We start from the raw sequence: 57,671 nt of genomic DNA on the forward strand, positions 1-57,671 counted from the left end.
ACCGAGATGTCCGTTTGTGCTTTACGTAGGTACAAAAAAAACTTGTAAAGAGAAAAGAATTTGAAAAATTCATTTCGGAAAGTGTGGAAATATAAATGAATGACAGAAGATGAGATGAAAATGAATATTCACAAAAATAAGATGCTATGGTATAATACAAGGTACTGTATTAGGGCTTCTTATGAGAGGAGCTGAAATATGGGAAAAGATTTAAAAGGCAAAGAACTTGGCAAGGGAATAACCCAGGAAAGTACGGGATTATACTCAGCCAGATTTGTAGATCGGTTTGGAAAGAGAAAACATAAACGATTCAAAAAGCTGCAAGAATGCAGAGCATGGATTGCTGATGCAACTTATGTGGATGAACACAGTGATATTTCAATGCCATCTGATATGCTGGTCGATCAATGGTTTGATTATTGGATTGGGATAAAAAAGAAAACAGTCCGTTCAAATACTGTTCGCAATTATACGGAGAGATATATTAAAAATATTAAACCGGTAATTGGGAAGATGACACTATCAGACGTGAAACCACTTCAATGTCAGAAAATATTTTATGATATGGCAGATCAGGGGTATCGCACATCTACAATTTATCAGGCAAGAATTGCATTATACAATATGTTTGAGTATGCAAAAGAGAATGAAGTCTTGCGTAGCAATCCCTGTAAAAAATCTGTGAAAAGTGATATGGGAAAGCCTTCTGAGAAGAAGGTTGCTTTAACAAGAGACATACAAAAAACATTTTTACAATATGCAGAAAATCAAAGCTATGAAAATCAGTATCGTTTTATACTACAAACCGGATTGCGAACAGGCGAATTGGTAGGATTGAAATGGGGAGATGTCGATTTTAAATCCAAAACAATTCAGATTCGCAGAAGTATGGAATATCGTTACAGTGCAAAGGAGTGGCGTATCGGAGAACCAAAGAGTAAATCAGGTTACCGTACGATACCCTTAACAGAAGAAGCGGTTGCTATACTAATAAAACAAAAAGAAAAGAATAAGAGGATTTCAGAAATTTCAACAGAATGGGAAGAATTTGTGTTTCTGTGTCGAAAAGGAACACCTGTCAAGAACAGTACATATGATACAGCGCTGTTTAAAATCTGTGACAAAGCAAAAATTCCAAGATTTTCGATGCATATCTTGAGACATACTTTTGCTACCAGATGTATTGAAGCAGGAATGAAACCGAAAACACTTCAGATGTTACTGGGCCATTCGAATATTGGAATTACAATGAACTTATATGTTCATACTACCGAGGAAGAAAAGAAAAAAGAAATGGACTTGGTAGCAGAAGCACTTATGGCAATGTAATGGCCCACTAAATGGCCCACTTGCAAAAATAAGTATGCGAAATCCCTTGAAATCAAAGGATTTATAGGAGGAAATATAAAAAATGAAATTAGGAATCGTCGGGCTTCCGAACGTCGGAAAGTCCACATTATTTAATTCTTTGACAAAGGCGGGCGCGGAAAGCGCGAACTATCCGTTCTGTACGATCGATCCGAATGTGGGTGTCGTACCGGTACCGGACAAGCGTCTTGACAAGCTGACCGAGATGTATCATTCAGCGAAGACAACACCGGCCGTGATTGAGTTCGTTGATATTGCAGGACTTGTAAAGGGTGCATCCAAGGGAGAAGGACTTGGAAACCAGTTCTTATCCAACATTCGTGAGACAGATGCAATCGTACATGTTGTACGTTGCTTTGAAGATCCAAATGTCATTCATGTCGATGGTTCGGTTGATCCGATCCGTGATATTGAGACGATTAACTACGAGTTGATCTTCGCAGATATTGAGGTGCTTGACCGTCGAATTGCGAAGGGACAGCGTGGTGCAGCCAATAATAAGGAACTTGCAAAGGAAGTTGATCTGCAGAAGCGGATCAAGGAGCATCTGGAATCCGGTAAGCTTGCAATTTCCTTTGAGACAGACGATGAGGACGAAATCAAGTGGATCAAGGAATACAACCTGCTGACAGGAAAGCCGGTGATCTATGCGGCAAATGTATCCGAGGATGATCTGGCAGACGATGGAGCAAGCAATCCATATGTACAGAAGGTGCGCGAATATGCGAAGGAATTTGGCAGTGAAGTATTTGCTGTGTGTGCACAGATTGAGCAGGAGATCTCCGAGTTAGATGATGATGAGAAGCAGATGTTCTTAGAGGAGCTTGGCGTATCGGAGTCCGGTCTGGATAAGCTGATCAAGGCAAGTTATTCTCTGCTTGGACTCATCAGTTACCTGACAAGTGGTCCGGATGAGACACGTGCATGGACAATCACGAAGGGCACGAAGGCACCGCAGGCAGCGGGTAAGATCCATACGGATTTTGAACGTGGATTCATCAAGGCGGAGGTTGTTGCTTACGATGATCTCATGGAGAGCGGCAACATGCTTGCAGCGAAGGAAAAAGGACTTGTACGACAGGAAGGAAAAGAATATGTCGTGCAGGATGGCGATGTGATCTTATTCAAGTTTAATGTATAGAAACATATCATTGTGAAAAACTTATCAATAGAGTCTATTGACGAAAATAAAAAGGAAAAACTATGTATGATATCAGATTCCCAAATCTTGGGATAGTATTAAAAAATATCAAAGACGGATTCACGATCTTTGGATTTGAAATCAAATTTTATGGTGTGATCATAGCACTTGGATTTGTGCTGGCGTTCCTTGTAATCAGCAAGGAAGCAAAAAGGACCGGGCAGAGCGAGGACACATATCTGGACTTCATGCTCTGGCTGATCATCCCGGCAATCTTAGGTGCGCGGCTCTACTATATTATATTCAGCTGGGATTCGTATTTCCAGAAGGGCAAGAGCTTCGGGAAGACGTTGTTCGATCTGATTGATATCCGGAGCGGCGGACTTGCCATCTACGGTGGCGTGATCGCGGGTGTGATTGTTGCAATCGTCTTTGCGAAGAAGCAGAAGATGAAGTTCTCTGTACTTGCCGACACGGTGACGATGGGACTTCTGATCGGACAGATCATGGGACGCTGGGGCAACTTCTTCAACCGGGAAGCGTTTGGCGATTATACGAATTCGCTTTTTGCGATGGCGATTCCGACCGACTATTATGTTGGCAAAGGAACCCTGACCGGTATGATTAACTCCGGTATCATCACTTCGGAGATGGCGAATCATATGCAGGTCTACGATGGCATGCAGTGGATCACGGTACATCCGACCTTCCTGTACGAATCGGTGTGGAATCTGATCCTTTTGATTGTTATTTTCATCTACCGGAAGCACAAGAAGTTTGATGGCGAGATCTTCCTCATGTATCTGTGGGGCTATGGTCTTGGACGTGTTTGGATCGAGGGACTTCGTTCAGATTCCCTGATGCTTCCGTTCTTCAACATGAAGGTATCCCAGATGATCGCAGCAATCTGTGTACTGGCTTGTTCCGTGCTGATTGTAAAAAAACGGATGGATACCGTAAAAAAACAGGCACCAGCAGGAAAAAAGGAACAATAAATCAATTAAAAATTGTAAGAAATGGACAAGGGAAATGCAAATTGGTATTGCATTTCCCTTTTTTTTGCTGTACAATGAAACCCAAGTGGAAGCTGAGTGGCAGTGAAATGGATGTCAAGTGGTGCTCGGTGGAGGTTGTTCCCATGCAGGGACAACATTGCATGCAATACGAAAGGTGAAGTTATATGTCATTAGGTATGGTAGGAGAATCGAATCATGGCCTCGATGCAAAGGGCAGATTGATTATTCCCATAAGATTCCGTCAGGAACTTGGGGATAAATTTGTGCTGTGCAATGGCATGGACCATAACATTGACGTATATCCGGAAGCAGAGTGGACAAAATTCGCAGAGAAGCTTGCTGCACTGCCAAAGAGTAATTTCCAGGCAAGACGTCTTCGTGATTTCTACGAAGGATCTGCGGTTGTCTGTGAGATGGATAGTCAGTATCGTATTGTAATTCCACAAAAATTACGTGAATATGCGGGCATTGATCGCGAGGTTGTCATGATTGGACATACGGATACCGTAGCAATCTGGGATAAGGCAGCCTGGGATAAGATCAACAGCCCAGAAGAGATTGACCTGAAAGAAATCGCCGAGATTGGTGAGTTGTTCAACATCTAAGGGAGGCTGCGATGGAATTTAAACACAAATCGGTACTTTTAGATGAGACAATTGACAGTCTGAATATAAAACCGGATGGAATCTATGTGGATGGAACCCTCGGTGGGGGTGGACATTCCTTAGAGATCTGCAAGCGCCTGTCGGACAAAGGCAGACTGATCGGAATCGATCAGGATCTGGATGCGATTGCAGCTGCGACCGAGCGGTTGAAGGATTACAAAGATCGTGTAACGATCGTGCATTCCAACTATCAGGATATTGATGCAGTATTAAAGAACTGTTCTGTGAGCGGTGTTGACGGAATCGTTCTGGATCTCGGTGTCTCCTCGTATCAGCTTGATAATGTGGAACGTGGATTTACTTATCGTGAGGACACGCCGCTTGATATGCGGATGAATCAGGAAAGTACTATGACAGCGAAGGATATTGTAAATGAATATTCCGAGATGGAACTGTATCATGTGATTCGTGATTATGGCGAGGACAACTTCGCGAAGAATATTGCGAAGCATATTGTGAAAGCAAGACAAGAACAGGTGATAGAGACAACCGGACAGTTGAACGAGATCATCAAGGCGGCGATCCCGGCGAAGGTCCGGCAGGGACAGGGACATCCGTCCAAGAAGACATTTCAGGCAATCCGGATTGAATTGAATCACGAACTCGATGTACTGGAGAATTCGTTAGACACCATGATCTCATGGCTGAATCCGGGAGGCAGATTGAGCGTGATCACATTCCATTCGTTAGAAGATAGGATAGTAAAGACAATTTTCAAGAGAAATATGAATCCGTGTACATGCCCGCCGGAGTTTCCGGTCTGTGTATGCGGGAAGAAACCGACGGGAAAGGTAATTACCCGGAAACCGATTCTTCCAAGTGAGCAGGAACTGGCAGAGAACAGTCGGTCAAAAAGCGCGAAGCTGCGCGTATTTGAAAAAGCGTGTGTGTAAATTAAGGAGTGATAGAAATGGCACAACAGGTAAGAAGACAAATGAATTATGTAGACGGTACAGCTGCAAGACAGATGTATGCAGCTCCGGCACGCCGTGTGTATGAGCCGGAAAGAAAAGCACCGAGCCGTAGAGTTGCTCCACAACAGCGTCCGCAGGAACGCCCGAAGGTAAAGCGCAGAGTAACAGCACAGACCAAAAAGACGCTTGCATTTTCAGCAGGGTACATGTTGTTTATGGCATGTATGGTATGTCTGGTTGTTGGCTCTTGTGTACTTATGTTATATATGAATACAAAAATCAGCACACAGCAGAATAACATCAGTGCATTAGAGGCAGAACTTGAAAAAATCGAAGATGATAACGCAGCACATAAGCTTCGTTTGAACAATATGTATACATTGGATGATATCTATAATGTAGCAACCAATGAGCTTGGCATGGTTTATGCAAAGAAAGGACAGATCATTTATTATGACAGTGCCAACGAAGATTATGTAAAACAGTATCAGAATGTTCCAGGTTCGAATTAGGATGTAGATCAAAAGTCGGGCAGTTTTGCTGCTCGATTTTTGCGGTTGAGGTAGATGTATGACTAGAAGACCACAAAACAGAGAAAATAGAAGACGACGAAAGCGTAAAGTATTTACCAACCGGATGCGTGGAAGATTGAAATTTGTATTTGTGTGTATCATGGCTGGGTTTGGCGTGTTAGGTGCAAAGATTATTTGGATCGACGCCCAAAAAGGAAGCCAGTACCAGCAACAGGTGTTAACGCAGCAGGGGTACTCCAGTCAGGTTATTCCGTATAAGCGCGGCGATATTGTTGATGCGAATGGAACAGTGCTTGCAACGGATAAGAAGGTGTACGACCTGATATTAGAGCCTGCCAACATCGTGCAGTATGAGAAGAAAAAGACAGCAACAGTGTCAGCACTGAAAGAGTTTTTCGGATTTACCGATGAAGAGATTGCGGGATTTTTGTCAAACGAAAAGTCATATTATGTCGTGGCAAAAAAAGGTGTTGAGTACGAGGAAGTACAGAAATTTGAAGAGTACTGTAAAACCGATGAGGGTTCTAATGTTGTTGGAATCTATTACGAGGAACGGTATGTACGTGTTTATCCAAACAAGGAATTAGCATGTCATCTGCTCGGATTTACTGTCAGTGGAAATGTTGGTATGTATGGCGTTGAAGAATATTATAACAGCGAGTTAAATGGTACGAATGGACGGGAATACTCTTATCTGAATGAAGATTATGGTGTGACTAATTCCATCGAACCTGCAACGAACGGCTATAATCTTGTGACGAGCATTGATGCAAATGTACAGAAGATCGTTGAAGAGAAGGTAAAGGCAAAGCTGGAGGAAGAGGACGCCAAGAATATATCTGTGCTGGTGATGAATCCGAAAAATTGTCAGATCATGGCACTTTACAATTCCCATACGTTTGATCCAAACGATGCCTATGATCTGGACTCTACACAGTATCAGTTTGATACGCCGGAAGAACTCGAAGCTGCGGGATATTCGAGCTTTGAGGATTTCAAGCAAAATGGAACCGATGAAGAGCATGTCGATGCACTTTATAAGGTATGGCGTAACTTCCCGGTATCGGATGTGTTTGAGCCGGGTTCCACGTATAAGACATTTACGATTTCAGGTGCACTTGAAGAGGGCGTGATTACGGCAGAAGATACATTCTTCTGTGATGGTGGTGAACAGATTGAGGATCGTTATATACAGTGCCACTCCCATGATTATGGTGGACATGGAACGGTCGATCTTTCCGGAGCGCTGGAGAAATCCTGTAACGATGCATTGATGCAGATTGCAGCAAAGGAAGGAATTACATTATTTGATAAGTATCAGGTCCTGTTTGGATTCGGACAGTCGACGAATGTGGATCTGCCGGGTGAGCCAAGTGATTCTTCGCTTAGTGGATTAGTATTCCATGCAGATAATATGGGCTCCGTATCTCTTGCGATATCTTCATTTGGCCAGGGCGTAACAACCTCGATGATGCAGGTTGGAACTGCATTTTGTTCTGCGATTAACGGCGGATATTATTATGAGCCAAGTGTTGTACAGCGGATCGAAGATGAAAACGGCAATATCGTCCGGAATCTGGATCCTGTGTTAGTCAGAAGAACGATCTCGGAGGATGTGTCAGCACAGATGCGCCAGTTCCTGAAGAATGTAGTATCGGAAGGTACTGGTAAGAAAGCAGCAGTTGAAGGATATGAGATTGGTGGTAAGACAGGTACTGCCGAGAAGCTTCCACGAGGAAATGGAAAATATATTCTTTCCTTTATCGGATTTGCACCTGTGGACGATCCACAGGTTGTCATCTACGTGGTAGCAGATGAACCGGAATTACAGTCAGGTAGTGGTGAGGCAGCACATTTATTTGCAGACATTGCAGAAGCAATCTTTCCATATTTGAATATTTATAAGACGGATGAGATATATGATATTGATGAGGCAACGGCAGAGGATGAACCTGCAACACCAATTTATAGCGGAGATGCCCCGGCTAATGATGTAGCGGGTGGCGCTGACAATCCGTATGTTGAGCAGTCCGGGGAAGAAACGACAACAGAAGAAACAACAGAAGATTCAAATGCAACAACAGAAACACCGGCACAGGACACAACGCAGGAAGCACCAACCGGATGATGTAGAAAACAGGTATAGTCCGCATGCTTAAGGAATACATTTTTATAAAATGAGAATTGGGCGATGACGGGTATGCAGCATCTATTTACAAGTTCCCATCGGAAACGGTTGTTGATTATAGTGATTGCATTTTTCACGTTATTGACTATAATAACGGTGAAGCTTATCTGCATCATGACCGTGGAAGCAGATGATTATGGATATCGGGCACGTGCGGTACAGGAGCGGGAACGGAGTATCAAGGCAAAGCGTGGCAGTATCTATGATAGAAACGGCGTTGTACTTGCCGGCAATCAGGCAGTCTGCTCGATTTCGGTGATCCATAACCAGATTGAAGCTCCGGAGACAGTGATACAGGTGCTCAGTGAAAAACTGGAACTGTCAGAGTCGGAGGTTCGCGCACGTGTGGAAAAAAGATCCGTGCGTGAAAAAATTAAAAGCAATGTGGACAAGAAACTGGCAGACGAGATCCGGGAAATGAATCTGGCAGGTGTCATGATTGATGAGGACTACAAGCGGTATTATCCGTACAGTACGCTGGCATCCCATGTACTTGGGTTTACCGGAAGCGATAATCAGGGAATTGTCGGCCTGGAAGTGTACTATGACGATTTGTTGATGGGCGAAAATGGCAGCATCAACACCGTTACAAATGCCAGAGGCATTGAAGTGGAAAATGTGGCGGAGAGAAGAGTGGAAGGCACAGCCGGACAAAATCTGATCACGTCCATAGATATAAATATCCAGCAGTATATCACGCAGAAAGCGATGGAGGTGCTGGAGAAAAAACAGGCGAAACGCGTGTGTATTATCGTGATGAATCCTCAAAATGGAGAAATTTATGCATTGGCGGATGTGCCGGAATATGATTTAAATGAGCCGTTTACATTGAATTATGAAACGGATGAAACGGTGACGCAGGATATGCGGAACCAGATGTGGAGAAACTATTGTATCAGTGATACCTATGAACCGGGTTCGACCTTCAAGATTGTGACGGCAACAACTGCATTTGAACAGGGCGTGCTGCGCGTGGAGGATCAGTTTTACTGCCCGGGATACCATATTGTGGAGGATCGCCGGATCCGATGCCACAAGATTGCCGGGCATGGGGCAGAAACCTTTCGGGAAGGTATCATGAATTCCTGCAATCCGGTGTTTATGCAAGTCGGAGAGCGTATTGGTGTAGATGGTTTCTACAAAGGATTGAAGAATTTAGGATTGTTTGAGCAGACGGGAGTGGATCTGCCGGGAGAAGCAAACTCCATCTTTCACAAGCAGGAAAAGGTAGGACCGGTCGAGCTTGCAACCATGTCATTTGGACAGTCGTTTCAGATTACGCCGTTACAGTTGATGCGCGCGGCAGCCGCAGTGGTAAACGGCGGGAATCTGGTGACACCGCATTTTGGTGTATATACAACAGATGAAAATAACAATGTCACCGAAGTTTTGAAATATGAGACGAAGACGGGGGCGGTCAGTGAAGCAACCAGTGAGACGATGAAAGAACTGCTTGAGGCAGTTGTTGCCGAAGGTACCGGACATCGGGCATTTATCGCCGGATATTCAATCGGTGGTAAGACGGCAACAAGTGAGAAACTGCCACGAAGTGAGAATCGCTATATTTCTTCCTTCCTCGGATTTTCCCCGGCGGACAATCCGCAGGTTATGACACTGATTCTGATTGATGAACCGCAGGGCATCTATTATGGAGGTACGATTGCGGCACCGGTCGTAGGTGAGATATACGACAACATTCTGCCGTATCTCGGCATCTACAAGGACGAGAACGCAGAGGAGGAGACAACGCAGACAATCAGCATCGACGATGCTGTGTTTTAAATATTACAATACAAGCGATGGCTTGATAAAGGAGAGAAGTTATGAAATACGACATAATTGTTCCAGCATTGATAGCATTTGGTGTGAGTGTGATTTTAAGTCCGATTATTATTCCGTTTTTAAAGAAACTGAAGTTCGGACAGTTTGTGCGTGACGATGGACCGGAATCGCACCTGAAGAAGTCGGGAACACCGACAATGGGTGGTTTGATCATCCTGTTCAGTATCGTGATTACATCACTCTTTTATATCAAGGATCATAAAGAGATCGTTCCAATTTTGTTTGCAACTCTGGGATTTGGACTGGTTGGTTTCTTAGATGATTTTATCAAGGTTGTCATGAAACGGTCGCTTGGTCTCCGCGCATGGCAGAAGATGCTGGGACAGTTCCTTGTGACCGGTGTTTTTGCATATTACATTCATGCATATACAGATCTTGGAACAACGATGATCATTCCATTCACACACAAGGTCGTTGATCTTGGATGGGTTTACTATCCGCTGATGTTCTTTGTTATGCTTGGTACAGCGAACGGTGCAAATTTCACGGATGGTCTGGATGGATTGGCATCGTCTGTTACTGTATTGATCGCAACTTTCTTCGCGATTGCAGCCATCGCGGCAGGCTCTGGTGTGACACCGATTGCCTGTGCAGTCGTTGGAAGTCTGCTTGGATTTTTGGTATACAATGTTTATCCGGCACGTGTGTTCATGGGAGATACCGGATCACTTGCTCTGGGCGGATTTGTCGCGTCGACAGCGTATATGCTGCAGATGCCACTCATTATATTGATTGTTGCATTTATTTATCTGGCCGAGGTGCTTTCTGTTATCATTCAGGTTGTAAGCTTCAAGACAACCGGAAAGCGTGTATTCAAGATGGCACCGATCCATCATCATTTTGAGCTTTGTGGATGGCCGGAGACGAAGGTTGTTGCAATCTTCTCGATTGTTACAACAATTCTGTGTCTGATTGGTATTCTGGCAATTTAGAGGAGGAAGCATCATGAACGAAGTGAATGATTTAGGATGCTTCCGACGACCTGCCGCCGAACGAATGTGAGGGGGCGATATATATATTAGGAGGAACCATTATGAACGATAAGAAAGTATTAGTTGCAGGAGCAGGAAAAAGTGGAATCTGTGCAAGTGAACAGCTTCTTCGGAATGGAGAACAGGTTGTGCTGTTTGATGAGAATCCAAAGGGAACACTCACGGAAGCGGTGATTCTTGAAAAGCTCGGCTTTGATAAGAAACCGGAGGCTTTGACAATCTGGCTTGGCGCACTGACAGATGAATTACTTGCGGATATTTCCTGTATGGTTATAAGTCCGGGAATCCCGGTCGATGCACCATTTGCACGCAAAGTAAAAGAGGCTGGCATTCCGGTATGGAGTGAGATTGAGCTTGCATATACTTACGAGAAGGGTACAGTGGCAGCTATCACAGGTACGAACGGAAAGACGACAACGACAACACTGGTCGGTGAAATAATGAAAGCTTACAATGAGAAAACATTTGTCGTGGGAAATATTGGAATCCCATACACAAGCCTGTCAGATCAAAGTACAGAGGATTCTGTTACGGTTGCGGAGATCAGCAGCTTCCAGCTGGAGACAATTCATACATTCCGCCCACATGTGAGCGCGATACTGAATATTACGCCGGATCATTTAAACCGGCATTATACATTTGAAAATTATGCAAACTGTAAGTTGGATATCACGAAGAATCAGACAAAGGAAGATTATGCAGTGATGAACTACGATGATCCGGAGACGGTCCAGCGTATTGATAAGGTTCCGGCAACTGTAATTTTATTCAGTCATAAAAAGGAACTGGAGTCTGGTGTGATTGTCAAAGATGGTGCGGTTGTGATCCGCGAGGATGGCAAAGAGACCTATGTGATGCCGCTTTCCGAGTTCCAGCTTCTGGGAGATCACAATATAGAGAATCTTTTGGCAGCGGTTGCAATATCATATTATATGGGAGCTGATATTGCCACGATCCGTAAGGTATGTGGTGCATTTAAGGGTGTGGCACACCGGATCGAATATGTCCGCACGTTAAATGATGTCAATTATTATAATGATTCCAAGGGTACGAATCCGGATGCTGCAATCAAGGCAATCCAGTCGATGGTGCGTCCGACGTTCCTGATCGGTGGTGGTTATGATAAGAAGTCTACTTATGATGAGTGGATTGAGAGCTTTGACGGCAAGGTAAAATGTCTGCTTCTGATCGGACAGACGGCACAGGATATTGCAGATTGTGCAAGAAAACATGGATTTGAAAACATTGAAATGATGGATGATTTAAAACAGGTTGTGGAATATTGTCATACACATGCACAGCCGGGTGATGCGGTACTTCTTTCGCCGGCATGCGCAAGCTGGGGAATGTTTGACAATTATGAGCAGCGTGGAGATATGTTTAAGGAATATGTAAATGCGCTTTCATAGGAAAGCTGAAAATGGAAAGAAAAAGACAGGAGTGTCTGAGCTATGGCATATGGCAGAAGAAAATTGAAAAAGAATAAGATATTCGCGACAGGTGGATATATGGATTATCAGACGATTTTCTTGGTTGTCGTTTTGCTGGCGTTTGGTGTCATGATGGTATACAGCGCGAGCGCATACCGGGCATCACTTTCCGGACTTTCGAGTGGATATTTTGCGATGCGTCAGGGCATCATTGGATTGGCAGGTATCATTGTCATGATGCTGGTTTCTTGTTTAAACTATCAGTTTTACAAGCACCGGTTGATGCAACGGCTGATTGCGACAGCGATGATTGCCTGTGCCGGTATTGCGCTTGTACTCGGTGTATCTTCTCATGGTTCACAGCGTTGGATTGAGGTTGCAGGTGTTCAGCTGCAACCATCCGAGATTGTAAAGCTGCTGATCATCCTGTATCTGCCGAGTGCATGTGTGAAGCATCCGAAATACCTGACCTCTTACCAGGGAATCATCCGGCTGATTGCACCATGTATTGTGAGTGCAGGGTTGATTGCGAAAGAGAACTTAAGTACTGCGGTTGTCTGTGTGGCAATCATGGTCGTTATTATATTTGTTGCATGTCCGGATTACAAGATTCTGGTTATGCCAGTCATTGCACTGGCGATCGCTGGTGTGCTGCTTATCACAACAGTTGGTTATCGTGGTAATCGAATTGATGCATGGCTGCATCCGGAGACAAGTGATTCCGGATATCAGACGATGCAGTCACTGTATGCGATCGGTTCTGGAGGATTGTTTGGAAAGGGATTAGGACAGAGTATCCAGAAGTTGGGTTTTCTTCCAGAGTCTCACAACGATATGATCTTTGCAATCATCTGCGAGGAACTTGGATTGTTTGGTGCACTTTGCGTCATTGCATTGTTCGTCATGCTGATCGTACAGCTTCGCTATATTGCAAATCATGCCAGAGACCGATATGGCGCATTGGTTGTAACAGGAGTTATGACACATATTGCAGTGCAGATGATCATCAACGTCGGTGTTGTTACCAATGTTATCCCGAACACGGGCGTGCCGCTTCCGTTTATCAGCTATGGTGGTACATCACTTGCTTTTTTGATGGTGGAAATGGGATTTGTGTTAAGTGTATCAAGACAGATGCTTCCATATGAGGCACCTACGAAACAGGAGCTGCAAATGCAGCGGTAGATCAGGGCGGTACATAGGAACAAAAGGAGAATTGTTTTGAAAAAACATTGGATAATATTGTTTATACTTGTAGTGATAGTTGGAACGCTTGCGTACCTGTCGACCTGGACGGTAGACAAGGTGCAGGTGGAAGGCTGCGAGATTGTAAACACACAGTCAGTCAGTGATGCAATGAAAGAACAGGCACCGCTGGATAACACATTGCTTTTGTATTTAAAGAGTAAAATGAACAAACTAAAAGAACTTTCTTTTGTGAGTAAGATGAATCTGGAACTGACAGATAAAAATACAGTAACCGTGACAATATACGAAAAATCCATAGCCGGCTGTGTGTTACATAAGGGCGACTATGTGTATTTTGATAAAGATGGTATAGTATTGGATTCGTCAAAAACACGTGTCGGAAGTGTACCACTCATCAAAGGTCTGACCTTTACAGAGTGGGAAACAGGCAAGAAGCTTCCGAGCGATGATGACAGAAAATTCCAGACAATACTGACCATTACGCAGTTGGTGGAAAAATATGACCTGGAGATTGATGGTATCAAGTTCACCGCTGAAAATGAAATTGTTCTCCAACATGGAGGCATTACAATTGAATTGGGAGAGGGGGAATATCTGGCGGTTCAGATGATGAATCTGGGCAATATACTGAAAAATCTGGAAGGTATGTCCGGAACATTGTATATGAAAGACTTTGATTCGGAAAACGCAACTGCGAGCTTTAGCAAAAATTAATGGAATTTTACGTAAACCTATTGATTATTTCAAAAAAAACCTATATTATATAGGATAATAATGCGCAAATAGAATAAAGGAGGAAAAGACCTTGCTTGAAATAAAATCGAATGACGAGAAAACCCCTGCAAGAATCCTTGTGATTGGTGTAGGTGGAGCTGGTAACAATGCAGTAAACAGAATGATTGATGAGAATGTGGAAGGTGTCGAACTGATTGCCATCAACACAGACAAGCAGATTTTATCACAGAATCGTGCTACAACAAAGATTCAGATTGGTGAGAAGCTGACGAAGGGACTCGGTGCAGGAGCAAAGCCGGAAATCGGAGCAAATGCAGTAGAGGAAAATAGAGAAGAGATTACCGATATCATGAAGGATGCCAATATGGTATTCGTTACTTGTGGTATGGGTGGTGGTACTGGTACAGGTGCTGCTCCGGTCGTTGCAGAGATTGCAAGAAATCTTGGGATTCTGACTGTCGGTGTTGTAACAAAACCATTCTCTTTTGAAGGTAAGCCTCGTATGAACAATGCCATTAATGGTATTGCAAAGCTGAAAGAAAACGTAGATACTCTGATTGTTATTCCAAACGACAAGCTGTTACAGATCTGTGATAAGCGTACAAGCATTCCGGAAGCTTTGAAAAAAGCGGATGAGGTATTGCAGCAGGGTGTACAGGGAGTAACAGACCTGATCAACAAGCCGGGTCTGATCAACCTTGACTTTGCCGATATCCAGACAGTTATGCGTGACAAGGGTGTCGCTCATATCGGTATCGGTCGTGCCAGTGGTGATAACAAGGCAGTGGATGCAATCAAGTCTGCTATGGACAGCCCATTGCTGGAGACAACTGTCAGTGGTGCAAGCGATATCATCGTAAACTTCTCAGGAAATATTGGTATCGTGGAAGCATACGATGCAATCACATACCTGACAGAGGTTGCTGGAGACAGCGCAAATATCATATTTGGTACTGTAGATAATGATGTGATGGGTGAGGATGTATGTATCACAATCATCGCAACAGGTATTGAGGACAATGCGGCAACACAGCCGATTATGCAGAATCCTGTAAAGTCTTCTGCTGTAAAGCCGACGGTAGCACCGGTTGGAAAGACTCCTACATATGCGAGCCAGCCAATTACAAGTGTAAAGCCAATGGGAACCGCAACAAAGCCGTCTTTCATGTCTACTCCGGCAGCGAAGCCATCGGTAAGTGCTGATATTTCAAGTGCAGCAAAGCCGGCTCCTGCAAAGAGAGAAACAGGTAATGGCGGTGGAATCAAGATTCCGGATTTCCTCAAGCGTGGATAAGTAAGCAGGAACTAAAGGGACTGTTGTGTTATATGTGCAACAGTCCCTTTTTATAGTATAGAGGGGAGGATATATGGGAGACAGAGAAGAAAAAACGGTGTTGTTTGATGCGTCGATGTTACAGCAATACCAGAGAAATACGACAGGAAAAAGCTCATTAGTTATTGTAGATGGAAATGGAATACAGGAATATAATTTGAGTGAGCTTACAGACGGTGCTTATACCTTCGGGCGGAGCGAGAACAACAGTATCCGGTTGAATTCCGGCATTGTCTCAGGAAATCACGGTGAGATATATTTGCAGGAGGGCAGGTGCTATATCCGTGATAATCACAGTTCAAATGGTTCTTACCTTGCCTATGGTACGCAGTTTATCCAGATGGCACCGGATCAGTATTATGGCGGCGATGGCAGAGATATGATCGTCCGTCTTGGAACGAACCATTCAATGGATGGCATTGATCCGGTACTCCTGTTGTACAATGGACAGCAGAAGGAGGGGCGTTGGAAGACGTATTCCCTGCATGATGGAGATAACAGCATTGGCCGTGCGGCAGACTGTGATATCCGTTTGAAGAATGTTGCGATTTCCAGATACCATGCAGGCGTCCGCAAAGTAAAAAATCAATTTTATGTGTTTGACAATGGTTCTACAAATGGTGTGTTTGTAAATGGAAGCCGGATTGTAAAGCCATATTGTCTGTCAAACAAAGATATCTTTACCATCTTGAATACCACATTTATCTATGATGGAAATGTTCTGTATTACAAGGTGAACCCGGAAGGTATTGCGTTAGAGATCCATGATCTGAACAAGGATGTGCCGGCAAAGGGCGGAAAGAAAACGATTCTTGACAAAGTCAGCCTGAGCATTGAGCCAAATGAATTCGTAGCGATCATCGGAGGTTCCGGTGCCGGAAAGACGACACTGATGACAGCGATGAGTGGATTTGATTCGAAGGTGACCGGACATGTATATTGTAATGGCACGAATCTGCATGAGAACTTCCAGACACTTAAAAATATCATAGGATTTGTACCACAGCAGGATATTATTTATGAGAATATCACGCTTAAGAAGATGCTTTATTATACAGCGAAGATGAAGATGCCGCAGGATACGAGCAATCAGGAAATTGAGGAGCGGATCGAAGAAGTACTTCGTATGGTAGAGCTTTCAGAACATAAGGATACCTATATCCGTCGTCTGTCCGGTGGACAGAAAAAACGTGCAAGTATTGCCGTGGAATTGTTGGCAAATCCGGGGCTTTTCTTCCTGGATGAACCGACATCCGGACTGGATCCGGGAACGGAAGAACATCTGATGCGAACGCTGTCCAAGCTGTCGAAGGAACAGGAGAAAACAATTGTCATGGTAACCCATACGATCAATAATCTTGATCTGTGTGATAAGGTTATTATCATGGGATATGGCGGACGGCTTTGCTACTGCGGAAGTCCGGCAGGTATTAAGGACTTCTTCCGTACAGATGATCTCGTGAAGGTCTATGATATCATCACGGCTGATCCGAAGGGCTGGGAGACGCAGTTTAAGATGTCCGGTATCAATGCGGTAAGCGGACAGGTGCACGAGTCAAACGGCGAGGCAATCAAGCCGAGAACAGTCAGCGGATTTGTGCAGTTAGGGATTCTGGTACGAAGATATACGACTTTGATTATGAACGATGTACAGCGACTGGCATTGATTTTTGGACAGCCGCTGATCATTGGGTTACTTCTGACGTTAGTTGCAGGGCCGGATATCTATCGGAAGTTCACGGAGACACAGTCCATCCTGTTCACGCTGATGAGTGGCGGCATCTGGATGGGACTTCTGAACACGATTCAGGAAGTAAACAAAGAACGTGTTATCTTGAAACGGGAATATATGGGGAACCTGAAGCTGCCGATTTACATGTTGTCCAAGTATATTGTGCAGGGCGTGATATCCTTGATTCAGGCAGTGATACTTGTTTTGACATTTGTATTGATCAAGGGTGCACCGGACTGCAAGGGTGTCATCATCTCCAATGCAACGCTTGAGATGATTGTTTTGATATTCCTTACGATCTATGCGTCTGCAGGTATGGGGCTGCTGCTTTCTTCTATCACGAAGAGCGCAGACCGGGCGATGGCAATAGCACCGTTTGTGCTTATTATACAGCTTATCTTCTCCGGTATTTTGTTTGAACTGACGGGTGCGACAGACAAGATTTCCTATGTGACATTTTCCCGTTGGGCGATGGAATCCATCGGAAGTACCTGCGACCTGAATTTGCTTGATCCACCGGGGCAGGAAGAAAGTGAACAGGTAGAGGATCAGTTTGATGATCTGGTTGCCACCTGTAACGATGCAATTGCAGAGATGCAGGAAGCCTATGACGAAAAGATCAATGAATTGCAGGATGCAGTAGAGCTCTATTCTGCATTGGCAAATAATCCACAGACCTTCGAGGAATACACATCGGAGCCGCAGACAATCGAGTCAGAATATGAGCCGACAGAGACGGAGGACAATAAGATGTATGTGCGTTCCAAGGCAAGAACGGTCCGCTCATGGCTGATCCTGTATGGTTCGACATTCCTGTGCGCAGGAGTAAGTGTATTAGTTTTAAGAAAATTAAAAGATGAACAGAGATAACAGAATAGAATAAGATAAGGGGGATTTGTTTCCCTGTAAAGTGTAAAAAGAGTTGGTTGTCCGTTCATATTCTAAAACAGACCGTTGAAGCACGTCGGTACTTAATGAGTGCGAAGCACGAATTTAGTACCGTTACGTGCTGAACCGAGCGGGAGCGCGTCTGCGTAGAATTGAATGGACAACCAACTCTTTGTATTTTATAGAAGGGAAGTAGAATTTCCCATGACGTTTATGACTTTACGCATATTCTGCTGTGTCGCGAGTTCGAACAAATGTGAGAGAGAGTCGTCCGAATCACTTTCAGAGCTTAGGCTTGTACTTCCGAGTACGGAGATGATATCAACCATGTTCGCGTAGTGGCTGGTGAGTAACTGGTACTCTGCGTAGGATAGAACTTTCTGCAGGCTGTCCGTGTCCGTTGTATCTACATTCTGTAAGGATGACAGAATCGTAGAAATCGGATTTCCATAAGAGGAAAGCAGGCTGCCTGCACTGAAATCGGAAGAAGATGTTCCGTTGAATGCGGAAAGACCGCTCTGCATGGATGTATTTGAATATGTGCTTTGATTCGCTGTAAGTGTGGAAATGGCAGAGATGATCTCTTTGATCTCTGCAAGGATTTCCGCATTTTTTTTCGCTGTTTCGGAAGAAACAGCTGCTTCATTTGCAGTATTGGAATTTCCGCTTGTAGTTGTTCCGGTATTGGAAGCGGCGTTTGCAGAAGAATTTACTGTGACTGTATTTGCAGGAACCGATACACCGGTCTGCATCAGGCTCGTCACCTTGGCAACGTAATTCTGTGTCTCAGTAAATGGAGGTATACCACCATATTTTTTCACATTGCCACATCCGGCATTATAGCCTGCAATCGCAAGCGACTGGTTCCCCTGAAACATATTCAGAAGATCCTTTAGTACGGCTGCACCACCCATGATATTCTGGTAGGCATCGTAAGGATCGGATACGCCATATGCACTTGCCGTGCTTGGCATGAGCTGCATGATACCCATCGCGCCAGCAGAAGAGGTAACATTTGTCTGAAAACCGGACTCTGTATAGGCGATTGCCTTTAAGAGCCGTTCAGATACACCGTATTTGTCGGAGGCTTCCTTGAAGATGGAATCAAGGTTCGTTGTGACAGATGCCTGGTTCAATTTATCGGTTTCTGTGCGAAGCATACCATCAAAATTGGTTGTTGTTTCCGATACGGATTGGGTACGATTCGGCGTTGCAACGGCACTGCTGTCGTTCACATAGCCGACACCTTCGATAAATACCATGATTCCTTCCTCCCTTCGTTTCCTTGATAGATACTTCAAAGGTATCTTAGTTCTGGAAAATTGTCAAGAAAATTCACGTATTATGTTGAAATATTCTCCCAGGTATATAAAGTATAGCGGCTGCACAGGAACCAAGAAAGATAGCTGTACCGAGTGTAGTAAAATGCCATATCTTGTCAAAACAAATCATACACAGACATTCTAGAATAATTGTAATATAGGAATTCATACGAGCTCGTGTAGAATTCATGTTTGTCTGGCATATAGGTTTTCCGATTACAATTCCTGCGAGAATGATACCATATATGGATAGTTTAATATATAAGCCGGGAAGAATGGGTAGTGTCAGCAACCATAAGAAAAACAGTCCATAAATGGTGCTGTATAGCAGACAGCGTATATGGGATTTTGCATGGAAACCTCCGATATGATTTCGTAAAAACAAGAATGAAATTAAAAAGTAAACCATACCCAAAATGCGATGCGTAAAACAGGAATATATCAGAAAAAAGAAGAAGGGAATGCAGAGATTTAGCAAACATTCAATACCATAAGATACTACTGCAATATCATCTTTTGTAACAGTATTTTTGGTGGATAGAGATATTAATTTTTTGGCTAGTCGATGAGCGAAAGTTTCAATCATATTGGTTCTCCTATGTTCAGGATATATCGTAGCACGAGGAAAAGAAAAAAATGCATAAAAAAAGTATAAAGAGTGTCGTTCACACCCATCAGGATGTCGTTCGCACCACGAGGGATTGAAACTTTTGATTTTTGTGTTATGTTGAAAAAACAGAGGGACTCGAGTAATAAAATCTGCGAATTACAAAGGAAGGGGGATAATGCTATGGCAGAAAGAAAACAAATATCAAGGGTGGCAGATCTGCTGCGGAAATCAGTAGAAGCAGTAGCAGAGAAAAAAGCAAATGCAAATTGCTTTGGCTTTATGTATGAGCCAAAGAGACCAGAAAAATTAGTTAAAAAGTAAAAAAGAGGAGGTACATGTATTATGCAAAAAGTAAATAAAGTAAAACGGTTTATCACAATGACTGCGATGGCAGCCATGCTGTCAATTACAGGATTAGGGGTAGCACAGAAAAACGCACAGGCAGCAAATATAACGGATGAGGCGTGGTCATTTTCGTTAGATGTTAATTCCAATGTTTTTCGCCATGTTCAAGGTAGAAATAAAACAGATCCTAGCAAGATATATATTTATTGGAGTGCCACTTATGGAGGAAATTTAAGTCAGATACAGGTTTATGCATGCGGTGCGAGTACCAAAGCTGGAACGCCTCAAAATGCATCCAGAAGCAATCCAAAGAATAATCCAATTTATGGATTTATGTACGGAGCAGGTAAGTATTCGCTTACAAACTATGTATATGAGTTAGGAATGCCATATGCGCGTCCTGGGATGAAATCAGTGAAGGGATCTGGAACCGCACAGGGCTTATGGAGTCCAGATAGCGCAGGTATATATAAGCAAATTCCATAGAAATTGGAAGTACACGTAGACGGAAAATGAATAAATAAAGGAGCGATCATTACTTGTGGTGGAAAATTCTATCACAAGTAATGATGAAGTATTCTGATAGAAATCCTGGATATGCAAAGTTTGATATATTATCTAAAATATGCGTCTATGATACAGCCATGATGCAACTATGATACATATATTTTCTATAATGATAAGTATCAAAAATAAAAGCAGGGAGGGGGATAATGACATGAAAAAGAAAATATGGATACTTCTGGTAGGCATACTTGTATTGACTTTTGGTGTATTTGTAATTGGCGTATGGAAAAGGAATACAGATGGTAAAAATGAAAATTCGATTGTAACCGCTGATATGTCTAAAGTTGCTACAGTAGGAGATGCTGATGTTAATGGAGAAAATACAACAGAAGAATTGGATGACGGGGAAGTTTATTCCGAACAATTAAAGAAAAATCAGGATTTGATTGAGGAATATGGAAATATTTTTCCTAAGAGCAGTTCTCCGATTTTTAATGGATATCGGTATATGATAAAAGAGTTCCAAATATATGACAGCTATGACAAATTTAAAAAGAGTATGTATTATAATTCGGATTATGAGTATTATGAGCCAAATCTTGGAACGGAAGAAGGAAAATTAAGTTTTTTATATGCAGAAGTAGAGATAACAAATATAGATGAATATGAAAAAACATTTGGAACAGGAAATTTAGATTTGATCTGTGCGGAAAATGAGAAGCAGGATAAAGACGGGTATGAGGCATGCCCATCAGATAATTGTTATGCAAGTAAGGTTGAGAATTGGCGGGAACTGAGTTCTAAGCAATGGGATAAATTCACATTACAGGAAGGAGAATCTGTCACATTAAAAATTGGAATGGGAATTACATATTGGTCAGAAGATCAGGGGTGGGCAAGTATTGATGAAGTATTTGAACATCCAAGATATTATTTATCAGTTTATGGAAACGCGCCTATGAATGGGCAAGGTTCAGATCTTCGGAAAAATTTAGCTCATATTTATATTGAGTTGGAAGATTACGGAAATGAAGCAGGGAAGTGATGTTTTATGAAGAAAAAAATGATAATGGGAATTCTGATACTTCTGGTATTACTCGTAGTGTTTGCTTTGCGAGTCAGATATGTGAATGTGACGGCAAAGCTTCCGGAGATCCGTGAGATCCCACAGGGACAGACGGTAGATTATGAAGGTATATCATATACGGTTGTAGGAGCAGAACTTTGGAGGTATGAACAGTTTTTTGCCGAACACGACGGATTAGATGATTATAATGACTCAAATTTTGAGGATGATACAGCCTGTGTACTATTGGTTCAATATCAAATCGAAAAAAATAAAGAGGAGTCTCTGCTGCATGTGGATATGCCGATTCGATATGCCTATCAATACAATGGAATAGATCCATTTATGCTACAGGATATGAATCCGTCTCTGTTGAATGGAACCTTTGCGAGCGGAGATATTCTGACGATTCCATACGAGGTTTATAGGATAAATCTGCGGGAGATGACGTGGAGACAGATTTGTAATCTGGATATGTCCTATTCTGTCATACTTGGAACCTATCCGGTAAAAACGGAGATAAAGATTACAGATATTGAGAAGAAGGGAGCGTGGTAGGGATGTGTACGATTGTACAAACAGAGCTAAAGAAAGCTTTTTCGTCTTTTTGTTTTTTATTTTCCCTTTTATTTGGGGCGGTTACCTGTATATTGCAGTCTTTGTGGTTTTATAAACATGTATATAGATCAAATCTGTCAATGCTTGCATATGTATCTGGATTGTCCAATGAAGATCCCAAATATGGAGAATGGTATGCAACCCGTCTGCTGGAGGGGTGGCTGGGATGTGAGTCGTACTCTTCGTATAAATCTTTCTTTCTGCTGGCACTTCCTCTGATTGCCGTTATACCATATGGAATATCGTTGCTTCAGGATTGGAGATCTGGTTATGTGATGCAGATGCTGGTACGTTGTGGGAGAAAACAGTATATAACAGCCAAGAGTATTGCAGTATTTTTGAGTGGAGGTGTTGTGATCGCTGTTCCGATGTTGGCAAGTCTGATCGTGAATCTCTGTTATCTTCCGGCAGCAGGTATTGATATGCTTTCGATGCAGGGACAATTGATTGACCGGAATATGTGGGTAAACTTATATTATGATTCTCCGATAGTGTATGCACTTTGTTATACAATAGTGCTGTTTTTATATGGCGGTATCTATGCGATAATTTCAGTGATCTGTACTGGTTGGCTGGATAATCGGTTTGCAATCTGGATTTTTCCTCTTATGCTGCATTGCATGTTGAATTATGGGGTTTATAATCTTTTCCCGGAAATTTCCGCCTATAACCCAGCAATCTTTCTTGATCCAGGGCAAACGGTATCGTCGAATACGACTTTTGGGATAGTGGTAACAACAATTGTAATCCTGGCAGTGGAAGGGATGCTGTTATGGCTCTCAAACCGTCGGCGGGACTTCCTGTAGGAGTGTGTGGGGTGATATTGATTAAGAGAGGAGCACAGGGAAAATGGAGATAAAGTTAGAACATGTGACAAAGAAGATAAAGGGAGTTCCGGTATTGCAGGATGTGACAAAGACATTTACCGGGGGCTGTATCTATGGTTTAAGTGGCAAGAATGGCTGTGGGAAAACGATGCTGATGCGGACGATGGCAGGACTGATCTATCCGACCAGCGGAGTTGTGAAGATCAATGGAAAGACGCTCGGAAAGGATATTTCTTTTCCGCCAAGTATGGGACTTCTGATTGAGAATCCTGCGTTTCTGCGGGGATATACCGGCTTGGAGAATCTGGAGATACTGGCGAAGGTGCAGGGCGGTGTGCCGCAGGACGAAATCCGGGCGACGCTGGAACAGGTTGGGCTTGCCCCCGACGACAGACGGAAGTATTACAAGTATTCGCTTGGTATGCGTCAGAGGCTTGGAATCGCAGCTGCAATTATGGGAAAACCGGATATTATCCTGCTGGATGAACCAATTAATGCGATCGATGCGGAAGGTGTCAGCGTGATCCGGGATGCCATCCGGGCGCTGATGGACGACGAACGGATTATCATCATTGCCTGTCACGACAAAGAGGAAATGGAGTATATGGCGGATACGGTTTTGCATATGTCAGAGGGACGGTTGGAGGAGGAAGCATGATATGAGATTATTGCACTTCTTGGAATATGATATCAGTGAGGGACTGATCCGGTTTTGGAGAAGGTATCTGTGGCTTATCGTGCTTGTCTTTATTACGTGTCTTTTGCTCGACCGGGCAAGTGGAGATTATCTGGGAATGTATGGTGAAAGCTGGTCACCGCTTGGGTATATGGTCAATGCGTTTTGGGGGCAGAGACCATTTCATTTTAACCAGAATACACCGGATCAGTTCAGACTTCCACTGGCTTGGATTCTGCAGTATATTCTGCTTGCATACTGTATTGGAAATTATGTGGAAGAGGATATGCATGGTTTTGGCATGCAGCTTATGTTGAAGAGCCGGAGCCGTGTGTTATGGTGGAGCTCGAAATGTATCTGCTGTGTCTGCATCAACCTGTTTTATTTTCTGCTGCTCTATGGCATGACATACGGATATGCATGGATTTCAACCGGGAACATGTCGATTTCCGGTCAGAAGATAGCACTTTCTCTTTACTATGGAGAGGAGGTGGCAGATACCCCGGTGTCAGAGCTTATTTGTATGGCGGTGCTCCTTCCTGTGCTGGCAGGTATCGTGCAGTCCATGATACAGCTTCTGTTATCCCTCTATATGAATAGTGCAGCGGTAATGAGCGTGATTACATTTATTCTGGTGCTGTCAGCGTATTATGGAAATCACTTTTTGGTGCATGGATATGCGATGGTGTGCAGGTATTATTCTGACAGTCTGTATCCACAGGATGTGGTGCTTACGACTACGTTTGGGATTCCATATCTCATTTGCCTGATTGTGGGATTGGTCGGATGTGGATATGGAATCATACGAAAGCGAAATATTATTTGGTGAAAGAACTTTATTTTTGCATGAATCTTGACATATGGGCACGAACAGACGGAAGATAGCTTCTGCCAACTGACTGCCATGTATTATTGGAGAGGTGAAGGTTATTTTTTATCAGAGATTGAACGTGCAATATATTTACAATACAAGATTTGTGACAACGAACAAAGTTTGATGAAAGCTTATTCATTATTTCATCTAATGATATACGTTCGATGTATATGTTGTCTGTTGTTACAATTAATGTATTGTTTTTTTCTTTTGATATGCTGATGATGTTTGTATATGGAATCCTTATATAAGTCTGGTCGTTTTGATAGTAATAGTAATCATCGCTATGTAGTTGCAGGTATGCATCCATACAGGGGGTGAGAACTTCCAGTGTAATCGGTTTCAGAAGATAATTGAAGGCACGTACAGAATAACCATCAAAGACGTATTCCTGAAAATTAGTTAGGAATATGATATCGCCAGAGTATTGAAGTTCTCGAAGCTTTTTGCAGATTATGATTCCGTTTTCACTGCTGGATGTATTTGGCAGCTTTATTTCTATGTCAGCAAAAAGTAAATCAAAAGATTGAGCGTGATACATGCGAATCAGGGAACTTTCATTTTGCACCCAGACAATTTCGAATGTGTGATGGTATAAATCTGCATATTGTTCTAGTGCATGTTTTGTCTGCATAAATTCTGATGGTGTATCTTCCAATATTATAATTCGTAAATGCATGTTAGTGTTCCTCCGTTGGTAGTTGTATTATAACCTCAAATTTATCATTGGATGGGTTTAGTGTGACAAAACCATTTGCTCGTTCTACAATCTCCTCGATTCGTTTCAAACCGATTCCATGATTTATAATATTTGTCTGCTTGCTGGTTTTTAGCTTGCCATTTTTATCTATGACATAATCACCGATACAACTATTTTCCATGTAAATAGACATCATACAGTTAAAGGGCTTGATCTGGAAAACAATATATCGTTTATCAGGTTCTTTTATTTTCGTACAGGCTTCGATTGCATTGTCGAACAGATTGCCAATCAGCGTACATAATTGAATATCATCAATCAGGATGTCTTTTGGAAGAAAGATGCTATGTGTGGTTTTGATATGCTGTGCATGTGCATAGGAAAGTTTGTTTGTAACAATACAATCAATCGGAATATTTCCACTGGAAATAATACGATGTGTCTGATTTAATTTATCTGTGTAGGTGTCGATATAGCTGCAGGCTTTCTCGTATTGCTTTTCGTGTAACATGGCTGAGATGACAGTCATATGATTTTGCATATCATGTTTGATTGAACGCAGCTCTTCTACAGAGGAAACAACCTGTTCGTATTGCTTAAGCTCCATTTGTTGTATAATATTTTCTTCCGATAAACGCTGGTTTTGTTCCTGTGTGGTTCCAAGGGTGTATACATAAAGAACAAAGGCAAAAAACAAAAATAATACCAGAAAGAAAATAACGGATAGAAATCGGTCGTTGTTGCTTTGATCTGGTGTATATTCTGTCAATTGCCGGATCAAAATAGCCTGAAGGATGGCAATACATAAGAGCGACAGCAGAATAAAGGCAAGTTTTTCCCGAAAAGGCAGACGGAATGTCTGGTTGTTTATACAGAGCAGAATCAAAGTAAATAAGAATAATATCGAGATGTAAATTAAAGTAAAAGGAATTCGCAGCATACCATTTGGAAGGAGCGCTGACAGGTCAATATCCAAAAATGCAGTTGGAACAATCGTGGTCACAGCATCTGCAAGAATGGTTCCGATGGCATAGAGGACAGACCAAAAAAGTAATGTGATCGGCTTATTCTCAAAGAATAAAAAACCATATATAAAATGAATTCCAATAAAAAATAACAGAATAAAAATAGTCGAACATGAAAATTTTTTCAGAATAAGCAACAAGACTGCCTGTGAGAATAAACAAAGAATTTGGAGTGGATAAGAATAAGATAATTCTTTTTTTTCAAGTTTATTATTAAATAATAAAAATAATATAGCAACTTCCAATAAATTGATTACGAATTCCCACATAAAGATATCCCCCTTTGTTACTTTGATTCATAGTATACTACATAAAGTCGATTCCTGAAACCAGATATTGTATTTATACGGCATTTGGGGTAAAATGCCTATATACTTAGTCATTCGGGGGACGAAGAAATGAGATACATTGCAACTGGACAGGAAGTGTTCAGAATTGATGAATTTGCAACTAATGTAATAGGAATTCCGCAGCTTGTACTGATGGAGCGCGCGGCACTTCGGATCGCGGATCATGTCAAGGAACGATTCCCGGCAGGCGCGCATGTCCTGATCGTAGTTGAGAGTGGAAATAACGGCGGCGATGGAATCGCAGCCGGAAGAATCCTCATGATGGAAGGATACGATGTCGAGGTCTACTGGGTAGACGGATTGAAGTCTGCCAGCACTGGTTTCGATGCACAGTATGCGATTGCCAAGAAGCTGAATATGAAGTTTGTGGATGAGCTTGTGAATGCCGGATATGATGTGATCATCGACGGCATCTTCGGTGTTGGTCTGTCACGTGCTGTGATGGGTAAGCAGGCAGAAGTGATCAAGGCATTAAACGATATGGAGGGTTACAAGTTAGCCATCGATGTGCCATCCGGAATTGATGCGACAACCGGGTTCCTGCTCGGCACGGCGTTCCATGCGGATGCGACAGTGACCTTTGGACTTATGAAGCTCGGACTTCTCATGGGTATGGGATATGAGTACGCAGGTGAGGTGTCCGTGGTAGATATCGGATTCCCGAAGCAGGCGATTGATTTTGTAGAGCCAAGGTTATACACCTATGATGCAAAGGATGTAGAGGAACTGCTCCCGCATAGAAAGAGGGATTCCCACAAGGGAACCTATGGCAAGGTCGGAATCATCGCAGGCAGTAAGAATATGGCAGGTGCGGCACTGTTTTCCGCGGAGGCTGCTTACCGTATGGGCTGTGGATTGGTGCGCGTGTGCACCGTAGAGGAGAATCGCGAGATCATCCAGTCGAGACTCCCGGAAGCATTGCTTACGACATACAAAGAAGACGACATCGACACGATGCGCAGTGCGATGAAGACAGTCATGGGTTGGGCAGATGTGCTTGTGTTAGGTCCGGGACTTGGAACCGGGGAAGCAGCGCAGTATCTGGTTGATAAGGTACTTCGTAGCTTTGATGGCACGGTTGTCTTAGATGCCGATGGAATCAATGTGTTATCCGAGCATATGGATCTGTTCGAGACGATACATTCGAAGCTCATTCTGACACCGCATCTGATGGAGATGTCAAGACTTACGAATCAGTCTGTGACAGATATCAAGGCGAACAAATACGATCTTGCGAGAGAGTTTGCAAAGCGTCACAACGTGGTCGTTGCATTAAAAGATGCGCGCACGGTGGTGTCCGATGGCGGGCTTCAGGCATATATTAATATAACAGGTACAAACGGCATGGCAACAGGCGGATCCGGTGATGTACTGACCGGAATTATCGCAGGCCTTCTGGCACAGGGCATGGATCGGTTTGAAGCGGCAAAGCTTGGTGTCTGCATGCATGGGATGGCAGGGCAGGCTGCCGCAGAAGAAAAAGGACAGTACAGCATGATTGCCGGAGATATTGTACGAAGCATCGAGCAGATCATAGCAAAAGAAGCAGCAGAGTAAAAGAAAGGCTGGAAGATACGCAGTTTGATAATATAGTTTTATTTGATTGCATACACAGAAGAATTGTTGGAAATACTTGTAATAGTTTGAACAACAATAGGAGTGTGAAGGCATTGATTATCAGACGTGGAGATATTTATTATGCAGACCTGCGTCCGGTCGTTGGATCTGAACAGGGCGGTGTCCGTCCGGTACTTATTATTCAGAATGAAGCGGGGAACAAATACAGTTCCACCGTAATTATTGCGGCGATTACGTCGCAGATGCACAAGGCGAAGCTTCCAACACACGTAGAACTTGATTCCAGGTATTGCGATATTGCCAAGGATTCTGTTATACTGTTAGAACAGGTGCGCACGATCGATAAACAGAGGCTGAAAGAAAAAGTCTGTCATCTGGACAACACGATTATCCGTCGTGTGAATGAGGCGTTGCGTATCAGTTTAGAATTATAAAAGGAGAAACAATAACTATGTCACAAAGTGGGCCCAGTGGTTTTCGAAAGTTTTTTTCGAAGAAGGTGGACGAAGACAAAGTAGAAGAAGAGATTCTTTCCATGGTTGAGGAAGGACATGAGCAGGGTTTGATCGAAGAAGGCGAGATGGAACTGATTAACAACATCTTTGAGTTCGGAGACAAGGAAGCGAAGGATATCATGACACCGCGGCAGAAGATTGTTGCCGTAGAGAATACCCAGACGGTGGAGCAGGCATTGCAGCTTGCGGTAGAAAATAGTTTTTCAAGATATCCTGTTTATGAGGAAGATCTGGATAATATCATCGGACTTGTACATATCAAAGATTTGATTGCGGTCTATATGAAGGATCCGAAATCACCGATTGCGGGAATGGTTGACAAAGCAATTGTCACACATCCGACGAAGGATGTATCAGAGCTTCTGCAGCGAATGCAGCGGGAGAAGATCCACATGGCAGTCGTGGTGGATGAATATGGTCAGACCGAGGGTATTGTCACAATGGAGGATATCTTAGAGGAAATCGTGGGTAACATCTTAGACGAACACGATGAGGAACAGCCGGAGGAGATTCAGAAAAAATCCGAGGACGAATATCTGGTCGATGGGGGAGCCACGTTAGAAGATCTGGAGGATCTGCTCGGAATCGAATTCCCGGATGAGGATTTCGAGACGGTAAACGGGTTCCTGCTCTATGAGCACGGACGGTTGCCAGAAGAGGGAGAATCCTTTAAGATAGAATATCAGGGGTATGAATTTATCCCGGTAAAAATAGAAGATAACAGGATTATTACTGTTAAAATCACGAAACTAAAGGAAGAGGAGTAACAAACAATGTCAGGACATTCAAAATTTGCGAACATTAAGCACAAGAAAGAGAAAAACGACGCTGCAAAGGGAAAAGTATTTACGATCATTGGTCGTGAGATCGCAGTTGCCGTAAAGGAAGGCGGACCGGATCCAGCGAACAATAGCAAGTTGCGTGATGTCATTGCAAAGGCAAAAGCAAATAACATGCCAAACGACACGATTGATCGTGGCATCAAGAAAGCAGCCGGTGATGCAAATTCCGTAAACTATGTAACGATTACATATGAAGGTTATGGCCCAAGCGGAACAGCAATCATCGTAAATGCGCTTACCGATAACAAGAACCGGACAGCATCCAATGTAAGAAATGCATTTACAAAGGGTGGCGGAAATGTCGGAACCACTGGTTGTGTATCTTATATGTTTGATGAGAAGGGACAGATTATCATCGCGAAAGAGGACTGCGATATGGATGCAGATGATCTGATGATGATCGCACTTGATGCAGGTGCAGAAGACTTCAATGAGGAAGAAGACAGCTTTGAGATTTTAACTTCTCCGGAAGAGTTCACTGCTGTACGTGAAGCCCTCGAGAAAGAGAATATCCCGATGGCTGAGGCAGACGTTACAATGATTCCACAGAACTACGTAGAGCTTACATCGGAGGATGACATCAAGAAGATGAACCGCATCCTTGATATGCTTGAAATGGATGACGACGTGCAGGACGTGTACCACAACTGGGATGAGTAAAAAAATGCGGCTTGCCAGCATTTTTTTACGAAGACCTTTCTTGCCGGCATAAGCTGGTAAGAGGGATGAGAACAATCCGTTTTTAACGGCGGAGCCGGCAAGAGGGATGATAGAGAATCGTACTTGATGGCGGAGCCGGCAAGAGGGATGAATAAAGGAGAAACATGCCACTTATAATTATTTTTTTTATTTGGTATGGCATCTATGGCAGAAACAATCCGAAGATATACAGTAAGTTGCATAACAAGCTTGGCTGGGTGATTGCAATCTGTATTTTGTTTGGTGGCCTGTCTGGTTTTAGCTCCTTGTTTGGCGGACTTTTGACAGTTTCGATTGTGCTGGCTTTTTTTGGAGCACCAATCTGGCTTGTCGCATGGCTGATTGCCAGATCCTCCAAGGGGAAGGCAAAGCAGAAACAAAATGATTATGACTACTATAAGAATCATTACAGCCAGTCGGACGCAAAAGCAGGAACAACCGTCACAGGACTGACAAGAGCAGTACCAAAGCGAAGAAAGATTATTCAAAAATTTAATCAGAAATATGATCTGTATTTGACCGATGAAGAGATCAACCGGATCGTTGATGCATCCTATATGTCAAACTGCTGGGAGCGGGAGATCTTAGACATGGATCAGAAATACGATACGATTGCACAGTGGTATCGTGGAGATTCCGCATGGCTAAGAGCATACCTGCATGCATTTCCGGTGCAGAACGTGACATCGGATTTTGAGAGTCAGAGAAGTATCTGTCTCGATACATTTTATCAGATATTTGCGGAGATCGATCCGGGCAAGTATGAGAGTGTAGAGAGCTGCGTCAGGGAAATCAACCGGCGGTTCATGACGAACTTCGATGATATTACATTTTCAATCGCACATCGATTCCTTGCAGATAACGGATATTCCTTCTCCCTGCCACGCTATGACATGCATGGTGCGAAATCGGATATTGACAGACTGAAGGATAAATATGACCGGGAATCCGGAAGCACAGCTTCTTATTCCTCGGCAGATCGAAGAGAATATACAAAAATGCGCCAGCCTTAAGCTGGCGCATTTTTGTGCATTAAGCCGTCATGTGGGAATTCCTATATGACGGCTTATGTTTATCGAGCCGATGGTATAGTATGGAATTACTGTATCTGTACCAGACTTGAACAATGCCGGTTTCCCTGATTATCCTCGAAGATAAACATACCATAATATTCCTCGCCCGCGATCAGATCGCCGCGTACAGGATGGAAGCCTTCTGATATTGGGAAATAGTTGTAATTGATCGTCAGGTCTGCCCAGTCGGTCTCGTTCAGGTTCGTTAAATCCTCGGTAGAGGTGTATTTGTGACTGAAATATCCAAAAGCAACATTTTCATAATCGTTAATATCGATTTCGTAACGGTCAGGGAAGATCTCATTTCCTTCGGTCTGAATATAATTATCAATCGGATAGACTCCTAAGATCTGACCTTCCGGATGCTCTGCGGTGACCTCCAATACGAAGTAGGCATAGACTGCATCGTCACCCTCGATATCGTCATTGTACAGAATACTTGAGAGCAGGTAACGGGTATAGGTATCTGTCTTTTCCTGTACGGTATACATAAGCTCGTACATCTCCGAAGTCGTGTCGTTCTGCATATATGTAATCTGTCCGTCAAAATCAGCTGTGAGCATGCCGGTTCCATCGTCTGTTACTGCCGAGCTTAATGCAACCATATCGTAAAGATCCGGATTCTCCGGATCTTTCTTGGAGATTATAAAATATGCATTCTGAAGTGCAGCTTTCTGATCCTCCTGCAATGTGACGGAGAACGAAGCATCATCATTCAAAACCGGCACCAGGGAATCGGGATCCCATGCGACAGCGAATGCATCGGTGTCGGTCAGCATTCCTGCAAATTTTGCAATGTAGGAAGTGTAATTTGCGGCAAAATCAAATGTCTGATACATAGGAATAAGCTGGGAGGCGTGATTCTTTGTATAGTACGGATGGTAGATGGAGACGCCGGATATCTTATCTTCATTTGCATCGGAATACACAATGAATGAATCCAATGCACCCACCAAAGCAAGCGCTTCCGGCTGAAATACAGCCTGCAGATGCTTGGCATAATCCATCAGGTCAACAACATCATAGGAGCCTTCCGCATAAGAAAAATCCGCGGCAATTTCCTTGGAGTTTTTCCGGAAGGAGGAATACTTGGAGTAGGTTGACTCACTGAAATCTTCCCCAACCTTCGCGAAAAGGTTGTTCAAAGCAGTTTCGACTGCTTCAGTCTGACTCAGATCCATAACGGAGAGACAGATTGGACAATATGCAAACGGTATGCTGCTTATATAGTCCGTCGTCTCATCCATATAGGAATCCACGATAGCGGTTCCGATTTCTTTTCCGGACTGCAGGGGAGCAATATCCTTCAAAAAGTCATAGTACCAGCCGGAACCGGGTTCTGATTCCTGTGATGCAATCATGTAATTTGCATATGGTGTCAGTGTGTGTGCAGTTTCGATGTTCGCCATAAGACAGGCATCAAAACCGATAAATTCCAGTTTGTTATCATCATGGAACGGTGAATTCGCAAATGCATCAGAAAGTTCATTCAAGGTCAGGCTGTCGTTCGTTGTCTCGTCATAGCCGTATCCGAAGAATGCACCACCACCGTGATTCCATAGGATGACTCCATAGGTCTCAGCCGGATAATTCGTATAACCATAATTTAAGAATTCGGAAAGTGTATCCGGATTCCCCATGTTCGAAGCAGAGGATGATTCTAACTGCTCGAGTTTTCCGCCTTTTATCAGGAAGGTTGTATTGGAATCCTCTGGAATATCGCGATCCTGCCAGTTAGAACATCCACCCGTGTAGAGAAGGACATTCATCGAAGTGTCGTCAAATCCGGAATCAAGCATCTCATCAATATCGGTCGAAGCCGCGCCGTGTTCACTTTCGAGATCAGAGCCGACCATATAGATCATGATCGTTTTCGTTCCTGCCGCCCCCTGTGGAGGTTCTGTGGTTGCAGTCTCTGTCGTTGTGTGCGTGGTTGTCTGATTGGTTGTGATATCCGGATCGTCGTTGGTTAAATCCTTGACCGGACGATTGCGGACGATAAGCGTGATACCGATAGCAAGAACAACCGCAAGTCCTCCGATTCCTGCAAAGAGTGGCCATTTCTTTTTCCCTTGTTGGTTCGGAGGGGATGCCGGTGAAGTCTTGGCTTGCACCGGCTGCCCGCTGTACATCTGCTGATTATTATATGGTTGTTGACTGTACCCCGGTTGCCCACCATATGGTTGTTGCTGGTAGTACGTCTGCTGTCCGTTATATGGTTGTTGTCCGCTGTATATCTGCTGATTATTATACGGCTGTTGCTGATTATCCCCCTGTTCACCATTGTATGACTGTTGCTGTCCGCTGTACAATTGCTGTCCGTCATACGGTTGTTGCTGGTTGTATGTCTGCTGTCCGTTGTACATCTGCTGTCCGCGAAAGGATGGCTGCTGGTATTGTATCTGCTGTCCGTTGTAGGGCGCCTGCCCACCATACGATGGATCCTGCCAGCCGCAGACCGGACAGATGCCATATTGATTTAATGCATGTCCGCATGCTTTACAATTCATAGGAAACCTCCTGAAATATGATAAATAAACTATAGCATAGATTCGAGAAATCGTGTAAAAAAATTTCCATTTTTAACAGATTATGCTAGAATAAATTTAATTATGGGATATGAGAAGAGATAAGTTTGAAATACATAGAAAATAGGAGGAATTATGGAAGTTACAGAGGTGAAAGAAATAACGCAGAAGGTGATTACGCAGGCATCAAGGGTTGTTATCTCCGGGGAGGCAGTTGTCGAGAAGCTTCTGGTGGCGCTGCTTGCGGGCGGACATGTGCTCTTAGAAGATCGTCCGGGAAGCGGAAAGACGACACTTGCCAAGACATTTGCAAGATTGCTGGATGTAGAACAGAAACGTGTGCAGTTTACACCGGATCTGATGCCGAGTGATATTACAGGGCTAAATGTGTATAGCCAGAAGGATGGCGAGTTTCATCTGGTGAGAGGCCCGGTATTTACAAATGTTCTGCTTGCCGATGAGATCAACCGTGCGACGCCACGGACACAGGCGAGTCTGCTCGAGGCGATGGAGGAAAAGCAGGTGACGATCGATGGGGAGACATTGCCGCTTGCAGAACCGTTCTTCGTGATTGCGACGGAGAACCCGATCGAGACAACCGGAACCTATCCGCTTCCGGAGGCGCAGATTGATCGTTTCATGATGAAGCTTTCGATGGGACAGCTTGACACACAGGCAAAGCTGCGCGTGATGGAAACCTTCATGGGAGAACATCCACTTCTTTCGCTGAAGCCGGTTTGTACAGCAGAGCAGATTTTAAAGATGCGGGAGGCTGCAAGAACGGTAACTGTACATCCGTGTATCCGGGAATACATCGTCCGGATCGTGGAGGACATCGGCATGGATCAGGGAGTCATGACAGAGGTCAGCACGCGTGCGATGCTGGCACTTGTCCGTGCAACGCAGTGTTATGCGGCGATGCAGGGAAGAACGTATGTGATACCGGATGACGTGAAGCTGCTTGCTCCATGTGTGCTGGCACATCGCCTTCTGACGTATGGAAGTACAAAGGATAACCATGAACGTATGCAGAAGATCATAGCGATGGTCGAAGTACCGGTGGAGGAGTGGAAACAGTGAATCTGATTGTTGCACTTGTGATTGCGAGTCTGGTTTATATTGTGCAGAAACGTCTGTATGCGAAGTGGTGGAACCAGAATCTCGATGTGACAATTTCATTTGAGGATACATGTGTCAGAGAAGGGGATGCGAGTGCCCTGACAGAAGTCATCTACAATGGGAAGTTTCTGCCTTTGCCTGTCTTTCACGTCAAATTCTCAACCAACCGTTCCTTTCAGTTTGCGGATACGGAAAATACAGTCGTGACCGACAGCTATTATCGAAACGATGTGTTCTCTGTGCTTGGCTACCGGAAGATTACGCGACGTCTGCCATTCCAGACCGGAAAACGGGGGTTGTTTGGCATACCAAGTCTGAATATGACGGCACGTGATTTCTTTATGACGACGAATTTCGCATATAGCCGGAAAGCTGATGCGTGGCTGTATGTACTGCCGAAACGTGTGGTATCTCCGGAGCTTTCGATGTTTTGCACGCATTTGCTGGGGGAGCTTGAGACAAGACGAAACCAGATGGAGGATCCTTATACATTCCGGGGAATCCGGGAATACACCTATGGTGATACCTATGGGAAGATCAACTGGAAAGCAACGGCGAAAGCGTCAAAGCTTATGGTAAATATGTATGGTTATACATCTGAACAGCGTGTGCGGATTTTGCTCAATCTGGAAACCAATATCATGGTAAAGACCGAATATTTGCAGGAAATGAGTATCCGTATGGCGGGAACGATTGCGGATTATTTTCTGCAGCATAAGGTGTCGGTGGAACTTGTATCAAACGGGGTTGACTGCGTGACCGGATCCTGTGAGCGTGTGGAAGCCGGTACGTCGATAGAGCATGGAATGACAATCGACAAATATCTGGCACGTATCCGGGAAAATGCAGGGATTGATGCGTTTATGCAGCTGGTAGATAACGAGATACAGCAGATCGAAGAGCAGGTAACGTATGTGATTATTTCTCCCTATTACAAGGAGGATCTGCTGATAAAGCTTGATTATATGCACAAAAATCACCCGGAGCTGCACATGGCAGTTCCGTATTATGATATTCAGGAGAAGACCGGATGGCGTGGCTATATGCAGGGTGTGGAGGTGAAGTGGAATGAAATCTAAATTGTTACAGATCACGAAGCTTCTGCATCTGTTATATGAATGGCTTTGCTGCAGTCTGTGTTTTGCCTTTTTTGAAGTGGTGCTTTTGAAACAGGATGTGCATTACTTTCTGCTTCCAATCACGGGTGCGATGTTTGTGTATTCATATATTCTGCGGGAGAAGGCGGGGCATTATGTATGGCTGTTTGCCGGACATGTGGTGCTGCGGCTGCCGATGTTCCTGCTTCCGGTATCGATGGAGACGCAGTGGTTTTATTTCCTGATACCATGTTATCTTCTTGGGGCATCTGTGAAAAGCACGTGGCAAAATAAAAGAAAGCAGATGGATGAACTTCCGTGGCCATCTTTCCTGCTTTGTCTGATTGTGTATCTGGTAAGTGATTATCTGTCGGTGATAGGGTTGCATATCTATGCATATGTGACAGCGTTGTGTCTGCTTTTTCTGTATCTTGCACTTGTGTATACCGATGGCATGGAGAATTATCTGGACGCGACCAGTCATGTATCAGGAATTCCGATCCGGCAGATACTGTCTGTAAATACGATCATGGTTGGTGCGATTATTCTCTGTCTGACGCTTGGACTTGTACTTGGGGAAGTGTTTGATTTTCGCAGAGTGATTGCATTGATCGGGCAGGCGATACTGGCAGTGGTTCGTGTAATCGCGATGGTAATCGGACTTTTCTATCACTATATAAGCTTCTGGTTCCGCAGTGGAGAGGCGGAGGTGAGCGAGCATCAGGAATTTGACGATGGGGGTGTGCCGGCGGGGATTCGTTCCATTGGACAGACGCTCGAGCCGGTGTTATATGTCGGACTCATTTGCCTTGGAGTATTTATCGCATATAAGCTGCTGGTGCGGTTCGTGCGGTTCTTAATGTCCAGACGCAATCTCTCGACCGATCAGGTGGAATTGGTTGTGGTAAAAAGGAAGAAAGAGGAACAACGGACGCGTGCGGAGGAGAAGCAACGGTTTCTGTCGCGCAGGCAGCGGGCAAGGCGATGCTACAAGGACTGTATTGAGCGCTATCGTTACGACATCGCATTGGACCAGTCAAAAACCGGACGGGAAATCGAGAAGGAATTAAGTGAGCAGTCGCTGGCAGATGTGACGGAACTGACACGTTGCTACGAGGATATCCGTTACGGAGAGACGGAGGTAGACCGGGCAATGCTGCAGAAGATGCGGCGGTTATCCAGCCGGTAGAACCGGACGAGTTTTGACAGAATGTGCCATAAAATGGATTGAATAATCGGAGTGCTTATGCTAAAATTAAAGTAACTTTGTTACGAGACTTTTAGAGTCGGATATGGGAGGACAAAAAACATGAAGAAAGTGGCTTATATTGCATCGGAGTGCGTACCATTTATCAAGACTGGCGGACTTGCAGATGTTGTTGGTACACTGCCGAGGATATTTGATAAAAAGGAGTATGACGTGCGTGTCATCATTCCGAATTATATGTGCCTGCCGGCAAAATTCAAGGAGAAGATGCGTTACCTGACGCATTTTCATATGGATATTGGCTGGAAGCAGCAGTATGTAGGGGTTATGTATCTGGAATATGAGGGTGTTCCGGTATACTTTATTGACAATGAATATTATTTTAATGGTTTCAATATTTACAGTGATGATATGAAATGGGATATCGAGAAGTTCTGCTATTTCAGCAAGGCAGCGCTTTCTATCCTGCCAAGTATCGGATTCCAGCCGGACATCGTGCATTGCCATGACTGGCAGGCAGGACTGGTTCCGGTATATTTGAAGACATTGTTTGCAGACAATCCATTTTATAGCGGTATGAAGTCGGTTATGACGATCCACAACCTGCAGTTCCAGGGAAGATGGGATATCAAGACCGTACAGGAGTATTCCGGACTTCCGGATTATCTGTTCACACCGGATAAGCTGGAGATTGACAAGGATGCAAGTATGCTCAAGGGTGGTCTTGTTTACGCAGATAAGATTACAACGGTATCGAATACGTATGCACAGGAGATTCAGACGCCTTATTATGGTGAAGGATTAGACGGTTTGCTCCGCGCGAGAAACCAGAGCCTGTGGGGGATTGTAAATGGTATCGATTACAAGGATTACGATCCGGCTACAGATAAGAAGATTTATAAGAATTACACATTGAAGAACTTTCGCAAGAACAAGGTGGCAAATAAGCTTGCGTTGCAGAAGGAACTCGGACTTCCGGAAGATAAGAACGCTTATATGATCGGTATTATCTCCAGACTGACAGACCAGAAGGGCTTAGATCTGGTTGACCGTGTTATGAATGATATATGTACGGACGGGACACAGTTTGTTGTACTTGGTACCGGCGAACGCCGTTATGAAGATATGTTCCGTTATTATCAGGGCATCCATCCGGCAAAGGTATCTGCGAATATTTATTATTCAGACGAATTGTCGCACAAGATGTATGCAGCGTGTGATGCGATGCTGGTTCCATCGCGCTTCGAGCCATGTGGGCTGACGCAGCTGATGGCACTTCGTTATGGCACACTGCCTATCGTAAGAGAGACGGGCGGACTTAAGGATACGGTTATTCCATACAATGAATTTGAGGGAAGCGGAACCGGATTCTCATTCGCAAACTACAACGCACATGAGTTACTGAATACGATCAACTACTCAAAGCAGGTATACTTCGACAAGAAGAATGCCTGGGAATGTATGCAGGAATGTGCGATGCAGCAGAACTACAGCTGGTCTAATTCCGCAGAGATCTATCAGAGACTGTACGAGCAGGTGTAAGAAGTAATATATAAAAAGAAAGCGATTTGATTTTCATCGAATCGCTTTCTTTTTATGATGATTGTGAAACAAAAGAAAAATCAGAAACATCTATCAGGTTCTGTTTCACTTGCGCATTACTTGTCCTTGCCTTTCAGAGCTTTCTCCGCGAAAGCTGCCTCGTCAATAATCTCTTCCGGCTCAATCCCGGCCTTTAACTTCTCAATCTCATCAACCGTGAGTCCGGACATCAGTGCCACTTCATCTACCGAAATATCCACTTTCAACATGCGCGTCGCGAGGTCATACTTCGCCTTTGTTGTCTTATTCATAAGGTTTAACTCCTTTTTTAAAAATTCGAATATATAACAAAAAACTTCAACATGTAAGTAAATGCGAAACAAACGAATATAGTAGATAGAGATGTATCAGAATACAAATTCTTAAGCAGACCATTGTAACACGCCGGCACTTAACGAACTGCATAGCAGTGAGTTTAGTACCGCTGCGTGTGGAAGTGAGCGAGAGCGCGTCTGCGTAGAAATTGTATTCTGATATATCTCGAGTAATCAACATGTTTCGCATTTACGTATTTATTATAGTTTTTCTAAGTATGCTTCATTGATCGCGAGCACCTGCTTCATAGCTTCCTCACCCGGTGCGCCAATCGTATTTCGCTTGCTGACACAAGTCTTCAGGCTGATCGTATCGTAGATGTCATCCTCGAATACCGGGCTGATTGCTTTATACTCGTCGATGGACATATCGAGCAGGGATTTATCATGCTCGATGCAGTAGAGTACAAGCTGACCAACGATACCATGCGCATCACGGAACGGAACACCGTGATTAACCAGATAATCAGCCGCATCGGTAGCATTTGTAAATCCGTTCATGGCACTTTTCTCCATGACAGGCTTGTTTAACTTCATCGTAGAAATCATGCCTGTGAACAAAGCGATACATCCTTTGACGGTATCAATCGCATCGAAGGTAAGTTCCTTGTCCTCCTGCATATCCTTATTATATGCAAGAGGAATACCCTTCATCGTTGTGAGAATGGACATTAGTGCGCCATATACACGCCCGGTCTTACCGCGGACAAGTTCGGCGATATCCGGATTCTTCTTCTGTGGCATGATTGAACTTCCGGTGCTGTATGCATCATCTAACTCTACAAACTGGTACTCGTTGGAGTTCCAGATGATGATCTCCTCAGAGAAACGGGACAGATGCATCATGATCGTAGAGAATGCGGAAAGCATCTCAATCACATAGTCACGGTCAGAAACTGAATCCATACTGTTTAAGGTTGGACCGGCAAAATCCAGAAGGCTGGCAGTCAGGTCACGATCCAGTGGATATGTTGTTCCAGCCAGTGCACCTGCACCAAGCGGACAATAGTTCATACGTGTATAGATATCGGTCATACGGCTGTAATCACGTTTGAACATCTCCATATATGCACCGACATGGTGAGCAAATGTAACAGGCTGTGCTTTCTGCAGATGTGTAAAGCCTGGCATATAGGTATCTACGTTTTCTTTCATTAAAATGTGAAGCTCTTTCATCAGTGACACGAGGAGCTTCTTGACTTCGAGAATCTCATCACGTACATACAGGCGCATATCGAGTGCCACCTGATCATTTCTCGAACGTCCAGTGTGAAGCTTCTTGCCGACATCGCCGATTCGGTCAATCAGATTCGCTTCGACGAAGCTGTGAATATCCTCATATTTAGAAGATATCTCCAGTGTTCCATTTTCTACATCGGCAAGGATGCCGTTTAAACCATCGATAATCTGATCGCGTTCCGCATCAGTCAGGATACCGCTTGCTGCAAGCATTGTCACATGTGCGATGCTGCCGCGGATGTCCTGCTTGTAGAACTTCTGATCAAAACTAATCGAAGCATTAAAATTATATACTAACTGGTCTGTCTCCTTTGTGAAACGACCGCCCCATAACTGTGCCATAATCTACCTCGCTTTATCTTCTGTAAATAATTTGCGTTGTGCTAAGGCACATAACAAGGGATTGATTTGTGCTATATGCCAAAGATATTGTAAATATTTACAGGTATTTAATGTTTGAAATATAATATACAACAAATCCCAAGAACCGACAAGACAAACGCGAAAAAAGGTTGCGATTTATCTTTATATACATTAGAATGATTTACATAATATTATAGTCATATACGAGACAACTGCGAAACAGAGAGAACAAAGTATATTATATATTTCAATCGGTTTCATACAGATATACGATATGTTTGAAACTTAGTAGTTCTTAATGTTCTGTGAATAGAAGCAGCCATGTTTGAACACGATGTTCAAACAAGCCGTCATTGAGCCATGGATGGCGAATTGACGGCGGTGGCGTATGATTAGAATATGTGATACAGAACGTTTAGAACTACTTGGTTTCAATACATTGTATATCGAATGAATCAGATTGAAATATATGTTCATCGTATAGCTGTTTCACAGTTGTCAGGATAAGGAGATAATTATGAGCGCAATTCTTGCAAATATAATCGCAACCGGTGACAGCGGCAAACCACTTTTGGTAGCCATCTGCCTGATCGTTTCCATCGTATTGATGGTTGTATTGATCATGATAGGCAAAGGTGGAAATGGAAAAGATGATGAGTCTGACGAGGAAGAAAAAGACAGGAGCAAGCATTAAATGAAGCAAAAAAAGGAAAAAATGCACATTATCTTTCCGGTGCTTGTGGTGGCTGTGATCCTTGTGTTTTACTTTTACAATTTCCGCATCGGTTCGTATCTGCATCCGGATGAAACTGCGTACAGTATGGAAGAACTGACACAGATGGTCACAGAGCAGATCAATGAAGGAAAGACGCATGGTAATTTTTATATATCCGGAATTTCGGAGAGCGATATTTCCAATATCAATGAGAACCTGTGCAGTATGAACGGCATGGTCGACCAGTATATGGTGACAGAAAAAAGCCGGGACGGCATGCGGATCCGGTTTCAATATGAAATCTCAGATAACTATTATGTATGGCAGAAATATGTGAATAACGCTGCAATTCCATCCGATCATGCACTTGCCTACAAGCTGTATGATAAAGTGGAAGCGGTGTTAAAGCAGATTATCAAGCCGGATATGACAGACTATGAAAAAGAGCTTGCAATCCATGATTACATCGTGGTGCATTGTCAGTATGGGTATGTGGAATCCTCAAAGGATTATGCTTATCGGGCATACGGTGCCCTGGTGCAGAACAAAGCCGTGTGCAATGGATATGCGGAGGCAATGGCACTGCTTATGACATGCGTTGGAATTGAGAATCAGATTGTAACCGGAACGGCGGATAATGAACTCCATGCATGGAATCAGGTGTGTCTGGATGGAAATTGGTATCAGGTGGATGCCACATGGGACGATCCACTTCCGGATCGTGGTGTATTTGCCGGGCATGAGTATTTCAATGTCACGGATGCGATCATGGATGACAGACATGACTGGAAGCAGGAAGCATTTCCGGCGTGCGACAGTACGGATTATAATTATTATGAACAAAACAATCTGATCTGTGACAGCGATGCATTCCGCACACTGATCAGAAATCAGGCGTTACGAAACAGTACAGGCACAATTGAGGTTGTTGTGACTGATTATACGAAGGACTTTGATTATTCCTTTATGCAGGATGTGGGTGCCGTGCAGTATTTTCAGTATACGGAAGAACCTTACGGCGCATATGATCTGGTAACGATTTATTTGAATCAGAGGTAGAAGATGGAGATAGTCGAGATAGAAGAAAAAGCAGAATATATAAAAGAGCTGTTTGAAAAGGGAAAATACGACAGCTTTTATCTGTACGAGGCACGGGTGAAAACGAAGCTTGATTATTATGTAAATGGCAGGCTGAACCGTGACTATTTTGATACGGAGGCACAGGTGGATCTGCCGGAATATATTGAATGGAAGGATATCAAGGCAACCGTGTATTCATTTCTCAAAGGGGAGCGGCTGCCAATCGGTTTCAAGATTATCCTGATGTTCAACCGGGAGAATATCAGTCGTCTGTTGGAAATGAACAATCTGCCGGTCAAAGAGGAGGATGTGAGCGCGTTGTTTATGAACGTTGTCTATGAACATGAAGCGCTATCTGTGACAACCGGAACCTCTTTGAAGATATTTACGATGGACAAGACGTTGGAACATGTCTGGGATGACACAATCAAGAAATATTATATTTAAAGTAGAATTATTAGCACTCAATAAAAATGAGTGCTAATTTTTCCTTGACATTCATATTTCCAGGTATTATTATCTTATTTATGAAATACACAATCGTAAAAAATAAGTCTGCAGGAAAGGACAGCAGGCTTGTATTGGTTATTAGGAGGTAATAAAACATGGAACGACAGGGTAATTTATCAATTAACAGTGACAACATTTTTCCGATTATTAAGAAATGGCTTTATTCAGACCAGGATATTTTCATCCGGGAGCTGATTTCCAACGGCTGTGATGCAATCACAAAATTAAAGAAGCTTGCGGTGATGGGCGAATATGAGGAAGTCGAAGGCGAGGAGTATAAGATTGAGGTGTATGCTTCTGCCAAGGATAAGACTTTGACATTTGTGGATAATGGTCTTGGTATGACAGAGGAAGAACTTGACAAATATATCAATCAGATTGCATTTTCCGGTGCAACGGACTTCATCAATAAATATAAGGATAAGTCTGGCGATGAGCAGATCATCGGACACTTCGGACTTGGTTTTTATTCCGCATTTATGGTTGCGGATAAGGTAACAATCGAGACATGCTCCTACAAGGAAGGTGCAAAGCCGGTATATTGGGAGTGCGACGGCGGAACGAATTACACGATGAGTGAGAGCGACGACGATATCCGTGGTACAGCTATCACATTGTATCTGAATGAGGATTGCTTAGAGTATGCAAATGAGTACCGTGTGAAGGAAGTCATCCAGAAGTACTGTGCATTTATGCCATACAACATCTACTTTATCAATGAGGATAAGGAAGAGGAAGAGGCTGCCAAGAAGGAAGCCGAGAAGAAGGAAAAGGACAAGGTGATCGAGGTCGATACGACACAGGAGGATGAGCTTGTCGGTGATGCACCGAAGAAGGATGAGGCAGAAGAAAAGAAAGAGGATGCCACAGAAGAAAAGAAAGAAGAGAGAAAACCTTTAAATGATACGAATCCTCTCTGGATGCGCAACCCGAAGGATTGTACGGACGAGCAGTACATTGATTTCTATCAGCATGTGTTCTTAGACTTCAAGAAGCCACTCTTCTGGATTCACCTAAATATGGATTATCCATTTAACTTAAAGGGTATTTTGTACTTCCCGAAGATCAATACACAGTATGACCAGTTAGAGGGTACGATTAAGTTATATAATAATCAGGTATTCATCGCAGATAATATCAAGGAAGTCATTCCAGAATTCCTGCTTCTGTTGAAGGGCGTCATTGATTGTCCGGATCTGCCACTGAATGTATCCCGTTCCGCATTGCAGAATGATGGATTTGTCAAGAAGATCTCTGATTACATTACGAAGAAAGTCGCCGATAAGCTGGCTGGCATGTACAAGAATAACAAGGATGATTATGAGAAGTATTGGGATGATTTAAGCCCATTCATCAAGTTTGGCTGCCTGAAGGATGAGAAGTTCTGTGACAAGATGACAGATTATATGCTCTTTAAGGACATCAACGGCAAGTACATCACACTTCCGGAATACCTTGAAGAGGGCAAGGAGAAATACGAGAACAAAGTATTTTATATCTCCGATGAAGTGGCACAGTCCCAGTATATCAACATGTTCAAGGAAGAGGGCATGAATGCGGTTTATCTGACACACAACATTGATAACCCATACATCACACACCTCGAAGGTAAAAATGAAAATGTGAAGTTCCTGCGTATTGATGCAGATCTTGCCGATAATTTCGTAGGTGAGAAGCTGACAGAAGAGCAGACGAAGGAATATACAGATAAGCTTTCCGAGGCATTCAAGAAAGCAACCGGAAATGACAAGCTTGTAGTCAAAGTCGAGAGCATGAAGAACGAGAATGTATCTTCTGTCCTGACTGTATCTGAGGATTCACGTCGTATGATGGAGATGATGCGTGCGTACAATATGGATGGCATGGATCCTGCTATGTTTGGTGCAGGTGAGGCAGAGACACTTGTCTTAAATTCAAACAACAAGCTTGTAAAATACATCCTGGATAACCCGGAGGGAGAGTACAAGGATATGATCTGCAACCAGCTTTATGATCTGGCTGTCCTTGCCAACAAGCCACTCTCCGCCGAGAAGATGACAGCATTTGTAAAACGAAGCAATGATCTGCTTGGATTGTTGATCTAATATAATCACATAAGGTGGTCAAAATGCATGTCAGATGTAATGTGCATGATATATGCGCATTTACATTGACATGCATTTTTGATATTATGTGATTGCAATTTTAGAAAGTAGCTTACGAAACGGACTATGATTTGCTTTTATGTGTCTGCATCGTTGTCTGACAATATAAATATGTTTGGAATTTAGAAGTTCTTGATGTTCTGTAAATAAACAGCAATGTTTGAACACGATGTTCAAACAAACCGCCACTGAGCCATGGATGGCGAATTGGCGGTGGTTGCGTGCGTTGTTTAGCTTGTGAATCAGAACATCTTAGAACTTCTTGATTTCAATACATCTTATATAGTCAGACAACGATGCAGCCATATATGCAAATCATAGTGTGTTTCGTGATTATGATTGTGATTATTGGAATGAAAAGGAGTAAGAAAATGGCATTTGACGGAGTAACCGTATCTGCGATCGTCAGCGAACTAAAGAAGAATCTGACAGGCGGACGTATTTATAAAATATATCAGCCGGAAGTGGACGAACTGTGCCTGGTCGTGAAAAACCGGACAGAACAGGGCAACACAACCAGTCGTCTGGTGATTTCTGCGGATGCCAGCCTGCCCCTTATTTATCTGACCGGGCAGACAAAGGAGAATCCGACGACAGCACCGAATTTCTGCATGCTGCTTCGGAAACATATTGGAAATGCACGTATCCTGTCCGTGACACAGCCGAACTTTGAACGGATTATAGAGATGGAGTTAGAACATCTTGATGAGATGGGAGACCTGTGCCGGAAGAAACTGATCGTTGAGATCATGGGTAAGCACAGCAATATCATCTTCACAGATGCGGATGGCACGATCATTGACAGTATTAAACATATATCCCATCAGGTAAGCTCTGTGCGGGAGGTGTTACCGGGAAGAACGTATGTATATCCACCGGCACAGGAGAAGGAGAATCCGTTAGACATTGATATCAACTATTTTATGAATCATGTCCTGCGCAAGCCGGTATCGGTGACGAAAGCAATCTATACATCCCTGACAGGGCTATCACCGGTAATTGCAAATGAAATCTGTTACCGGGCAGGTGTCGATGGTGGAATGAGTACAGCGGGACTTTCGATGCGGGAGCAGGAATCTTTATATGCTACGTTTGATGCAATGCGCCAGAGCATAAAAGAAGAACAGTTTGCACCGTGTATCGCTTATCAGGGTTATGCACCAAAGGAATTTGCAGCGTGCACATTGACGATGTACGGAGCACAGGAAGAGAACCTTCCAAACAAAGATACCGATGGATTGAAAGCATTTACGTCGATGTCTCCAGTCATTGAAGAATATTATCAGGCGAAGAGTGTAGTGACGCGGATCCGGCAACGGTCTACCGATCTTAGAAAGATCGTCAGTAATGCAATTGAGCGGACGGCAAAAAAATATGATCTGCAGCGGTCACAATTGAAGGATACAGAGAAGCGTGAAAAATACAAAGTGTATGGAGAACTGCTGACCGCATACGGATATTCCTGCAAGCCGGGGGATAAAGAAATCACCTGTGAGAATTACTATGACGGCGAAACCATAACGATTCCTCTTGATCCGGAACAGTCAGCGATGGAAAATGCAAAGCGGTATTTCAACAAATACAACAAGCTGAAGCGTACCTATGAAGCATTGATGGAGCTTACGGTAGAGTCGAAGGAAGAACTTGACTATCTGCTTTCTGTCCAGAACTCACTGGAAATTGCGAAGACGGAAAACGATCTGCAGGAGATCAAGCAGGAGCTTATCGAAAGTGGTTATGTGCGTGGCAGAATTGACCGCAGCAAGCAGAAGAAACAGGCGAAAGCAAAACCATTGCATTATATATCCGGTGACGGCTACCATATGTATGTAGGGAAGAATAATTTCCAGAATGAGGAGCTGACATTTAAGTTCGCAGAGGGGAATGATCTGTGGTTTCATGCGAAACAGATGCCTGGTTCTCATGTGATTGTCAAGACGAATGGCGAGACGGAGATTCCGGACCACACCTATGAGGAAGCAGCAAGGCTTGCAGCATATTACTCAACCGGTAAGGAAGCACCAAAGGTGGAGATTGACTATACGACGAAAAAGAATCTGAAGAAACCACCGAAAGCAAAACCGGGATTTGTGATTTATCATACAAATTATTCGATGAGTATCGAACCGGATATTCATGGGATTGCAGAAGCTTAAAACGTGAAATTAAACATCAAAACACCTTGATTTTTAAGGGGTCCTATACTATAATAATGTAGATTATCGTTCAGTGATAAAGAGAAACGATAATCTGCATTATTTTTATTTGGAAACAGGAATTAACAGGAGACTATCGTGATAAAGAGTATGACAGGCTTCGGAAGAGGCGAACAGGTAAACGAGGATCGAAAGATCGTCGTAGAGATCAAGGCAGTTAATCACAGATTCTGTGATATGAATGTGAAGCTGCCCAAGAAACTGAATTATTTTGAGACAGATATTCGAAACTGCCTGAAAGAATACATTCAGCGTGGAAAAGTAGATGTATTTATCACATATGAGGATTACACGAAATCCAACGTATGTGTCAAATATAACAAAGACATTGCATCTGAATATATCACATACCTGAACAGTATGGTTGATGATTTCGGATTACAGTCGGATGTGAAGCCGGCAGTGATTGGAAGATTCCCCGAGGTATTTACACTTGAGGAACAGTCTGTGGATGAAAATGAGATCTGGTCGCATTTAGAGGGCGTTGTGCGGGAAGCAGCAGAGAAGTTTGTAGAATCCCGTATTCGTGAGGGTGAGAATCTGAAGAGAGATCTGCTTGCCAAGCTTTCTGCAATGTCAGAAATCGTAGCATATATCGAGGAAAAATCCCCACAGATTATTGAAGACTATAAGACAAGACTGATCGAGAAGGTGGACGAGCTTGCAATCAATACGCAGATTGATGAGCAGCGTATTGCAGCAGAAGTTACAATGTATGCGGACAAGGTTTGCGTGGACGAGGAGGTTGTACGGCTCAGAAGCCATATTGACAGTACAATCAAAATCCTGACCGAGGGTGGTGCAGTCGGCAGAAAGCTGGACTTCATTGTACAGGAGATGAACCGGGAGGCAAATACGATTTTGTCCAAAGCCAATTCCCTGATTATTGCGGACAGAGGGATTGATCTGAAGACAGAGATTGAAAAGGTTCGTGAACAGATACAGAATATAGAGTAGGAGGAACCAGATATATTATGGCAAAGAAAGGTTCTTTGATCGTTATTTCCGGATTCTCCGGCGTTGGAAAAGGTACCGTTGTCAAGAAGATGGTTGCCGAGTATGGTTACAGCCTGTCGGTGTCGGCGACAACACGTGCTCCGCGTGAGGGAGAAGTAGATGGAAGAGAATACTATTTCAAATCCGTAGATGAATTCCGGAATCTGATTGATTATAATGGATTTATCGAGTGGGCACAGTATGTGGAAAATTATTATGGTACCCCAAGAAAATTTGTAGAGGATGAGATGGCGAAAGGTCACGATGTGATTTTGGAAATCGAAGTGCAGGGCGCCATGAATGTCCGGGAACAATATCCGGATGCGATTCTTATATTTATTACAGCACCGAGTGCGAAGGGACTTCGAGAACGTCTGGCAGGACGTGGCACTGAGAGTGAGGAAGTCATCAACAAACGTATGCAGCGGGCGGTAGAGGAATCCGAGGATATGCAGCAATATGACTATATCGTTGTAAACGACGATTTAGATACATGTGTACACAGCGTACACTCGATTATTGTAGGCAGAAAATGTCTGCGTGAAAATAATCTGGAATTTATGGAAGAAATTAAAAATGAGCTGAAAGCTTTATAGGAAGGGAGATATAGACAATGATACATCCATCTTACACAGAGTTAATGGAAGTAATTAACAGCGACGTAGAACCAGGAGAACAGCCGGTTGTTCAGAGCCGTTATTCCGTAGTTATGGCAACTGCAAAGCGAGCAAGACAGATTATTGATGGTGCAGAACCACTGGTAAAGTCTGCAAGTGGAAAACCGCTTTCAACGGCAGTTGAGGAATTGTATAGCGGAAAAGTAAAAATTGTCGGTGATGACGAGTAAAACCCATAAGGGCTTCAAAGGCTGCAGAACAAATGCTGTAGCCTTATTTACTTTTCATGTATATCTTATATGGAGGTAAGATATGAAATTATCAGAAGTATTACAGGGACTTAAATTTGAGGTATTGCAGGGAAGCACCGGTATCTCATTTCACGATATCCGCAATGATTCAAGGAAAGTACAGCCGGGCGATCTGTTTTTCTGTATCTCCGGAGCGGTATCGGATGGACATAAATATGTACAGGATGTAGCCGAAAAAGGAGCTGCGGTTATCGTAGTGGAAAAGCCGGTTGCTGTGCCGGATACGGTCACAGTCATCCGGGTGGAAAATACGCGGTATGCCATGGGTATGATCAGTTCCGCTTTTTATGGAAAGCCTTCTGAAAAGCTGAAGGTAATTGGACTGACCGGAACCAAAGGCAAGACGACAACAACTTATATGATTCGGGAGATGCTGGAGCGATCCGGAATTAAAACCGGACTGATCGGCACCATTGAGATTATGGATGGAAAGCAGCGGATTCCTGCGAACAATACAACACCAGAGTCTATGCTGTTACATAAATATCTGAGAGATATGGTGGATAATGGTTGTCAGGCGGTTGCAATGGAAGTATCCTCCCAGGGACTGATGCTTGATCGCGTGGCAGGTGTATCCTTTGATTATGGCATCTTTACCAATTTGTCGAAAGATCATATCGGACCAAATGAACATGCAAGCTTTGAGGAATATCGTGACTGGAAAGCAAAGCTGTTTACGCTCTGCAAGACCGGCATCTTTAATGTGGATGATGCAAATGCCGGATATATGATGGAACATGCAACCTGTGAGAAAGTGACCTATGGTGAACAAACGGATGCCGATTATCGGGCACAGAATGTGGAGTTATATAGAGAAAAAGGTGTGCTTGGAATCCAGTATACCCTGTCTGGAAAACTGGAGGCAAAGATTGTAGTAGATCTGCCGGGGGAGTTTTCTGTCCATAATTCTCTGGCTGCCATTGCTGTTGCAGATTTGTTACAGGTTTCAGTTGCGGATATTCAGAACATATTGAAAGAAGTGAAGGTGCGCGGACGTGTGGAAATGATCCCGATTTCGGATGCATTTACCCTGATGATCGATTATGCACACAATGCTATGGCACTTGAAAGTCTGCTCACAGCACTGCGTGCATATAATCCAAAACGTCTGATCCCTTTGTTTGGATGTGGAGGAAACCGATCCAGAGACCGTCGGTTTGAGATGGGTGAGGTATCTGGAACTATGGCGGATTTTACAATTATTACAAGTGATAATCCAAGAGACGAGGAACCGCTTGCGATTATGGACGATATTGAGACAGGCATGAAGAAGACAACGGGGGCATATGTGAAGATTGCAGATCGAAAAGAGGCAATCCGCTATGCAATCCTGCATGCAAAGGAAGGCGACGTGGTTGTGCTTGCAGGAAAAGGACATGAGGATTATCAGGAAATCCATGGAGTAAAGCACCATATGGATGAACGTGAACTGATTTGTGAGATTTTGGAGGAAGAGGATGTCACAGACATATGCGGATATAATAATCGATATTTCGCATAGTGCGATCGACCGGGTGTTTCAGTACCGGATCGGGGAAGCACTGGAATCACAGGTACAGATTGGAAGTCTGGTAACGGTCCCGTTTGGGAAAGGAAACGCACGCCGGCATGGGTATGTGATCGGCATCACAGAGACTCCTTCCTATGAGCCGGACAAGATCAAAGAGATTGTCGAAGTTCCGCAGAAAGGACTGCCGATCGAGGGAAAACTGATTCAGCTTGCCGCATGGATGCGTGAGACGTATGGTACGACAATGAATCAGGCATTGCAGACGGTTATGCCGGTAAAACAGACGGTGCGTAAAACGGCACAGAAGATAGAAGAGACAGTGCTTTCTGATAAAAACTGGGAGTTTGTAACACTGAATGATGCGCAACAGGCGTTGGTGGATGCGTTTGCAGAGAATTATCAGAATGAAGTGCGAAAGACATATTTGCTGCACGGGATAACCGGCAGTGGAAAAACAGAGGTCTACATTCAGTGTATCAAAGAGGTCATACGGGATGGCGGACAGGCTATCGTATTGATTCCGGAAATATCGTTGACGTATCAGACACTCGCACGGTTTCGGAAGCATTTTGGCACGCGGGTTGCCTTTGTGAATTCCAAACAGAGCAAGGGAGAAAAATACGAGCAGTTCCGCAGGGCAAAAGAGGGCGAGGCCGATGTTGTAATCGGACCGAGATCAGCACTGTTCACACCATTTCCGAACCTGAAACTGATAGTGATAGATGAGGAACATGACGCTGCGTTTAAGAGTGATCAGGCACCGAAATATCATGCACGGGATGTTGCAATGAAGCGTGCAGAGCTGGAGGAAGCCAGTGTGATACTTGGCTCAGCGACACCGAGTGTGGAAAGCTATGCACAGGCTGAGACCGGACGCTATGTATTATGGGAATTAAACAGCCGGCCGGATGGCGTGAAAGCACAGCAGATTGAAGTTGTCGATTTACGGGATGAGCTGCGAAAGGGAAACCGAAGCATCATCAGCCGGAATCTGTATGCGAAGATACAGGACCGGCTTGCAAAGAAAGAACAAATGATGCTTTTTATCAACCGGCGCGGATTTAACAGCTTTGTATCGTGCCGGGCATGTGGAGAAGCAATCAAATGTCCAAAATGTGATGTGGCACTGACGTATCATCAACAGACGTTTCAGGCACAAAGACAGCTGGTGTGTCATTATTGCGGGTATTCGATGGCGATGCCGAAACAATGTCCGTCTTGCGGGTCCAATATGATCGCCGGGTTTGGAACAGGAACAGAGAAAGTCGAAGAAGAGATAAAAAAACTGTTTCCCGGGATTAAGACATTGCGTATGGATCGTGACACAACGATGCGGAAAGATGCCGGTGCCCGTATATTGAAGCAGTTTTCGGAAGGAAAGGCAGATATGCTGATCGGAACCCAGATGATCGTGAAGGGGCATGATTACAGCAATGTGACACTGGTCGGTGTAATACTGGCAGATCTGTCCCTGTATGCGAATGATTACCGGGCAGGTGAACGGACATTTGAACTGCTGACACAGGCAGCAGGGCGTGCCGGCCGTGGTGATAAAGAGGGTTCGGTAGTGATCCAGACATACCAGCCGGAGCATTATGCGATTGCGGCGGCTGCGAATCAGGACTACAGGGTATTTTATGATATGGAGATGGCATACCGGCGGATGCTCCGGTATCCGCCGGTCTATGATATGCTGCAGGTTCTGCTGACAGGCGAGTCCAAAGGAAACGTGGAAAGCTATGCAGGAATCCTGAGCCGCGATTTAAAAGAGAAATTAAATACATTACAGTTTACACATACCAGGATCATTGGCCCGGGTGAAGCGGCAATTGGAAAAATCAACGACGAATACCGCTATGTGATTTATATTAAGGCACCGGGGCTTGGCGCGATCACCACGCTACGTGACTATATTGACACATGCAGCTGCGAGGGTGTGACGATTACAGTAGATGTGAATCCGATGACGGTATGTTAAAACAGGCAATATAGAAAATATGGAGGGCGTTATGGCAACAAGAAAAATACGTTTAGATGGTGATGATGTGTTGAGAAAGGTTTGTAAACCGATTGAGAAGATGACACCACGTTTGCAGACTTTGATTGACGATATGTATGACACGATGTATGAGGCAAATGGTGTGGGATTGGCTGCACCACAGGTTGGTATATTAAAGCGCATCGTCGTGATTGATATTGGAGATGATAATGCCTATACGTTGATCAATCCGAAAATTATCGAGGCGGATGGCGAGCAGACCGGTGAAGAAGGATGCTTGAGTCTGCCTGGATTGCAGGGAACTGTGACAAGACCGAATCATGTCATCTGTGAGGCGTATGATGAGGATATGCAGCTTCGACAGATCGAGGGCGAAGGACTGCTGGCACGTGCCATCTGTCATGAACTGGATCATCTGGATGGAATTTTGTACAAGGACAAGGTGGAGGATGGACTTTACAAAGTAGAGCCTGTTGATCCGGAACAGTAAAAATCCACGTGTGCGAGAGACCAGAACATGGAGGTAGAACATGAGAATCATATATATGGGAACGCCGGAGTTTGCAGCCATTGCGCTTTCGGCAATTGTGAAAGAACATGAGGTGGTGGCGGTTGTGACACAGCCGGACAAACCACAGGGACGAAACCGGAAGCTGGTGCCAACACCGGTCAAGGTGAAAGCACAGGAATATGACATACCAGTCTATCAGCCGGAAAAGGTACGGGAGGCAGAGATGGTAGAGACGCTTCGGTCATACAAGCCGGATGTGATTGTCGTGGCTGCATATGGACAGATTCTGCCGGAAAGCATTTTATCGATTCCGCCATATGGATGTATCAATATCCATGCATCACTGCTTCCGAAATATCGTGGGGCAGCTCCGATTGAACGGGCAATCATTGACGGAGAAACAGTGACAGGTGTCACAACGATGTATATGGAAAAGGGACTGGATACCGGAGATATGATTGACAAGGTCGAGGTCGCTATCACACCGGAGGATACCGGAGCCACATTGCATGACAAGCTGGCTACGGCAGGAGCAGCTTTGATCCTTGAGACACTCACCGGACTTGAAAATCATACAGCAACACGCACAAAGCAGGATGATTCGCTAAGCTGCTATGCATCCATGCTCTCGAAAGAAATGGGAAGAATGGACTTCTCAAAACCGGCAGAAGAACTGGAACGGCTCATCCGGGGACTGAATCCGTGGCCATGTGCATACACAGAGATTGATGGTAAGAATGTAAAGATTTATAAAGCAAAGGTTGTAGCTGTGGATGAGGCATATAAAGCCGAGGTGCAGGCAAAAGCGGAACAGACTCTGACCTTTGCACCGGGAGAGATCGTAGAGACTGCGAAGAAATATTTTGTGATTGCATGTGGAACAGATGCATTGCAGATTCAGAACCTGCAACCGGAGGGCAAAAAGCCGATGGATACGGCTGCCTATCTGAATGGTAATCCGTTAAAGGCAGGAATGACTGTGAATTAGAAAAGGAGAAGCACATGGATACAAGAGACGTGGCACTGACGGTGTTGCTCGATATAGAGACAAATCAGACATTTTCCAATCAGGCACTTGGAAATGCGCTTCGAAAAAATCAGTTTACCGATAAGGTAGAACGCGCCTTTTTATCCAGACTGGTCGAGGGCGTCACCGAGATGAAGCTGCGGTTGGATTATGTGATCGATCAGTATTCCAAAACAAAAGTTAAAAAGTGCAAGCCGGTGATTGCATGCCTGCTTCGGATGGGGTGTTACCAGATCCTGTTTATGGACAGTGTACCGGATTCAGCGGCATGCAACGAATGTGTGAAGCTTGCGAAAAAACATGGCTTTGCTGGACTTTCCGGGTTTGTAAATGGCGTGCTTCGTACGATTGCACGGGAAAAAGAAAAAATCACATATCCAGATCAGAAGAAAGAACCGGCAAAATATTTGTCGGTAATGACAGCGACACCGCTCTGGCTGGTGGAAAAACTGACTGTGCAGTATGGCGCAAAGGATACAGAGACGATTTTGAAGTCTGCATTTACAGAGCGAAAGACAAGCATTCGTTTGAATCGGCAACGGATGGAAGCGAACGGAGAGACGATAGCAGACTATAAAAAAAGGCTGGAAGCAGCCGGAATCACAGTAGAGCATGGTGCATATTATGAGGGTGCATGGCGGTTATCCGGGTATGATTTCGTACATAAGATTCCCGGCTATAAGCAGGGATATTTTACCGTGCAGGATGAAAGCTCTATGTGTGCGGTTGCGGCAGCAGGAATCAGGGCGGATGATTTTGTCTTAGACATCTGTGCAGCACCGGGTGGCAAGACGACAGCGGCAGCAGAATTTGCCCGAAATGGGCATGTGCTGTCCATGGATATTGCGGAGGATAAGCTTGATCTGATCGAAGAAAATGTGGAACGATTAAAGCTTTCCAATGTGGAAATCCATTGCCAGGATGCAACAGAATATATGGCAGAACAGGAAGAAAAAGCAGATGTTGTGATTGCCGATCTGCCTTGTTCCGGACTTGGTATCATGGGACGGAAGAATGATATCAAATACCGGGTGACAGAGGATCAGATCAGGTCACTCGTGGAATTGCAGCATATGATACTGCAAAACGCCTGTCGTTACGTGAAAGCGGATGGAACGCTTTTGTATAGCACCTGTACGATTACAAAAGAAGAAAACATATTGCAGGTGGAGAGGTTCTTAAAGGAACATCCGGAATATATATTAAAAGAACAACGACAGTTCTTACAGGGAATAGATGCCTGTGATGGATTTTATTATGCAGTGTTGTGCAGACAAAGATGAGAACTCTTTGATAATCAGAAAATAAAAGGAGTGGCGTCATATTAAATGGACATTAAATCAATGTACCTTACAGAAATTGAACAGTGGATGAAAGCACATGGACAGCCGGAATTCCGGGCAAAACAGGTGTTTCAGTGGATGCATCAGAAGTATGTGGCATCGACAGAGGATATGTCGAACCTGCCGAAGTCACTGCGTGCACAGATGGACGAAGAAGGCTTTGTGCATATCGAGGCAGAGACGAGTCAGGAATCGAAAGCAGATGGCACAATCAAGTTTTTGTATCGTTTGTCGGATGGACAGATGATCGAAACTGTGTTTATGCGTCATAATTATGGAAATTCGGTCTGCATTTCATCACAGGCTGGCTGCAGGATGGGGTGCAGGTTCTGTGCGTCAACGATCGGTGGTCTGGTACGGAATCTGACTGCGTCAGAGATGCTTGAACAGATCTATGCGACGAGCCGGATCACGGGAGAGCGGATCAGTCATGTAGTTGTGATGGGAACCGGAGAACCCCTGGATAATTATGAGAATCTGATCCGGTTTTTACGGTTGTTGATCGATGAGAATGGATATAACCTGAGTGCCAGAAATATTACGGTATCGAGCTGCGGAATCGTGCCCCGCATCTATGATCTGGCAAAGGAGGATATTCCGATTACCTTTGCCCTGTCGCTGCATGCACCGAGCGATGAGGAACGGAAAGAACTGATGCCGGTTGCACATCAGTACACATTGGCAGAGACATTGGATGCCTGCCGGGAATATTTCCGGCAGACCGGACGAAGGGTGACCTTTGAGTACAGCCTTGTAAAGGGCAAGAATGATACGGCGGAGCAGGCGGGAAAACTGGCAAAGCTTCTTTCTGGCATGAATTGCCATGTAAATCTGATTCCGATCAATCCGGTAGAGGAACGTGATTACGAGCGGAGTGATAGTGATTCAGTCGAAAAATTCAAATCCACTCTTGCAAAATATCATATAAATGCTACAATAAGGAAGAGTATGGGTAGCGATATAGACGCTGCCTGTGGTCAGTTACGAAGGAAATATGCGTTTCATCATCAGGAGGATTCCCATGCATTCTAGTGGAAAGACGGATACCGGGATCAAACGTAATAACAATCAGGACAGTATTTTTTTCAGTGACACTCCGGTCGGTCCACTTCCGAATCTGTACATTGTGGCAGATGGAATGGGCGGACATCGCGCGGGGGACAAAGCATCGAGGATGGCGATTGATATTACAGTGGATTTCATAGAGAAGTCCACAATAGAAAATCCGGTAGCACTGTTAAAGCGGGCAATGTTATTTGTAAACAATGAAATATATAAGGCGGCGTGTGCAGATCCCGATTTAAATGGGATGGGAACGACGATGGTTGCGGCTGTTGCACAGGACGGAAAGCTGTATGTGGCGAATGTCGGTGACAGCAGATTGTATGCAATCGGAGGCGAGATACGCCAGATTACGATGGATCACTCCCTGGTGGAGGAACTGATTCGAAAAGGTGAACTGGAACGGAAAAAAGGACGCAATCATCCGGAGAAAAACATTATCACAAAAGCGATGGGCTCAAGAGATGAGATGATGCCGGACTTTTTTGAGATAGAGATCAGCACGGAAGAAAAATATCTGTTATGCTCAGACGGGTTATCGAACATGG

52 protein-coding genes (1 of these 52 running past the window's edge) are annotated in these 57,671 nt (G+C 44.0%); 45 read left to right on the forward strand and 7 right to left on the reverse strand.

Annotation, left to right across the window (positions count from 1 at the left end):
* Positions 1–198: 198 nt before the first annotated feature.
* The 14 genes from ACZQK9_RS09210 (at position 199) to ACZQK9_RS09275 (ending at position 17,968) form a co-directional block, all read left to right on the forward strand.
* Positions 199–1,329: a tyrosine-type recombinase/integrase gene (locus ACZQK9_RS09210; RefSeq protein WP_483270395.1), complete on the forward strand. Its 1,131-nt coding sequence runs from the start codon at positions 199–201 to the stop codon at positions 1,327–1,329.
* Between the two features lie 82 nt (positions 1,330–1,411).
* The gene (ychF, locus tag ACZQK9_RS09215; RefSeq protein ID WP_021985289.1) at positions 1,412–2,509 is read left to right on the forward strand and encodes a redox-regulated ATPase YchF; all 1,098 of its coding nucleotides are present in this window, start codon (positions 1,412–1,414) and stop codon (positions 2,507–2,509) included.
* A 62-nt stretch (positions 2,510–2,571) separates the two neighbouring features.
* Positions 2,572–3,504 carry a prolipoprotein diacylglyceryl transferase gene (gene lgt, locus ACZQK9_RS09220; RefSeq protein ID WP_483270396.1) on the forward strand — a complete coding sequence of 311 codons (933 nt, stop codon included), beginning with the start codon at positions 2,572–2,574 and terminating at the stop codon, positions 3,502–3,504.
* A gap of 185 nt (positions 3,505–3,689) precedes the next feature.
* On the forward strand, positions 3,690–4,130 hold the full coding sequence (gene mraZ, locus ACZQK9_RS09225) for a division/cell wall cluster transcriptional repressor MraZ (RefSeq protein WP_177987032.1): 441 nt from the start codon (positions 3,690–3,692) through the stop codon (positions 4,128–4,130).
* A gap of 11 nt (positions 4,131–4,141) precedes the next feature.
* Positions 4,142–5,083 (forward strand): 16S rRNA (cytosine(1402)-N(4))-methyltransferase RsmH, encoded by a 942-nt coding sequence (rsmH, locus tag ACZQK9_RS09230; protein ID WP_483270397.1) that lies wholly within the window; start codon positions 4,142–4,144, stop codon positions 5,081–5,083.
* Positions 5,084–5,100: 17 nt separating this feature from the next.
* Positions 5,101–5,616 (forward strand): hypothetical protein, encoded by a 516-nt coding sequence (locus tag ACZQK9_RS09235; RefSeq protein WP_178018160.1) that lies wholly within the window; start codon positions 5,101–5,103, stop codon positions 5,614–5,616.
* Between the two features lie 58 nt (positions 5,617–5,674).
* On the forward strand, positions 5,675–7,765 hold the full coding sequence (locus ACZQK9_RS09240; protein WP_483270398.1) for a peptidoglycan D,D-transpeptidase FtsI family protein: 2,091 nt from the start codon (positions 5,675–5,677) through the stop codon (positions 7,763–7,765).
* 63 nt (positions 7,766–7,828) lie between these two features.
* On the forward strand, positions 7,829–9,607 hold the full coding sequence (locus ACZQK9_RS09245) for a peptidoglycan D,D-transpeptidase FtsI family protein (protein ID WP_483270399.1): 1,779 nt from the start codon (positions 7,829–7,831) through the stop codon (positions 9,605–9,607).
* 41 nt (positions 9,608–9,648) lie between these two features.
* The gene (gene mraY / locus ACZQK9_RS09250) at positions 9,649–10,599 is read left to right on the forward strand and encodes a phospho-N-acetylmuramoyl-pentapeptide-transferase (protein ID WP_238298603.1); all 951 of its coding nucleotides are present in this window, start codon (positions 9,649–9,651) and stop codon (positions 10,597–10,599) included.
* 101 nt (positions 10,600–10,700) lie between these two features.
* Positions 10,701–12,068, forward strand: a complete 1,368-nt coding sequence (murD, locus tag ACZQK9_RS09255) for a UDP-N-acetylmuramoyl-L-alanine--D-glutamate ligase (protein WP_483270400.1) — start codon at positions 10,701–10,703, stop codon at positions 12,066–12,068.
* A gap of 42 nt (positions 12,069–12,110) precedes the next feature.
* Positions 12,111–13,274, forward strand: coding sequence for an FtsW/RodA/SpoVE family cell cycle protein (locus ACZQK9_RS09260; protein ID WP_216506343.1), 1,164 nt, complete (start codon positions 12,111–12,113; stop codon positions 13,272–13,274).
* 36 nt (positions 13,275–13,310) lie between these two features.
* Entirely contained in the window at positions 13,311–14,012 is a 702-nt protein-coding gene (locus tag ACZQK9_RS09265; protein WP_216506345.1) for a cell division protein FtsQ/DivIB, read from the forward strand.
* A 91-nt stretch (positions 14,013–14,103) separates the two neighbouring features.
* A complete protein-coding gene (gene ftsZ / locus ACZQK9_RS09270) occupies positions 14,104–15,327 on the forward strand; it encodes a cell division protein FtsZ (RefSeq protein WP_216506347.1) in 1,224 nt (407 codons plus the stop codon).
* A 73-nt stretch (positions 15,328–15,400) separates the two neighbouring features.
* A complete protein-coding gene (locus ACZQK9_RS09275) occupies positions 15,401–17,968 on the forward strand; it encodes an FHA domain-containing protein (RefSeq protein WP_483270401.1) in 2,568 nt (855 codons plus the stop codon).
* Between the two features lie 197 nt (positions 17,969–18,165).
* Here ACZQK9_RS09275 and ACZQK9_RS09280 read toward each other — a convergent pair whose 3' ends face one another.
* Together ACZQK9_RS09280 and ACZQK9_RS09285 are read right to left on the reverse strand one after the other, a co-directional pair.
* Positions 18,166–19,248 (reverse strand): lytic transglycosylase domain-containing protein, encoded by a 1,083-nt coding sequence (locus tag ACZQK9_RS09280; RefSeq protein ID WP_483270402.1) that lies wholly within the window; start codon positions 19,246–19,248, stop codon positions 18,166–18,168.
* 73 nt (positions 19,249–19,321) lie between these two features.
* Positions 19,322–19,894 carry an accessory gene regulator B family protein gene (locus tag ACZQK9_RS09285; RefSeq protein WP_216506353.1) on the reverse strand — a complete coding sequence of 191 codons (573 nt, stop codon included), beginning with the start codon at positions 19,892–19,894 and terminating at the stop codon, positions 19,322–19,324.
* Positions 19,895–20,098: 204 nt separating this feature from the next.
* On the opposite strand from ACZQK9_RS09285, the gene ACZQK9_RS09290 reads away from it, so the two are divergent.
* The 7 genes from ACZQK9_RS09290 (at position 20,099) to ACZQK9_RS09320 (ending at position 24,786) form a co-directional block, all read left to right on the forward strand.
* The gene (locus ACZQK9_RS09290) at positions 20,099–20,239 is read left to right on the forward strand and encodes a cyclic lactone autoinducer peptide (RefSeq protein ID WP_216506355.1); all 141 of its coding nucleotides are present in this window, start codon (positions 20,099–20,101) and stop codon (positions 20,237–20,239) included.
* Positions 20,240–20,260: 21 nt separating this feature from the next.
* Entirely contained in the window at positions 20,261–20,749 is a 489-nt protein-coding gene (locus ACZQK9_RS09295; RefSeq protein WP_216506356.1) for a DUF2712 domain-containing protein, read from the forward strand.
* Between the two features lie 232 nt (positions 20,750–20,981).
* Complete coding sequence (locus tag ACZQK9_RS09300) at positions 20,982–21,815, forward strand: hypothetical protein (RefSeq protein WP_216506358.1); 834 nt, start codon at positions 20,982–20,984, stop codon at positions 21,813–21,815.
* A gap of 6 nt (positions 21,816–21,821) precedes the next feature.
* Complete coding sequence (locus tag ACZQK9_RS09305; RefSeq protein ID WP_216506360.1) at positions 21,822–22,394, forward strand: DUF5028 domain-containing protein; 573 nt, start codon at positions 21,822–21,824, stop codon at positions 22,392–22,394.
* 2 nt (positions 22,395–22,396) lie between these two features.
* Positions 22,397–23,260, forward strand: a complete 864-nt coding sequence (locus tag ACZQK9_RS09310; protein WP_216506361.1) for a hypothetical protein — start codon at positions 22,397–22,399, stop codon at positions 23,258–23,260.
* Positions 23,261–23,303: 43 nt separating this feature from the next.
* Positions 23,304–23,939 (forward strand): ATP-binding cassette domain-containing protein, encoded by a 636-nt coding sequence (locus ACZQK9_RS09315; protein ID WP_117781060.1) that lies wholly within the window; start codon positions 23,304–23,306, stop codon positions 23,937–23,939.
* A 1-nt stretch (position 23,940) separates the two neighbouring features.
* Positions 23,941–24,786 (forward strand): DUF2705 family protein, encoded by an 846-nt coding sequence (locus ACZQK9_RS09320; protein WP_483270403.1) that lies wholly within the window; start codon positions 23,941–23,943, stop codon positions 24,784–24,786.
* Between the two features lie 7 nt (positions 24,787–24,793).
* On the opposite strand, the gene ACZQK9_RS09325 is transcribed toward ACZQK9_RS09320, so the two are convergent.
* On the reverse strand, positions 24,794–25,510 hold the full coding sequence (locus ACZQK9_RS09325) for a LytR/AlgR family response regulator transcription factor (RefSeq protein ID WP_117781059.1): 717 nt from the start codon (positions 25,508–25,510) through the stop codon (positions 24,794–24,796).
* Position 25,511: 1 nt separating this feature from the next.
* The gene (locus ACZQK9_RS09330; RefSeq protein ID WP_483270404.1) at positions 25,512–26,534 is read right to left on the reverse strand and encodes a GHKL domain-containing protein; all 1,023 of its coding nucleotides are present in this window, start codon (positions 26,532–26,534) and stop codon (positions 25,512–25,514) included.
* Between the two features lie 420 nt (positions 26,535–26,954).
* Between ACZQK9_RS09330 and ACZQK9_RS09335 the strand changes: the two genes are divergently transcribed.
* The 5 genes from ACZQK9_RS09335 (at position 26,955) to ACZQK9_RS09355 (ending at position 31,553) form a co-directional block, all read left to right on the forward strand.
* The gene (locus ACZQK9_RS09335) at positions 26,955–28,463 is read left to right on the forward strand and encodes an NAD(P)H-hydrate dehydratase (protein ID WP_216506371.1); all 1,509 of its coding nucleotides are present in this window, start codon (positions 26,955–26,957) and stop codon (positions 28,461–28,463) included.
* A 113-nt stretch (positions 28,464–28,576) separates the two neighbouring features.
* Positions 28,577–28,918 carry a type II toxin-antitoxin system PemK/MazF family toxin gene (locus tag ACZQK9_RS09340; protein WP_021985263.1) on the forward strand — a complete coding sequence of 114 codons (342 nt, stop codon included), beginning with the start codon at positions 28,577–28,579 and terminating at the stop codon, positions 28,916–28,918.
* A gap of 17 nt (positions 28,919–28,935) precedes the next feature.
* Entirely contained in the window at positions 28,936–29,766 is an 831-nt protein-coding gene (locus tag ACZQK9_RS09345) for a hemolysin family protein (RefSeq protein WP_178017585.1), read from the forward strand.
* Between the two features lie 6 nt (positions 29,767–29,772).
* Complete coding sequence (locus tag ACZQK9_RS09350) at positions 29,773–30,501, forward strand: YebC/PmpR family DNA-binding transcriptional regulator (protein ID WP_177969784.1); 729 nt, start codon at positions 29,773–29,775, stop codon at positions 30,499–30,501.
* A 164-nt stretch (positions 30,502–30,665) separates the two neighbouring features.
* Positions 30,666–31,553 (forward strand): hypothetical protein, encoded by an 888-nt coding sequence (locus ACZQK9_RS09355; protein ID WP_483270405.1) that lies wholly within the window; start codon positions 30,666–30,668, stop codon positions 31,551–31,553.
* A gap of 86 nt (positions 31,554–31,639) precedes the next feature.
* Here the strand turns inward: ACZQK9_RS09355 and ACZQK9_RS09360 are convergent, their stop codons facing one another.
* Positions 31,640–34,123: a clostripain-related cysteine peptidase gene (locus tag ACZQK9_RS09360; protein ID WP_483270406.1), complete on the reverse strand. Its 2,484-nt coding sequence runs from the start codon at positions 34,121–34,123 to the stop codon at positions 31,640–31,642.
* A 153-nt stretch (positions 34,124–34,276) separates the two neighbouring features.
* Between ACZQK9_RS09360 and ACZQK9_RS09365 the strand changes: the two genes are divergently transcribed.
* The 4 genes from ACZQK9_RS09365 to glgA all read left to right on the forward strand — a co-directional run bounded on the left by ACZQK9_RS09365 (position 34,277) and on the right by glgA (position 39,106).
* Positions 34,277–35,221, forward strand: coding sequence for an AAA family ATPase (locus ACZQK9_RS09365; protein ID WP_178017582.1), 945 nt, complete (start codon positions 34,277–34,279; stop codon positions 35,219–35,221).
* A complete protein-coding gene (locus tag ACZQK9_RS09370; protein ID WP_483270407.1) occupies positions 35,218–36,339 on the forward strand; it encodes a DUF58 domain-containing protein in 1,122 nt (373 codons plus the stop codon). Before ACZQK9_RS09365 ends, ACZQK9_RS09370 begins: the two co-directional genes overlap by 4 nt.
* Entirely contained in the window at positions 36,329–37,546 is a 1,218-nt protein-coding gene (locus ACZQK9_RS09375) for a DUF4129 domain-containing protein (RefSeq protein ID WP_216506380.1), read from the forward strand. The genes ACZQK9_RS09370 and ACZQK9_RS09375 overlap by 11 nt, the downstream gene beginning before the upstream one ends.
* Before the next feature lie 120 nt (positions 37,547–37,666).
* Entirely contained in the window at positions 37,667–39,106 is a 1,440-nt protein-coding gene (gene glgA / locus ACZQK9_RS09380) for a glycogen synthase GlgA (protein WP_483270408.1), read from the forward strand.
* A gap of 116 nt (positions 39,107–39,222) precedes the next feature.
* Here the strand turns inward: glgA and ACZQK9_RS09385 are convergent, their stop codons facing one another.
* Positions 39,223–39,417, reverse strand: a complete 195-nt coding sequence (locus ACZQK9_RS09385; RefSeq protein WP_216506383.1) for a hypothetical protein — start codon at positions 39,415–39,417, stop codon at positions 39,223–39,225.
* Positions 39,418–39,681: 264 nt separating this feature from the next.
* On the reverse strand, positions 39,682–41,061 hold the full coding sequence (gene argH, locus ACZQK9_RS09390; protein ID WP_483270409.1) for an argininosuccinate lyase: 1,380 nt from the start codon (positions 41,059–41,061) through the stop codon (positions 39,682–39,684).
* Between the two features lie 538 nt (positions 41,062–41,599).
* Here argH and ACZQK9_RS09395 point away from each other — a divergent pair.
* The 15 genes from ACZQK9_RS09395 to ACZQK9_RS09465 form a co-directional block, all read left to right on the forward strand.
* Entirely contained in the window at positions 41,600–41,776 is a 177-nt protein-coding gene (locus tag ACZQK9_RS09395) for a hypothetical protein (protein ID WP_178017576.1), read from the forward strand.
* Positions 41,777–42,856: a transglutaminase domain-containing protein gene (locus ACZQK9_RS09400; RefSeq protein ID WP_178017575.1), complete on the forward strand. Its 1,080-nt coding sequence runs from the start codon at positions 41,777–41,779 to the stop codon at positions 42,854–42,856.
* A 3-nt stretch (positions 42,857–42,859) separates the two neighbouring features.
* On the forward strand, positions 42,860–43,324 hold the full coding sequence (locus ACZQK9_RS09405) for a DUF5721 family protein (protein WP_483270410.1): 465 nt from the start codon (positions 42,860–42,862) through the stop codon (positions 43,322–43,324).
* Positions 43,325–43,482: 158 nt separating this feature from the next.
* Positions 43,483–45,471, forward strand: a complete 1,989-nt coding sequence (gene htpG / locus ACZQK9_RS09410) for a molecular chaperone HtpG (protein WP_483270411.1) — start codon at positions 43,483–43,485, stop codon at positions 45,469–45,471.
* 431 nt (positions 45,472–45,902) lie between these two features.
* Positions 45,903–47,687 carry an Rqc2 family fibronectin-binding protein gene (locus ACZQK9_RS09415; protein ID WP_483270412.1) on the forward strand — a complete coding sequence of 595 codons (1,785 nt, stop codon included), beginning with the start codon at positions 45,903–45,905 and terminating at the stop codon, positions 47,685–47,687.
* 138 nt (positions 47,688–47,825) lie between these two features.
* A complete protein-coding gene (locus ACZQK9_RS09420; protein WP_483270413.1) occupies positions 47,826–48,704 on the forward strand; it encodes a YicC/YloC family endoribonuclease in 879 nt (292 codons plus the stop codon).
* 17 nt (positions 48,705–48,721) lie between these two features.
* Complete coding sequence (gmk, locus tag ACZQK9_RS09425) at positions 48,722–49,339, forward strand: guanylate kinase (RefSeq protein ID WP_178017570.1); 618 nt, start codon at positions 48,722–48,724, stop codon at positions 49,337–49,339.
* 17 nt (positions 49,340–49,356) lie between these two features.
* Entirely contained in the window at positions 49,357–49,590 is a 234-nt protein-coding gene (gene rpoZ, locus ACZQK9_RS09430) for a DNA-directed RNA polymerase subunit omega (RefSeq protein WP_178017569.1), read from the forward strand.
* A gap of 82 nt (positions 49,591–49,672) precedes the next feature.
* Positions 49,673–51,172, forward strand: a complete 1,500-nt coding sequence (locus ACZQK9_RS09435; RefSeq protein WP_483270414.1) for a UDP-N-acetylmuramoyl-L-alanyl-D-glutamate--2,6-diaminopimelate ligase — start codon at positions 49,673–49,675, stop codon at positions 51,170–51,172.
* The gene (gene priA, locus ACZQK9_RS09440; RefSeq protein ID WP_483270415.1) at positions 51,129–53,159 is read left to right on the forward strand and encodes a replication restart helicase PriA; all 2,031 of its coding nucleotides are present in this window, start codon (positions 51,129–51,131) and stop codon (positions 53,157–53,159) included. Before ACZQK9_RS09435 ends, priA begins: the two co-directional genes overlap by 44 nt.
* Before the next feature lie 31 nt (positions 53,160–53,190).
* Complete coding sequence (def, locus tag ACZQK9_RS09445) at positions 53,191–53,670, forward strand: peptide deformylase (RefSeq protein WP_178017566.1); 480 nt, start codon at positions 53,191–53,193, stop codon at positions 53,668–53,670.
* Positions 53,671–53,710: 40 nt separating this feature from the next.
* A complete protein-coding gene (gene fmt / locus ACZQK9_RS09450; protein WP_178017565.1) occupies positions 53,711–54,679 on the forward strand; it encodes a methionyl-tRNA formyltransferase in 969 nt (322 codons plus the stop codon).
* 14 nt (positions 54,680–54,693) lie between these two features.
* Entirely contained in the window at positions 54,694–56,001 is a 1,308-nt protein-coding gene (rsmB, locus tag ACZQK9_RS09455) for a 16S rRNA (cytosine(967)-C(5))-methyltransferase RsmB (protein WP_483270416.1), read from the forward strand.
* Between the two features lie 45 nt (positions 56,002–56,046).
* Positions 56,047–57,093 (forward strand): dual-specificity RNA methyltransferase RlmN, encoded by a 1,047-nt coding sequence (gene rlmN / locus ACZQK9_RS09460; RefSeq protein WP_483270417.1) that lies wholly within the window; start codon positions 56,047–56,049, stop codon positions 57,091–57,093.
* Positions 57,083–57,671 carry the 5' portion of a Stp1/IreP family PP2C-type Ser/Thr phosphatase gene (locus ACZQK9_RS09465; RefSeq protein ID WP_178017562.1) on the forward strand. 134 nt of this gene lie beyond the right edge of the window, so the window shows 589 of its 723 coding nt (coding positions 1–589); its start codon is at positions 57,083–57,085; its stop codon lies beyond the right edge, outside the window. The genes rlmN and ACZQK9_RS09465 overlap by 11 nt, the downstream gene beginning before the upstream one ends.

This window comes from Wujia sp., assembly GCF_056872695.1.

Coding starts and splice junctions, on each gene's coding strand:
- ACZQK9_RS09210 (WP_483270395.1), top strand. CDS start 199: ATGGGAAAAGATTTAAAAGGCAAAGAACTTGGCAAGGGAATAACCCAG.
- ychF (WP_021985289.1), top strand. CDS start 1,412: ATGAAATTAGGAATCGTCGGGCTTCCGAACGTCGGAAAGTCCACATTA.
- lgt (WP_483270396.1), top strand. CDS start 2,572: ATGTATGATATCAGATTCCCAAATCTTGGGATAGTATTAAAAAATATC.
- mraZ (WP_177987032.1), top strand. CDS start 3,690: ATGTCATTAGGTATGGTAGGAGAATCGAATCATGGCCTCGATGCAAAG.
- rsmH (WP_483270397.1), top strand. CDS start 4,142: ATGGAATTTAAACACAAATCGGTACTTTTAGATGAGACAATTGACAGT.
- ACZQK9_RS09235 (WP_178018160.1), top strand. CDS start 5,101: ATGGCACAACAGGTAAGAAGACAAATGAATTATGTAGACGGTACAGCT.
- ACZQK9_RS09240 (WP_483270398.1), top strand. CDS start 5,675: ATGACTAGAAGACCACAAAACAGAGAAAATAGAAGACGACGAAAGCGT.
- ACZQK9_RS09245 (WP_483270399.1), top strand. CDS start 7,829: ATGACGGGTATGCAGCATCTATTTACAAGTTCCCATCGGAAACGGTTG.
- mraY (WP_238298603.1), top strand. CDS start 9,649: ATGAAATACGACATAATTGTTCCAGCATTGATAGCATTTGGTGTGAGT.
- murD (WP_483270400.1), top strand. CDS start 10,701: ATGAACGATAAGAAAGTATTAGTTGCAGGAGCAGGAAAAAGTGGAATC.
- ACZQK9_RS09260 (WP_216506343.1), top strand. CDS start 12,111: ATGGCATATGGCAGAAGAAAATTGAAAAAGAATAAGATATTCGCGACA.
- ACZQK9_RS09275 (WP_483270401.1), top strand. CDS start 15,401: ATGGGAGACAGAGAAGAAAAAACGGTGTTGTTTGATGCGTCGATGTTA.
- ACZQK9_RS09280 (WP_483270402.1), bottom strand. CDS start 19,248: ATGGTATTTATCGAAGGTGTCGGCTATGTGAACGACAGCAGTGCCGTT.
- ACZQK9_RS09285 (WP_216506353.1), bottom strand. CDS start 19,894: ATGATTGAAACTTTCGCTCATCGACTAGCCAAAAAATTAATATCTCTA.
- ACZQK9_RS09290 (WP_216506355.1), top strand. CDS start 20,099: ATGGCAGAAAGAAAACAAATATCAAGGGTGGCAGATCTGCTGCGGAAA.
- ACZQK9_RS09295 (WP_216506356.1), top strand. CDS start 20,261: ATGCAAAAAGTAAATAAAGTAAAACGGTTTATCACAATGACTGCGATG.
- ACZQK9_RS09300 (WP_216506358.1), top strand. CDS start 20,982: ATGAAAAAGAAAATATGGATACTTCTGGTAGGCATACTTGTATTGACT.
- ACZQK9_RS09305 (WP_216506360.1), top strand. CDS start 21,822: ATGAAGAAAAAAATGATAATGGGAATTCTGATACTTCTGGTATTACTC.
- ACZQK9_RS09310 (WP_216506361.1), top strand. CDS start 22,397: ATGTGTACGATTGTACAAACAGAGCTAAAGAAAGCTTTTTCGTCTTTT.
- ACZQK9_RS09315 (WP_117781060.1), top strand. CDS start 23,304: ATGGAGATAAAGTTAGAACATGTGACAAAGAAGATAAAGGGAGTTCCG.
- ACZQK9_RS09320 (WP_483270403.1), top strand. CDS start 23,941: ATGAGATTATTGCACTTCTTGGAATATGATATCAGTGAGGGACTGATC.
- ACZQK9_RS09325 (WP_117781059.1), bottom strand. CDS start 25,510: ATGCATTTACGAATTATAATATTGGAAGATACACCATCAGAATTTATG.
- ACZQK9_RS09335 (WP_216506371.1), top strand. CDS start 26,955: ATGAGATACATTGCAACTGGACAGGAAGTGTTCAGAATTGATGAATTT.
- ACZQK9_RS09345 (WP_178017585.1), top strand. CDS start 28,936: ATGTCACAAAGTGGGCCCAGTGGTTTTCGAAAGTTTTTTTCGAAGAAG.
- ACZQK9_RS09350 (WP_177969784.1), top strand. CDS start 29,773: ATGTCAGGACATTCAAAATTTGCGAACATTAAGCACAAGAAAGAGAAA.
- ACZQK9_RS09355 (WP_483270405.1), top strand. CDS start 30,666: ATGCCACTTATAATTATTTTTTTTATTTGGTATGGCATCTATGGCAGA.
- ACZQK9_RS09360 (WP_483270406.1), bottom strand. CDS start 34,123: ATGAATTGTAAAGCATGCGGACATGCATTAAATCAATATGGCATCTGT.
- ACZQK9_RS09365 (WP_178017582.1), top strand. CDS start 34,277: ATGGAAGTTACAGAGGTGAAAGAAATAACGCAGAAGGTGATTACGCAG.
- ACZQK9_RS09375 (WP_216506380.1), top strand. CDS start 36,329: ATGAAATCTAAATTGTTACAGATCACGAAGCTTCTGCATCTGTTATAT.
- glgA (WP_483270408.1), top strand. CDS start 37,667: ATGAAGAAAGTGGCTTATATTGCATCGGAGTGCGTACCATTTATCAAG.
- ACZQK9_RS09385 (WP_216506383.1), bottom strand. CDS start 39,417: ATGAATAAGACAACAAAGGCGAAGTATGACCTCGCGACGCGCATGTTG.
- argH (WP_483270409.1), bottom strand. CDS start 41,061: ATGGCACAGTTATGGGGCGGTCGTTTCACAAAGGAGACAGACCAGTTA.
- ACZQK9_RS09395 (WP_178017576.1), top strand. CDS start 41,600: ATGAGCGCAATTCTTGCAAATATAATCGCAACCGGTGACAGCGGCAAA.
- ACZQK9_RS09400 (WP_178017575.1), top strand. CDS start 41,777: ATGAAGCAAAAAAAGGAAAAAATGCACATTATCTTTCCGGTGCTTGTG.
- ACZQK9_RS09405 (WP_483270410.1), top strand. CDS start 42,860: ATGGAGATAGTCGAGATAGAAGAAAAAGCAGAATATATAAAAGAGCTG.
- htpG (WP_483270411.1), top strand. CDS start 43,483: ATGGAACGACAGGGTAATTTATCAATTAACAGTGACAACATTTTTCCG.
- ACZQK9_RS09415 (WP_483270412.1), top strand. CDS start 45,903: ATGGCATTTGACGGAGTAACCGTATCTGCGATCGTCAGCGAACTAAAG.
- gmk (WP_178017570.1), top strand. CDS start 48,722: ATGGCAAAGAAAGGTTCTTTGATCGTTATTTCCGGATTCTCCGGCGTT.
- rpoZ (WP_178017569.1), top strand. CDS start 49,357: ATGATACATCCATCTTACACAGAGTTAATGGAAGTAATTAACAGCGAC.
- ACZQK9_RS09435 (WP_483270414.1), top strand. CDS start 49,673: ATGAAATTATCAGAAGTATTACAGGGACTTAAATTTGAGGTATTGCAG.
- priA (WP_483270415.1), top strand. CDS start 51,129: ATGTCACAGACATATGCGGATATAATAATCGATATTTCGCATAGTGCG.
- def (WP_178017566.1), top strand. CDS start 53,191: ATGGCAACAAGAAAAATACGTTTAGATGGTGATGATGTGTTGAGAAAG.
- fmt (WP_178017565.1), top strand. CDS start 53,711: ATGAGAATCATATATATGGGAACGCCGGAGTTTGCAGCCATTGCGCTT.
- rsmB (WP_483270416.1), top strand. CDS start 54,694: ATGGATACAAGAGACGTGGCACTGACGGTGTTGCTCGATATAGAGACA.
- rlmN (WP_483270417.1), top strand. CDS start 56,047: ATGGACATTAAATCAATGTACCTTACAGAAATTGAACAGTGGATGAAA.